Here is a 55,687-nt window from a genome sequence, read left to right on the forward strand (position 1 = left end):
AATCGGCTCTGCAAACCTCCGCGTTGCTCGTTCATGCACACCTGTCCACGCTCATTGAACATGGACACGTAGCCTCGGTGAATCAGCCTCGCCGTGCAATGGCGTCAATCAAAGAGCGCTTACCCTGGGCCCGGTGTGGATGGCGTATCGATGCATGTACTGGCAGGCGGCGGCCGTCCTTGGCGCGTCGCTCGCGATCACGCTGGTCGAGCTGCTGTTCTTCCCGAAATACTTCGAATCGAGCACGCTCGACCCGGTCACCATCGGGATCGCGGTCACGCTCGGCTGGTGCGGGAACAGCCTCTACAGGACGCACGTCGAACGCAGGATCGAAAAGCTGCGCCCGAGCGCGACGTCCCGCGAATCGTTGCTCGCGCTGCTGGAAGCGCAGGGCGGCACGAACTGGCTCGCGGCCGCCGGTTTTGCGATCGCAACGCCGTTGCTCGGTTTCCTGATCTACATCGTGGCCGGGACGTATTGATCGCAGGAGCCGGCGGCCGGTAAAGCAGGGCGGCAGGGCGAAGAAACAGGTCGTATCGCGGCCGCGCATGCGCGCGGCACCCGACGCGTGATCCCGCCGCACTCAATGCAGATGCTTCAACTTGTCAGGATTCCGCACGACATAGATCGCGACGATTTTCCCGTCCTCGATCTCGAGCGCCGTGGTCTGCAGCTCGCCGTCCGCTTCTTGCGTAACGAAACCCGGCAGCCCGTTGATGAACCCCGCACGCACGAGCTTCGACGCATGCGTGGCGAACAGCCTGGCCAGGTACTCGTGCACCTTCATCACACGCTCGAAGCCGAGCACCGGTATGCCCGCGGCCGGGCGTTTGCCGCCGCCATCCGCGTGCAGGCTCACGTCCTCGGCGAGCATCGCGCCGAGCGCGCGCATGTCGCCGCTGCGTGATGCCGCAAAAAACGCCTCCGCCAATTCGATCCCGCGCTGCTTCTCGACATGGAAGCGCGGCCGCGCCTCGCGCACATGCGTGCGGGCCCGCGCAGCGAGCTGCCGGCACGCGGCCGGGTCGCGCTGGATCGTCGTGGCGACTTCGTCGAACTCGAGACCGAACACGTCGTGCAGCAGGAACGCCGCGCGCTCCAGCGGCGAGAGCCGTTCGAGCGCGAGCAGCAGCGGCAGCGTGACGTCCTCCTGTTCGTCTTCCTCGACGACCGGCTCGGGCAGCCACGGGCCGACATAGGTCTCGCGCTGGTGCCGCGCGGACTTCAACTGGTCGAGGCACATGCGCATCACCATGCGGCGCAGGAACGCTTCAGGCACGCGCACCTCGGTGCGGTCGACGTCCATCCAGCGGATGAACGCCTCCTGCACCATGTCCTCGGCATCCGCAACGGAACCGAGCATCCGGTACGCGACGCGGATCAGCGTGCGGCGCAGCGGGTCGAAGCTCGCCGCCGCATCGGCCCTTGCTTCGGCGCTGCCGGTGGCCGGGTCGAGGTTCGGCATCAGGCCACCATCTTCGCGGCGGCGGCCTTTGCATCGGCCGGCTCGATCCACAGGCCGAAGCCGACCGCAAGCCGGTTCCAGCCGTTGATCACGTTGATCATCAGCGTGAGTTTCACCTGTTCCTCCTGGCTGAAGTGGTCGTTCAGCGCCGCATAGGCCGCTTCGTGCGCCGCGTGGCCCTCCGACAACCGCGTGAGCGCGTCGGTCCAGCCGAGCGCCGCGCGTTCGCGGTCGGTGTAGCAGGGCGCGTCGCGCCACGCGGACAGCAGGTAGATGCGCTGCTCGGTCTCGCCTTGCTCGCGCGCTTCGGCCGTGTGCATGTTAATGCAGTTCGCACATGCGTTGATCTGCGATGCGCGGATCTTGACCAGCTCGACCAGCGTCGGCTCGAGGCTCTGCGCGGCGGCGACCGAGACGGTCATCCAGTGCTTCATCAAGGCAGGCGCGGCGGCAAACGGGTTGAGTTTCGCAGTCATGGTCCTTCTCCTTTTCGTGTGGGTTCCGGTGATATGACGAGCGAGCCCCCCGCGTGTGTGACATCGACGCGAAATTTTTTTCGAAACCGGCGAGCGGATCGACGTGGAAGGCCGCAGGGCCAGGGCGGGCAGGGTGCGCGTCGAACGCAATGAACGCGGCGAGCATGCTTCGCGCGCCCGTGCTGGTCAGACGATTCCGCATTCACGTCAGGGAGACGATCATGGCCGCGCGAACGTCCGCGGCGTGTCGATCTCAACGGCTGACGCATGCCCCTCGATACGCGCTGATGTCAGCAATTGGCAGGTGATCGGTTGCTTTCATTTACATTTATCTGCCGTTTCATCCGCATCTCGGTCAGCAACATTCACATTTCTGGCCCATACTATTCTGCATGGGCAGATGAAGTGACGCCGCATCCGCGGCCCGGCGCGCGCGCCGGCTGCCCGACGACGCAGCAGCAGGTCGCACGTCAGCCGCGCGCATCACGCGCAAGGCTTCCTTTTTCCGGCAACACGCAACGCAGCGAATCGCGACGTGGACGGTAAACCGATGAGCCTCCTTGCATCACAGCTTCAGCGCCGTTACAAGGACGTGCGCGCCCATAGCGTCGCGTTGACCGCGACGTTGTCCGCCGAGGACCAGGCCGTGCAGTCGATGCCCGATGCCAGTCCGACGAAATGGCACCTCGCGCATACGACCTGGTTCTTCGAAACCGTCGTGCTGATGCGACGCGTGCCCGGCTACGCGCCATTCAACGCGGCATTCCAGTTCCTCTTCAATTCCTATTACGAAGCGCTCGGCCCGCGCCATCCGCGGCCGCAACGCGGGCTGCTCACGCGCCCGTCGCTCGACGAGGTGCATGCGTACCGGCAATACGTCGACGACGCGATGCTGCGCGCGCTGGCCGGCGCCGACGCGGCGTTGCTCGAGACGATCGCGCCCGAGCTCGTGCTCGGCCTGCATCACGAGCAGCAGCATCAGGAGCTGATCGTCACCGACATGCTGCATGCGTTCTCGTGCAACCCGCTGAAGCCGGCATTCCGGCCGCGCAACGGGACGGACACAGGCGCGATGGCCGCGGGCGACGCCGGCGCGCAGCACTGGCTGCACCAGCCGGGCGGGCTCGTCGAGATCGGCCACGACGGCGAGGCGTTCTCGTTCGACAACGAACGGCCGCGCCATACGGCGCTCGTGCGGCCGTACGAGATCGCGAACCGCCTGGTGACGAATGCGGAATTCGCGGCGTTCGTCGCCGATGGCGGCTATACGCGCCCCGAGCTCTGGCTGTCGGACGGCTGGGCCACGGTGCAGCGGGAAGGGTGGCAAGGGCCCGCGTACTGGATGCCCGACGACGACGATGCGGCCGCCACGCGCGTGCGGCGCACGTTCGGCCTGCACGGCGTCGAGCCGCTCGCACCCGACGCGCCGGTGTGCCACGTGAGCTTCTACGAAGCGGCCGCGTATGCGGAATGGGCCGGCGCGCGCCTGCCGACCGAATTCGAATGGGAAGCCGCGTTCCCCGCCGAAGGCATCCGGCAGATGCTCGGGCACGTGTGGCAATGGACGCGCTCGTCCTACGAGCCGTACCCGGGCTTTCGGCCGCTCGTCGGGGTCGCCGCCGAATACAACGGCAAGTTCATGGTTGGCCAGCAAGTCCTGCGCGGGAGCAGCATCGCAACGCCGCCCGGGCACGAACGGCCGACGTACCGCAATTTCTTTCCGCCGGCCGCGCGCTGGCAATTCACGGGAGTGCGACTTGCGCGAGACGTCTGACCGGACGGCCACGAGCGGTGGCCAGCAACCCGCCCGCGATTCGCGGCCGAGCGCGTTCGAGCGCGACCTGATCGACGGGCTGTCGCGTACGCCGCGCAGCATTCCGCCGAAATACTTCTACGATGCGGCCGGCTCCACGCTATTCGATCGCATCTGCGAGTTGCCCGAGTATTACCCGACCCGCACCGAGCTCGGCATCCTGCGCGATCGCGCGGCCGAGATCGTGCGGCGGGTCGGCCCGCATGCGGAACTCGTCGAATTCGGCGCGGGCTCGCTCGAGAAGATCCGCGTGCTGCTCGACGCGTTCGCGGGCAACTATGCGAACGCGCCGGCGCGCTACGTGCCGGTCGATATCTCGGCCGACTACCTGCACGGCGCCGCCGCGCGGCTGCGTGCCGCGTATCCGTGGCTCGACGTCGCACCGATCGCGGCCGACTACACGAAGGCCGAGCAACTGGCCGAGCTGACCGCGACACCGGCGCGGCGCATCGGCTTCTTTCCCGGTTCGACGATCGGCAACTTCGCGCCGGAAGAAGCCGATGCGTTCCTGCGTGATGCCGCGCGGCTGCTGCGTGGCGGCGGCTTGCTGGTCGGCGCGGATCTCGTGAAGGACGAGCGCACGCTGCACGATGCGTACAACGATGCGCAGGGCGTGACCGCGCAATTCAACCTGAACCTGCTGGTGCGCGCGAACACCGAGCTCGGTGCGGATTTCAACGTCGACGCGTTCTCGCATTGCGCGTTCTACGACAGCGTGCGGCAGCGCATCGAGATGCATCTCGTCAGCGACATCGCGCAGACCGTGCACGTACGCGGCCACGCGTTCCGCTTCGATGCCGGCGAGCGCATCCACACCGAGAATTCGCACAAGTTCACGATCGACGGCTTCCACGCGATCGCGCGCCGCGCAGGATTCGCGCCCGATACCGTGTGGACCGACGCGGACAACCTGTTCAGCGTGCACTGGCTGCGCAGCGTCGACGATATCCGCGCGTGATGCGCGCTTGCGGACCGCTCGCATCAAGTGCGGGCAGTTCGCTTTCGGCGTATTCAGGCACGCGCCTGCGTGTGTCGATTGCGCGGGTTCGTGCCGAAAATCCCGTTTTTACCGGTCCGATGCACCGCTGCAACGGTGTTTGGAGTGCCGCCTCTTCCTTGTCCCGCAAGGCTTTGCGGGAACCCGTAAACGTCCGTTACCTGTCTCGCATACCCGTTTCACCTGTGTCAGCGTCCGGTGCCTAGACTCCGAACCGTATTCACATGACGCACGACACGTGCAGGGAGTTGCGAGATGAACAAGAAACTCATTCTCGGTGCAGTTCTCGGTGTAGCGGCGCTGGCAGCTTCGGGCGTCGCATCGGCCCACGTCGACCTGTCGGTCGGCATCGGTGTACCTGCCTATGCGGCGCCGGCGTCCGTCTACGTGGCGCCGCCTCCGCCCGTCATGTACGCGCCGGTCGGCTATCGCGACGACGGTTGGCGTGGCGACGGCTGGCGTCGGCGCGAATGGCGCGAACACGAATGGCGTCGCCATGAATGGCGCGAGCACGAGTGGCGCGATCGCGGCGGCTGGCGTGGCGGCCGCTGGGATTGAGCGAAGCGGCTCGACTTGATCGCCACACGAGGAGAATGAAAAGATGATGCCCATTCGACACATCAGGCTGGGTGCCACCGCGGCCATCGTTGCGCTTGCCACCATCGGCAGTGCGCACGCGGCGGGCTGCATGAAGGGCGCGGTGGTCGGCGGTGTGGCCGGCCACTATGCGGGGCACCACGCGGTCGTCGGCGCGGTTGGCGGCTGTATCGTCGGCCACCACATGGCGAAGAAGCAGGCGCAGGAGCAGGCCGCGCAACACAAGGCCGCCGCGCAGGGCATGCAGCCGGCGCAGTAAGCATCATCGTCACCGGGGCGGCGCTGCGGCGCCGCGCCCGCCTGCCTCGTTCCCCCGTCCACGCACGATCCGGATTGATCTGACGAATGCGCGCCGCACGTATCGTTACGATCATTTACAACGTCGCGTGGCGCGAATCTGGCGCGTTCATAGAATGCAGTCACACGAACGCGCTCCAGGGAGCACAAGATGAAACAGCAACGATATCTGTCCGTACTGATGGCCGCGCTACTCGCGCTCGGCACGGTGTCCGCGTATGCCGCAGCCGGCGGCAATGGCGGTGGAAACGGTGGTGGCGGCGGAGGTCACGGTGCAGGCGGCCTGGGCGGTAATGCAGGCGGCATGTCCGCCGGCCACATGAGCGGCCACGCGCTGAGCAACTCGAACGGCATGCACGCGGGCGACCGCGACAAGGGCCTGTCGCGCGCGGCCGACCGCTCCGACACGATCGCCGATCGCGCCGGCGCGCAGCCGGGCCGCGGTCACGCGCACGCACATGCGCATGGCCACACCACGCATGCGTCGACGTCCACGCATCGTTCGCATCACCACGCATTCGGCCGCACGCTTTAAGCGCAGCGTGCAAACGTGATGGAAGGGCGCTTCGGCGCCCTTTTTCCATGGCGGGAATGCAACGCGGCTGTCGCGCGAAAACATCGTGCCGACCCGATTTGCAACCAGCCGTAACCGCGCCTCAGACGGGCGCGCATACGGATCGCTTACACGCGGTTAACAAACGGGAATTCGGCGCGAGGCGCGCGCATCACGCGCGCGCCCGGCCGCGTCCGGAACGCCGATAAAAAAGGGCGGCTCACAACGCCGCCTTTCGTCTTATCGCCCGGCGCCCGCCAGCGGCGCCGCAGGTTCGAACAACGCGTCCGCCTGCCTGACGCGCACGAAGCGCGCCGCGCCGTCGCCGTCCACCAGCGCCCGGAAATGCGCTTCGCCGCACGCGAGCTTCGCGCGCTCGTGCTCGCTCGGCACGTGGCCGTCCGTATTCGGCGTATCGACGACGAAGTACAGCCGCTCGCCGCCGTCCTGTTCCGCGAGCACGGCCCAGTCCGGGTGATAGCTGCCGAGCGGCGTCTGCACGCGGAACCACGCGGGCAGCTTCGCGTACAGCTTCACGCCGTCGTGCGCCTCGAGCGCATCGGCGAACGCGCGCTCCGCGTCCGTCTCGCACACGACCGCCTCGTGGATCGACTTTTGCGCATCCGGCCGCAGGTTGCGCAGATAGCCGGTCAGCGCTTCGCTCTCGAACGATTCGAGCGCATGCACATGACGCTCGCCGAGCTTGTGATACGCGATGCCCGCGACGAGCGCAAGCCGCTTGCAGCGGTTGATCGCATCGGCCGCGACCGCGATGAACTGCTGCGGATTCACGCGGAAATCCTCGAGCCGGCCGCTGTCGGCCAGGATCGTCGCCAGCGAACGGCGCGTGAGCTGCGTGCGGTCCTGCAGCTCGGTGAGCAGGTCGGGCAACGGCAGCTCGCCTTCGTCGAGCAGCACCGTGCCGGCGCCGTCCACCTCGATCGCCTCGATGCCGGCCTTGCCGATGTCGATCTCGGCCTTGCGCCACTGCAGCCGTGCGCGCGCGATGTCCGGCGCGTCGTGCAGCGCGGCCGCGCAGTCACGCACGAGCTTCGCGTTGTCGAACTCGACGCGGTACACGGTGCGATGGCGGATGCGGTCCCACAGCGCGCGGAAATCCTCGCCGAACACGACGGCCTTGCCCGACGCATCGCGCCGCAGCGCGATCGCACGGCGCTCGTCCGCGTTGCGCACGGCGAAGCGGCCCGACAGCTTGCGCAGCGTCGCGACGATCGGTGCGCGCAGCATCTCGAACGCCTCCGGCAGCACCAGCGCGCTCTGGCGCAGCGCATCCTTCAGCCGGTCGAGCACCTTGCCCTGCGCATCGACGTAGCCTTGCGCGTGCAGGTGGTTCCACAGCACGCGCGACAGCTCGACGCCGAGCGCATGCGCGGGCCCGTCGCCTTCCTGCACGGGCAGCGCCGCGAACTGGTGTTCCTCGACGATGCCGAAACGGATGCCCGTATCGGCCTCGATTTCCTTCTGCAGGTTCTCCGCGAACGACTCGTAGCGCTCGGTCGCGATCACGGTGAGCGTATTCACGCCCGGATCGCGCACGCGTTCGCCGTCCTGGTCGACCGCGAGGCGCAGCCCGCGGCCGAGCGTCTGGCGGCGCTCGCGTTCGGTCTGGATGTCGCGCAGCGTGCAGATCTGGAACACGTTCGGGTTGTCCCAGCCTTCCTTCAGCGCCGAGTGCGAGAAGATGAACTTCAGCGGCGTGTCGAACGACAGCAGCGCTTCCTTCTCGCGCATGATGAGGCCGTACGCGCGCTCCGCGTTCTCGCGCGCCGCCGCGCTGCTTTCACTCGTGTCGGTCCAGCCGCCCTTGCGGTCGATCGAGAAGTAGCCGTTGTGCGCGCGCTCGACTTCGAGCGTCACGTCGACGCCGTCGAACAACGCGCGGTAGGCCGGCACGCGCGCCGCGCGTGCATATTCCTCTTCGAAGATCAGCGCGTAGTCGCCCTTCACGGGCATGCCGTTCTCGTCATAGCGGCGGTAGCGCTCGACCGAGTCGACGAAGAACAGCGACAGCACCTTCACGCCGCGCTCGGCGAGGCGCAGCTCCTTGTCCAGATGCTCGCGGATCGTGCGGCGGATCATCTCGCGCTGCACGGCGAGCGTGTCGATGTCGCCGAACGCCTCGCCGAGCGACAGGAACGCCTCGCCTTCCGGATGGCGCAGCTCGACGTACTCGGCACCCTTCACCGCATGGACTTCACCGATCCGCAGCCCCGCGTACAGCGCGCGCTTGGTCAGGCGTTCGAGATCGTCGCCGTCGGTGGCGGTCACGATCTGGCGCTTCACGCCGGCCGTCGTCGCGACGTCGAGCTCGACGCGCGCGCTGATCGCGCCGCGCCGGTTCGACACGCCCACGAGCCGCACGTACGGCTTGTTGTGCGCATCCTCGACGATCGCCGACGCGATCTCGATCTGCTTGACCAGCTTGCGCTCGTACGCGTCGACCGCGTCGAGCCGGTACACCATGTGGTGACGGTCGACGTGCGTGGCCGAATAGCGCAGCGTGCAGAGCGGCGCCATCGCGGCGAGCGCTTCGCGGCCACGGCCTTCGAGCCCGCCGTCGACGCTTTGCGGCTCGTCGACGATCACGATCGGCCGCGTCGCGCGGATCAGGTCGATCGGCTTCTCGCCGCCGGTCTTCTCGCTGTCCTTGTAGAGGTTGTTGATTTCCTTCTTGTTGATCGCGGCCACCGTCATCACCATGATCTGGATCGCCGCGCTCGCCGCGAAGTGGCGCACCTGGCCGAGCTTCGCGGAGTCGTACAGGAAGTAGTCGTACGGCACGCCCGCGTACAGTGCGCGGAAGTGATCCTCGGTGATCGCGAGCGTCTTGTGCACGCCTTCCTTGATCGCGATCGACGGCACGACGATCACGAACTTCGTGAAGCCGTAGCGGCGGTTCAGCTCGAAGATCGTGCGCAGGTACACGTAGGTCTTGCCGGTGCCGGTCTCCATCTCGACGGTGAAGTCGCGCGAGCCGGGCAGGCCGGGCGGCGGCAGCCCGCCGCGCAGCTGCACGTCGGCGAGATTGCGCGCGAGCGCGTCGTCGGTCAGCGACAGCCGGTTGCCGACGCCCTGTTCCGACACCGCGAAGCCGAGCGAGCCCTGGGCGGCGGCCGTCGTGCCGGGCGCGGCGTTCGCGAGCACGCTGAAATCGCCGCGATACGATTCCTGGCCGCGAAACAGGTCGCAGACGGCGTCGATCGCCTCGCGCTGGTAGTCGAGATCCGCTTCGAAATGCAGCCGCATCACAGGCTCCGCACGCGCTTCACGCCGTGCTGTTCGAGCAGCGCGGCGAGATTGAGCTTCGCGACGTCGTCGACGAAGCCGCTGTCGCGGAACAGGCACGTGACGTCGTGCGTCGTGCCGGTCGCATCGAGCAGGTCGACGATGCCGTCGGCCAGCGGCCCCGCGTCGTCGCGCGCGATGCGCGCATCGAAGCACGCGACGATCGAGCGGCCGATCAGGTGCACGGTCTTGCCGGCCACCTGGTGATGCTCGACCGGCGTGCACAGGTCGAGGCCGAGCTTCAGCGTCAGCTCGGCGAGCAGGTCGTCCTCGGTGCGGCCGGTCTTCACGTGCTCGACGGACGCGAAGAGCGCGTGGTCGAAGTCGTCGCGGCGCGGGTCCCACTCGATCACGTTGGTCGTGTCGAGCCGGTACACGCGGAAGCCGAGGTCGCCATAGCTTTCCGGATAGTCGCGCGCGACCTGCTGCGCGGCGCGGCGCAGGCGTTCCTTCGTGATTTCGGCGAGCGTCAGCGGCTTCTTCAGCTTCCCGCAGAAATCGGCAGCGGCCGTCTGCGTCTTGTCGCGGCGGTCGAGCGCCTCGGGCAGTTGCACGAGGATGTAGCGGCGCGCGCCGCCGTCGGTCGCGTTCACCTGCATCACCGCGTGGCCGGTCGAGCCGGAGCCGGCGAAGCAGTCGAGCACGATGTCGTCGCCGCGCGTGCACCAGCCGATCACGGCCGCCGCGAAATCGACCGGCTTCGGCAGGTCGAACGGGATGCCGAGCGTCTTCAGCAACGCGTCGTCGGAGCCGGCGAACGGCAGCACCGACGGCACGTTCTCGTACATGTTCTCGTCGAGGTAGTAGATCCGCTGCGGCTGCGTGGTTTCATCCGGGCCGAATTCGATCTGGCCGCGCTCGATCAGCGCCTGCATCGTCGCGGGCGGGTTGCGCCAGCCGCGCGCCGGCATCGCGCACGGCTTGCCGGTGACCGGGTGGATCAGCGGCGTGAAATACTCGTCCGGCGCCTTCTTCTTGTTCGGCCACGCCATCGACACGAGGCGGTACACGCGGCCTTCCGGCGACAGCCGGTCGTACATCACTTCGCCGCCGGACAAGTTGGTCTGCGCCTTCATCCACGCGCGGTACGCCTTCTGCGCATCCTTCGGGTTGCCGCTGCGGTACACGGCGTCGTGCGCGGCGTCCAGCATGCGCTGCGCATTGCGTTTCGGGCGCTTGAGCGGCGCGCGCTCGAGCAGCGTCTCGGCGTTGCGCGCGAACAGCACCAGCGATTCGTGCTGGTACGCGACGCCGCGCGCGTCGCCCTTCGGGTTGCGCTTGTCCCATACGGCCACGCCGAGCTCGTTCTCCTCGCCGAAGATCTCGCGCAGCATCAGCACCAGCGCATGCACTTCATGCTCGTCGATGTGCACGGCGATCAGCCCTTCGTCGGACAGCAGCGCGTGCGCGAGCTTCAGGCGCGGATACATCATGTTCAGCCAGTCGGTGTGGAACCGGCCGTTCGCCTCGGTGTTGGTGCTGCGCTTCACGCCGCCCTGGGTCTGTCCGGTCATCGCCAGGTAGTGGCGGATGCTGTCGCTGAAGTCGTCCGGATAGACGAAATCGCTGCCCGTGTTGTACGGCGGGTCGATGTAGACGAGCTTCACCTTGCCCGCGTAGCTCTTGTGCAGCAGCTTCATCACGTCGAGGTTGTCGCCCTCGATCACGAGATGGCGCGTGTCGTCCCACGCGACGCTGTCGTCGGGGCAGGGCCGCAGCGTGCCGGTCGACGGCGTGAGCGCGGCCTGGCGCGCGCTGCGCTTGCCGTGCCAGTGGAAGCCGTAGCGCTCGTCGGCGTCGCCGACCGTGCGGTCGCCGACCAGCGCCTTCAGCACGTCGACGTCGACCGACGCGCCGTCCGGGCCTTCGGTCACGAGTTCGGGGAACAGCGCCTTCAGGCGCGCGACGTTGTCGGCGGTGAAATCCGTCGACATCGCCTGCGGGCTGGCCGCATCGAGTTTCTGCATCGTCTTTTCCATCGGAGCCCGGCCGCGCGCGCCAGGACGTCGGGCGTGCTCACGGCACCGGCGGCAATGGCCGCCCGGGCAAACCCGAAACGCTAGCGAGTCGGTCGGCGCAGGTCAAGCACCGATGTGAGGCGATCGTGCGGGCATCGGCCGCGATTGCCCGCCGGACGGGCCGCAAGCGGCTTCGAGCCGGTTGTCGCAGGGCCGGCCGGCGGATGCCTGGCGGGCGTCCCGGGCGCGCTTGGGAAAGGACGAAAAAAAGGGCACGGTCGGCGCCTGGCGCCGGCGTGCCCGCATGGAGAATCCCGGACGGAGGGTGCGGCGGGGCCCGTCGGGCCCCGTTTCAGGTCAGAAGCGCGTGCGGATGCCCGACGTCAGTTCGAGCTGGTTCTTCGCGCCGAACGTCGACGACACCGTGTAGCCGCCATGCAGCTTCATGTAGTCGCCGGCCAGGTACACCTCGGTGCGCTTGCTCAGGTGGTAGAACACCGACCCGTAGATCGTCTCCTTGAAGCCGTTGGCGACGCCGTTGGTCAGGCTGAACGCGCCGAGGTTCGCGTTCGGCGTGAAGCCGTCCGCGTTGTTCGCGGCGTTCTTGATCCGCATCTGCTGGTAGCCGAGCTCGTAGTCGAGCGCGCCCTTCGGCGCGATCTTCATCGACACCGTCCACGAATCGTCGTGACGCTGGCCGAGCGGGCCCTGGTCGCCGTTGTAGCGGAAGTAGCCGGCATTCAGGCGCACGATGTCGAACGTGTAGTTGCCGCCGACCGAGAACGTCTGGTTCCGGAAGCCGTTGTGGTTCACGTGGTTGTAGAAGCCCGACACGTTGAACGGCCCGCCGTTGTAGCCGAGCGCGGCCTGATACGCGGAGCCGGTCGCGAACGACGTCGAGTTGCTGAACTGGTAGCCGGCGCTCGCGAAGATGCCGTTGCTGAACAGCTTCTTCCACGCGACGCCGTTGTTGTAGCGCGTGCCGGTCGGGCCGGCCGCGTAGAAGATCATCTGCTTGAAGTTGTTCGAGTTGGTCCAGCCGCCTTCCTCGGTCGTCAGCTTCGCGGAACCGTACGCGTCGCCGTAGATCGTCGCCGCGTCGCGCGCGATCGTGTTCTGGAAGCCGGCCGTCAGCTTGCCGAAGCGCTCGTCCTCGACGCCCACCCACGCGTCGCGGTCGAAGATCTGGCCTTCGTCTTCCATCTGGCCGTTCGCGACGACGAATTCGCTTTCGAGGCGGAAGATGATCTTCGTGCCGCCGCCGATGTCTTCAGCGCCGCGCAGGCCCCAGCGGCTGCCGCTGAACCACGGTTCGCCTTCGTTGCCCATCCCGATCACGTGTTTGCCGTTCGCGTCGGCGTGGGTCCGGTAGGTCGGAAAGCTCAGGTCCATCAGGCCGTAGAGCTGCACGCTCGACTGCGCATGCGCCTGGGTACCGGCGCACAGGCCAGCCGCCGCGATGGAAAGGGCAAGGGTTTTTCGTTTCAAGATCGTCTCCTCCGAGCTGCCGCATTGGAATCTGGTCGTTGGCAGTACGCAATGTATGCCGACTCTTGCCGGCCACAGCGAGAGGGCCGACGCGTAGCATCGTAGAGGGGGCAATCCTTCACGACGCTTTCCCGGAGGAAAGAATCGGATCGGTGAAAACACCGAACGCGCAATAATCGCGGATCGGGCAGGCGGGTGGAAGCAGGCAAGCCGGGAGCGCCGGCATGCATTGATGACGTTTCGTGCTGCGAATCGGTATTCAGGGCTCGCAGTGGGGCCCGTCAGTCCTGCGTGCTCTTCATGCGCAGGATGTAACCCAGCCCGCGCAGCGTGATGATCTCGGCCGTGCTGCCCGCGAGATGCTTGCGCAGCCGGTGGATGTAGATGTCGATCGCATCGGCGCTCGGCTCGTCGTCGAGCGCGAACACGCTGTCCATCAGGCGGGCCTTCGACACCGTCTTGTTCTGCTGCAGCATCAGCGTTTCGAGGATCGCGTGCTCGCGGCGGCGCAGTGCAAGCACCGTTTCGCCGCAGCGGAATTCGCGCGTGCCGAATGCGTAGACGAGATCGCCGCACACGAGCTGCGTCGTGCCAACGCCGGCCTGCCGGCGGATCAGCGCGCGAATCCGCGCAACCAGCTCGCGCGATTCGAACGGCTTCACGACGTAGTCGTCAGCGCCCGCGCCGAAGCAGTCGACCTTGTCGTCGACCGAGCCGTGCGCGGTCAGCATCAGCACCGGCACGTTGTCGTTGCGGCGCCGCAGCCGCGCGAGCACTTCCTTGCCGCTGATGCCGGGCAGCCGCATGTCGAGCAGCACCGCGTCGTAGCGCTCGGTCTTCAGCACCGTGTCGGCGCGCTCGCCGTCGCCGACGGCATCGACCGCGAAATCCTCGCCGCGCAGCAGGTTCACGATCCAGTGTGCGAGCTCGGCGTTGTCTTCGACCAGCAAAAGTTTCATGACGGCGTTCTCTTCAATCGAAAGCGGGCAACCGCACGGTTACGACGATACCGCGATTGCCGGCCCCCGGCGCAAGCGACGCGCTGCCGCCGTGCGCCTGCGCGATCTCGCGGACGATCGCGAGCCCGAGGCCCGAGCCTTCGGTGTCGGCCGACACGCGGTAGAACCGCTTGAACACGTGCGGCCGCGCTTCGGCCGGGATGCCGGGGCCGTTGTCGACCACGTCGAGCACGACCGCGTCGCCGTCGCGGCGGGCGCAGACCGTCACGCAGCCGCCCGGCTGCGTGTAGCGCACGGCGTTGTCGACGAGGTTCATCACCAGCGCGGTCAGCAGGCTGTCGCTGCCGGCGACGTCGAGCCGTTCGCCGAGATCGGCGCCGAGATCGATATTGCGCCGCTGCGCGAGCACGATCGTCTCTTCCAGCACGCTCGACACCACGGCCGCGAGATCGACGCGATGCGTGAGCAGCGTCGACGGCGTCGCTTCCGCATGCGCGAGCAGCAGCAGCTTGTCGGTCACGTCGGCCATCTTGCGGCTGCTGCGCTGCATGCTGTCGAGCACCGACGCGAGTTCACGATCGTCGTTGCCGCGCTGCTGTGCGTACTGGATCTGCGTATCGAGCACCGCGATCGGCGTGCGCAGCTGATGCGCGGCATCCGCGATGAAGCGGCGCTGCGTGGCCGTATGCGTGTTCAGCCGCGCGATGCACTGGTTGATCGCGTCGACGATCGGCCGCAACTCGTGCTGCAGCCGCTCGGGGCGGATCGGCTCCAGCTCCATCGGCCCGCGGTCGGCCACGTCGTCCTTCAGCTTCATCAGCGGGCGCAGCTCGAGGGTGAGGCCGAGATAGACGAGCACCACCGCGAGCACCAGCATCAGCGACAGGCGCACGAGCTGCGGTCGCCAGATCGTCGCGACCATCGCGCCGTACGAACGCGTCGTCTTCGCGACGACCACCGTCACCGTCTCGATCTGCCCCTCGTCGTACAGCTGGCGATCGTAGGCCACCGCGCGCAGCGGCACGCCGTCGAGCGACGTGTCGTACAGCGTCGGCTCGACGCCGTGCCGCGCGGGCAGGTCGAGCGCAGGATTGCCGGCGAGCAGGCCGCCGTGGCCATCGATCACCTTGTAGAACACCGAGTCGCGTGACGGCGATTCGAAGATCTCCAGCGCGGCGGGCGGCACGTCGGCCGCCGGCCGCCCGTTGCGCCATTCGACGTCCTCGCCGATCGTGCGCGCGGACGCGACGAGCGCGCTGTCCTGCACGAGCGCGGCCGTGGTCCGCGCGGTGTCGTACGACATCGCGCCGGCGATCAGCACGAACACCGCGAGCGGCAGCAGCAGCCACCACAGCAGCCGCCCGCGCAGGCTGTGCGCCATCCTGTTGCGCTCCTTCTCCGAAATGCCGAACCGCGCCGGGGTCGCCGGCGCGGTCGGAGGTGTCATGTCAGGCGCCGGCCGGCGGCGTTCAGAACGCCGCGGGGCGCCACTTCAGCAGCCGCTTCTCGATCCGCGTCAGCAGATAGTCGGCGGCCAGCGCGACCACGGCCAGCACGATCATCGCCGCGAACACGCCGCTCGCGTTGAACGCGCCCTGGGCGGTGGAGATTAGCAGGCCGATGCCCTGTTTGGAACCCAGGAATTCGCCGACCACCGCACCGACCAGCGCGAAGCCGAAGCTCACATGCAGGCTGGCGAGAATCCAGCTCAGCGCGGACGGAATCACGACCGACGTGGTGATCTGCCGGCGCGACGCGCCGAGGATCTGCGCGTTCGCGATCAGGTAGCGGTCGGCTTCGCGCACGCCCTGGAACGCGTTGCCGAACACGACGAAGAACACCATCACGACGGCCAGCGCGATCTTCGACGCCATCCCGAGGCCGAGCGCGATCACGAACACCGAGCCGAGCACGACGCGCGGAATCGAGTTCGCGATCTGGATGTACAGGCCGAACACGTCGGCCATCAGCTTGTTGCGGCCGAGCACGATCCCGCAGATCACGCCGGCGACCGAGCCGATCAGGAAGCCGATCGTGGTTTCCTCGAGCGTGACCCACACCTGCGTGAGCAGCGGGCCTTGCGACGTGCCGTTCACGAACCAGTCCTGGATCTGCGCGAAGATCAGCGTCGGTTGCGAGAAGAAGAACGGATCGATCCACTTCAGCCGTGCGGCGAGTTCCCACCCGCCCAGCACGATCACGAGTACGGCGATCCGCAGGCCGATGATCAGTTGCCGGCGGCGGCGCAGGCGGGTTTGAGCGGCGCGCGACTCGTCCTCGAGCGTCGTCGCCGGAAGGGCGGTGGGGGGAAGCGTCATGTCGGTCATGCTCCTGTCCTTGCTGTTTCTTGCCTTGAGCGTATGCGTCAGCCGATCTGCACTTCTTCGCGCAGGTCGTGCCAGATGTCCTTGGAAATTTCGATGAAGCGTGTGTGGTAGCGGATCTCGGACGTGACGCGCGGACGCGGCAGGTCGATCTCGTACACGCGCTTGAGCGTGGCGGGCCGTGCGGTCAGCACGAACACGCGGTCGGCGAGCGCGATCGCCTCTTCCAGATCGTGCGTGACGAACACGACCGAGCCCTTGTTCGCGGACCAGAGCTGCAGCAGCTCGTCCTGCATCAGCGTGCGCGTCTGCATGTCGAGCGCGGAGAACGGCTCGTCCATCAGCAGGATTTCCGGCTGGTTGATGAAGGTCTGCGCGAGCGCGACGCGCTTCCTCATCCCGCCGGAGAGTTGATGCGGGTAGTGCTTCGTGAACTTGTCGAGGCCGACCTTGCGGATCCATTCCTCGGCCTGCGTGTACGCGACGTCCTTCGAGCGGCCGCGAAACAGCGGGCCCGCCGCGACGTTGTCGATCACGTTGCGCCACGGGAACACCGCGTCGGCCTGGAACACGAAGCCGATGCGCGGGTCGATCCCGTCGACCGGGCGGCCCATCACGCGGACTTCGCCCGACGCGGGCTTGAGCAGCCCGGTGATCAGGTTCAGCGTGGTCGACTTGCCGCAGCCGGTCGGGCCGACGATCGCGATGAACTCGCCGCGCGCGACGCTCATGCTGAAGTCGCGCAGCGCGACGGTGGCCTTGCCTTCCGGCGAAATGAAGCGGCACGACACATTGCGAAACTCGATCGCCGGTGTGCTCGGGGAAACTGCCTGATTCATCGCATTGATCCTGCGGGTGAGGAGAGCGTCGCAGCGTGGCGGCGCCGGGCCGGTCAACCGGGCCGGAACGGGGAGCGCACGGCGGCGGGATCGCCGCCGCCGGCGCGACTGCCGAGTTCGATTACTTCGCGTTCACGAAATCGTTCGTGTAGGTGCGCGCCAGGTCGATGTGCTTGCCCTTCACCGACGGGTTGAACGCCGACAACACCTTCAGCACGGTCGCCGGGCCGTCGGCCGGCATCTTGCCGTCGGCGGTGTACATCGGCAGCGACGCCTTCAGCGCGCTCACGTACAGCGCCTTGTCCTTCTGGTAGTCGGCCGGCATCTTCGCGGCGATCTCGTCGGCGCTGTGCGTGTGGATGAACTGCATCGTCTTCGCGAACGCGTGCGCGAGCTTGGTCGCCTGATCCTTGTGCGCGTCGGCCCACGCCGACTGCACGTACAGGCTCGCGGCCGGGTAGGTGCCGCCGAGCGCCGCGCGCGTGCCTTCCAGCGTGCGCAGGTCGACCAGCACCTTCGCGTCGCCCATCTTCTCGAGCGCGGACACCGTCGGCTCGGTCGTCATGCCTGCGTCGATACGGCCCTGCTTGATCGCGGCGATGAAGCTCGCGTCGGCGCCGACCGGCAGCATCGTGTACTGGGTCGACTGCACGCCGTGCTGGAGCGCGAGGTATTGGGTGAGGAAGCTCGTCGACGAGCCGAGGCCCGTCACGCCGAGCGTCTTGCCTTTCGAATCGGCCATCGACTTGAAGGTCGGCGCGGCCTTGGTCGACACCATCTCGACTTCGCCCGGCACCTGGCAGAGCACGGCGATCGCCTTCACGTCCTTGCCCTTGCTCTGCAGGTCGACCGTGTGGTCGTAGAAGCCGACTACGCCCTGCACGGCGCCTGCCAGCAGCTCGTTCTCGGCGTCGACGCCGGCCGGCTGCGACAGCAGCTCGACGTCGAGCCCTTCGGCCTTGAAGTTGCCGAGCTCCTGCGTGAGCCGCGCGGGCAGGTAGATCAGCTTCGCGATCCCGCCGACCATGATCGTGATCTTGCCGCCGTCGTCGGCGAAAGCGGGTTGAGCGGCGAGCGCGCAGCTGAGGCTGGCTGCAACGGCGAGGGTGCGCAGGATGGGTCGCATCGGGATCGTCTCCTTCGTTGTATTCGTATGGCGCGATGCTTGCTGCATCGTCCTGACGAGTATAGGGACGCGAAACCTTCTGCAACCTTTCGCGGGTTAGCGGTTCCTTTAGGGGTTTTCCAGCAACGGAGACGCGGAACGGGGGGCGACAGTGGCCGAAGCGGGTCGAAAGGAGCGGGCAGGGCGCCTACCGCCACCCGGTCAGCACGCGGCCCATCGCGTCGAGCCCCATGTCGAACAGGTGCGCCACGAACGGCACGAGGTTCGGGATCATCAGCTGCACGAGCAACAGCCCGACGAGCATCGTGACGGGAAAGCCGACCTGGAACACGCCGATCTGCGGCGCCGCGCGGTTCAGGATGCCGAGCGCGAGGTTCGCGATCAGGAGCGCCGCGACCACCGGCAGCGCGAGCAGCAGCCCCATCTCGAACACCGTCGTGCCGAACGACGCGAGCGTGCGCCAGCCGGGCGCGTGCAGCAGGTCGGCCGACACCGGCAGCGACTGGAACGACGCGGCGAGCGCGGCGAACACCTGCAGGTGGCCGTCCACCGCGAGGAACGCGAGCATCGCGACCGCGTTCAGGAAGCGGCCCATCGCGGGCGTCGCGCCGCTCGTGTGCGGATCGAAGAAGGTGGCGAAGCCGAGCCCCATCGACAGCCCGATGAAGTCGCCGGCCGCCTCGACGGCCGCGAACACGATCTGCATCGTGAAGCCCATCGCGGCGCCGATCAGGAACTGCGTGACGAGGATCCAGATGCCCTGCGCGGAGAACACGGTGACGTCCGGCATCGCGCCGAGCGTAGGCGCCACGACCAGCGCCATGAACGCGGCGAGGCCGATCTTCACGCGTACGGGCACCGCCGCATGGCCGACGACGGGCGCGGTCGCGACGAGCGCGAGCATCCGCACGAACGGCCACAGGAACGCCGTGAGCCAGCCGTTGAGCTGCGCGTAGGTAACCGAGAACATCGCCGCCGGGTGGTGCGCGCGGCTCAGCCGACGCCGAGCGTCGCGACGTGCAGCAGCGTCTGCCGCAGGTAGTCGAGCATCGTCGTCATCATCCACGGGCCGGCGATCACGAGTGTCGCGGCCACCGCGAGCAGCTTCGGGATGAACGACAGCGTCGCTTCGTTGATCTGCGTCGCGGCCTGGAACAGGCTCACGACGAGGCCGACCGCGAGCGCGACCAGCAGCAGCGGGGCCGCGAGCAGCAGGCCGACCATCATCGCGTGGTGCGCGAGCGTCATCACTTGTTCGGGCGTCATCGTGCGTGTTCCTCCGCGGCTTACGTGAAGCTCTGCGCGAGCGAGCCGATCAGCAGCTGCCAGCCGTCGACCAGCACGAACAGCATCAGCTTGAACGGCAGCGACACGGTGGACGGCGACACCATCATCATCCCCATCGACATCAGCACGCTCGCGACGACCATGTCGATGATCAGGAACGGGATGAAAACCGTGAAGCCGATCTGGAAGCCGGTCTTCAGCTCGCTCGTGACGAACGCCGGCACCAGCAGCGACAGCGGCACGTCTTCGGGCCCCTGCATCGGCGCGGCCTTCGAGATCTTCGCGAACAACGCGAGATCGGTCTCGCGGGTCTGCTTCAGCATGAAGGTCTTGAACGGCGCGACGCCGCGCTGCACGGCCTGCTCCATCGGCATCGAGCCGTCGGAGAACGGCTTGTAGCCGTCGTTGTACGCACGGTCGAGCACCGGCGACATCACGAAAAAGGTGAGGAACATCGCGAGGCCGACGAGCACCTGGTTCGGCGGCGTCGTCGCGGTGCCGAGCGCCTGGCGCAGCAGCGACAGCACGATGATGATGCGCGTGAAGCTCGTCATCATCAGCAGCATCGCCGGCAGGAACGACAGCATCGTGAGCAGCAGCATCGTCTGCACGCTCAGCGAATACGTGGTGCCGCCGTGCGGGCCCGGGCTCGCGTTGAACGCGGGCAGGCCGTTCGCCTGCGCACAGGCGAGCGCGGGCGCGAGGCAGAGGATCAGCACGGGCGCGAAGCGCGCCGCGCGATGCAGGAATGCGTGTTTCATCGGAATGCGGAGACGGAAAGAGGGCACGGCGCCATGTCAGCGGTCCTTGCCGCGACCGAGGCGTTTCGCGGCTTCGCCCGCGAGCGCGTCGCGAAACCGTGAGCCGAACGTGCCGGGCAGGCTGCCGTCGGACGGGGCGGCGCCGGCGGGTGCGTCAGCGGAAACCGGGGCCGCCGCCGAGCCGGCCGGCAGCGTATGCAGCAATCGCACGTTGCCCGGCGCGACGCCGAGCACGAGCCAGGTGTCGCCGATCTCGACGATCGTCGCGCTTTCCTTCGCACCGAGCCCGACGCTCGACACGACCTTCAGCGGGCCGCCGCGCCGCGCGGGCTGGAAGCCGAAGCGGCGTGCGAGCCATGCGCACGCGAACACGAGGCCGATCACGACCGCGAGCCCGACCAGCGTCTGCAGCACCGCGCCGATACCGAGCGACGGCGCGGCCGAACCGACCATCACGCTCGACGCGATCGAACCGGGGTGGTTCACCGCGTTCATGTCGGCGGCGCCGGCCGATGCGCAGGCGAGCGATACGGCGACGGCAAGCGTCACCGCCGCAATCGCGCTGCACACGCGGCGGCCAGGCTTCACGACGTTCACCGATTCAGCTTCCGGATACGTTCGGCCGGCGTGATGATGTCGGTCAGGCGAATACCGAACTTGTCGTTGACGACCACGACCTCGCCCTGTGCGATCAGGCAGCCGTTCACGAGCACGTCCATCGGTTCGCCGGCCATGCCGTCCAGCTCGACGACCGAACCCTGCGCGAGCTGCAGCAGGTTGCGGATCGCGATCTTCGTGCGGCCGAGCTCCACGGTCATCTTGACCGGGATGTCGAGGATCATCTCGATGTCGTTGTGCGTCGTGTTTGCCGCGGCCTTCGACAGCGGCTGGAACACGCCGGCGCCGGTCGCACCGGCCGGCACCGGCTGCTCGTTCTGCTCGGCGAGCGCGGCCGCCCAGTCGTCCATGCCCGGATCTTCTTCCGCCGCGGCCGGTGCCGCCTGCGCGGCGGCGGCCGATGCCGCGAGGGCCGCGTCGGCCATTGCTTGTGCGTCGTCCTCGGGCGTCTGGTTCAGCTCACTCATATCCACCTTCCTTCATCGAATCGCCCGCGCTGATCATCTTCTGCACGCGCAACGCATATTGACCATTGAAAATTCCGTAGCCGCATTCCATCACCGGCACGCCGTCGACCTTCGCGGTGATCGTGTCCTCGATCTCCAGCGGCAGCACGTCGCCCGCGCGCAGGTTCAGGATCTTCTCGAAGTTCGACGAGATCTCGGCGAGGTTCGCGGTCAGCTCGACCTCGGCGGACTGCACCTGCTGCGACAGCACGCGCACCCAGCGGCGGTCGACTTCGAGCGCCTCGCCCTGGATCGGCGACGCGAGCACGTCGCGGATCGGCTCGACCATCGAGTACGGCATGCAGATGTGCAGCGTGCCGCCCGTCGGCCCGAACTCGATCGAGAACTGCGTGACGATGACGATCTCGTTCGGCGTCGCGACGTTCGCGAATTGCGTGTGCATTTCCGAGCGCACGAACTCGAACTGCAGCGGCCGCACGCTCTTCCACGCGGTCGTGTAGTGCTCGAACACGAGGTTCAGCAGCTTGCCGATGATCCGCTGCTCGGTGGCCGTGAAGTCGCGGCCTTCGACGCGCGTGTGAAAGCGCCCGTCGCCGCCGAACAGGTTGTCGACGACGAAGAACACGAGGTTCGGGTCGAACACGAACAGCGACGTGCCGCGCAGCGGCTTCACGTGCACCAGGTTCAGATTCGTCGGGATCGGCAGGTTGCGGGTGAACTCGCTGTACTTCTGCACCTTCACCTGGCTGACGGAGATTTCTGCCGTGCGCCGCATGAAGTTGAAGATGCCGATCCGCAGCAGGCGCGCGAAGCGGTCGTTGATGATCTCGAGGCCGGGCATCCGGCCGCGGACGATCCGCTCCTGCGTCGCAATGTTGTAGGGGCGGACGCCCGATGTGTCGCGCTGCTCGTCGACTGAATCGGCTTCGCCCGTGACGCCCTTGAGGAGGGCATCGACCTCCTCCTGGGACATGAACTCCTGGTGACCCATACGCGCTCCTTTCGCGGCCGCGTTACTGGACGACGAACTCGGTGAACAGCACGTCGTCAACCTTCGCGCGCTGGTTGCCCGGCTGCGTCGGCTGCTCGACCAGCTCCCGCAGTTCCTTCGCGAGCGAATGCTTGCCGTCCGGCGTCGCGAGATCCTCGGGATGCTTGTTCGACAGCGCGAGCAGGATCCGGCTGCGGATTTCCGGCATCCGCGCGGTCAGTTGCTCCTGCGCCTTCGGGTCGGTGAGCTTCAGCGACAGGCCGACGCGCAGGTAATGCTGCGCGCCGTCGTCGGACTGCAGGTTCACGGTCAGCGGGTCGAGCGGGAAGAACACCGGCGCGGCCAGCGGTGCCGGCTCGGCGGGCGCGCTCGCATGGCCGACGCCTTGCTTGCTCAGGAACACGTACATGCCGCCGGCTGCGGCAGCTGCCGCGCCCAGCGCGATGACGGCGATGAGCGCGATGCGCTTGAACTTGCCGGAGGAAGCCGGCTTGTCGGCGGTCGGGTTTGCGGTCGTGGAGGCCATGTGAATGCGTGCGTGATGTCTCGTAGCATGCATTGTTCGGCATCCGGGCCGAGGCCGATGGGCGGAAAAGAGGGGGGATTTGCGGCTATCTCAGCCGATTGTCGGCCGGGTGTCGGCTCGATGCAGGGTAAGTGGGGGCGGAAAGGGCCGCCGGAGCGCGTGTGGTGGGGCGTGAGCGCCGTACCACACGCGCGGAGCCTGCCGCGCCGATGGCGGCAGGCACGATCGCGCCAGGCTGGGCCGGCGCCTGGCGGGCGGCCGCCGCCCGGTCAGATCGGCAGCAGCGTCAGGAGCGGCGCGATGAGCACCATCGCGACGCCCGCGATCATCATCGTCAGGCTCGACACGACGCCTTCCTCGCTGCCGATCTCGCGCGCCTTCGCGGTGCCCACGCCGTGGGCGGCCGCGCCGAACAGCGCGCCGCGCGCGAGCCGCGTGCGCATCGGCACCAGCGCGAGTACCAGCTCGCCGAGCAGCATCCCGCAAATGCCGGTCGCGATCACGAACAGCGCGGTGAGATCCTTCGGCGCGTGGATCTTGTCCGACACGGCGAGCGCGAACGGCGTCGACACCGAGCGCGTCATCAGCGAGCGCTGCAGCTCGGGCGACAGGTGCAGCAGCTTCGCGAGCAGCAGCGACCCGCACACGCCCGCGCTGATCCCGACCGCGACGCCGACCGACAGCGACAGCCAGTGGCGGCGGATCAGGTCGCGATAGTCGTAGATCGGCACCGCGAAGGCGATCGTCGCCGGGCCGAGCAGCCACATCAGCCAGCGCGTGTCGTGGAAGTAGACCGAATACGGGATGCCGGTCAGCAGGACGAGCAGCACCAGCACGCCCGGCACGAACACGAGCGGCGAGAACAGCAGCGTCTTCTTGTACGCGTAGAGCCGCTTCGACGCGAAATACAGCACGACCGTCAACACGAAGCAGCCGAACGAGATCGCGGTGTTCGCCTGGTCGGCGGACAGGTTCGACAATGCGGCAAGCATGACAGGCTCCGGCTCAGTGGGCGGACGCGGCGGTGAGGCGCGTGCGGCGGCGTTCGGCGAACACGCGCTGCGCGGCGAGCCGGCGCTCGAGTTTCGCGGCGAGGTCGACCGCAACGGCCACCGCGACCATCACGAACGCGGTGCCGGCGAGCATCACCAGCGCGATGCGCCAGCCGTCCTCGCGGAACAGCCCGCCGTACTGCACGGCCGCGACGGCGGCCGGCACGAAGAACAGCAGCATGTCGGACAGCAGCCAGTTCGCGCCGTCCTTCACCCAGGCGGGCGCGACGCGGCCCGAGAACAGCAGCACGAGGAGCACCGCGAGGCCGATCACACCGGACGGAATCGGCAGCCCGATCTTGCGCACGGCCCAGTCGACCGCCATCCACAGCGCACCGAGCGCGGCGGCCTGCAGCGCGATCCGGCCCGTGCGGGCCAGGCTGCCCGAAGCGGCGGGGCGGGCGGCGAGTGCGGCGGTCGGCTTGGTCATGGCGGGCTCCCTGCAGATATTCCGTTGATGATGGGAGTATAGGGTTTCCCCTAACCATAAATAAAATGACTTGTCTCTATCCTTGTCATTCCAATTCGGAATTCGTTTTTTGATCGCCGCACCACTTTGGGGAGTCATCGATGGAATTGCGCGCGTTGCGGTACTTCGTCGAGGTGGTTCGCCAGCAGAGTTTCACGGCGGCCGCCGACAAGCTGTTCGTGACCCAGCCGACCATCAGCAAGATGGTGAAGGCGCTCGAGGACGAGATCGGTTCGCCGCTGCTGCTGCGCGACGGGCGGCAGATGGTGCTGACCGACGCGGGGCGGATCGTGTTCCAGCGCGGCCAGGACGTGCTCGCCGCGCAGGCGCAGCTGCAGTCGGAGCTGAACGATCTCGGCACGCTCGGGCGCGGCGAGCTGACGATCGGGATCCCGCCGCTCGGCGGCTCGCTGTTCACGCCGATCATCGCCGCGTACAAGCAGCGCTATCCGAACATCGAGCTGAAGCTGTTCGAGCAGGGCGCGCGGATGATCGAGGCGGCGCTGACGTCGGGTGAACTGGAGCTGGGCGGGCTGCTGGAGCCGGTCGATCCCGGCACCTTCGAGCGGCTGCCGATGGTGCGCGCGCCGCTGTGGCTCGTCGCGCCGCGCGAATCGCGTTGGGAGGATCACGCGGCCGTGCCGCTCGCGGATCTCGCGCGCGAGTCGTTCGTGTTCTACGCGGAGAGCCTCGCGCTGCACGACGCGGTGCTAGACGCGTGCCGGCAGGTCGGCTTCACGCCGTCGATCGTGAGCCGCAGCGGCCACTGGGATTTCATGGCCGCGCTCGTGCACGCGGGGGTCGGCATCGCGCTGCTGCCCGAACCCTATTGCCGGCGGCTCGACGCGGGCCAGTTCACGTGCCGGCCGATCATCGAGCCGGAGATCACGTGGGCGATCGCGCTCGGCTGGTTGAAGAAGGGGTATCTGTCGCACGCGGCGCGCGCGTGGCTCGAAGTGGCGCGGGCGACGCTGCCGCTCGCGCCGGCCGACGATCTGGCGTTCGGTGGGTTGCGGGCGAGGGGGTGACGCCCGCCGAGGCGGGCGGTCAAGCAAACGAGGCGGGCGCAACAGCCGCCCGCCGCGCGGTCAATGCCCCATCGCCGGCCCCGCCCCCTTCCTCGGTTTCGTGACCCACACGAGCGCCGCGAGCGCGCCGAACATGAACGCCGACAGCAGGAAGAAATCGTTGGTCGCCATCATGAAGCCCTGCTGCGTGACGAGCTGGTTGAGCTGCGCATTGGCCGTCTGGCCGACGATGCCGAGCTGCGACAGCGCACCCTGATAGTCGGTCGTGCTCTGCGCATACACGCTCACCGATTCCGACAGCCGCGCGTGGTGGTAGATCGCGTCGTTCTCCCAGAACGTCGAACTCGCCGCGGTGCCGATCGCGCCGGACAGCGTGCGCAGGAAGTTCGACAGCCCCGACGCACTCGCGAGCCGGTCGTCGGAAATGCTCGACAGCGTGATCGTCGTCATCGGCACGAAGAAGCACGCGACGCCGATCCCCTGCACGAGCCGCGGCAGGATCACATGGTTGAACGGCACGTCGAGCGTGAACGTCGAGTTCCAGATCGACACGCCGGCGAACACGATGAACGCGAAGCTCGCGACCATCCGCAGGTCGAGCCGGTGCATGTTGCGGCCGATCAGCGGCGACAGCACGAGCGCGAGCAGCCCGACCGGCGCGGTCGCGAGGCCGGCCTTGCCCGCCGTGTAGCCCATCACCGTCTGCAGCCACAGCGGAAAGATCACGACCGAGCCGAAGAACGCCATGAAGCCGAACGAGATGATCATCGCGCCGAGCGCGAAGTTGCGGTCCTTGAACAGCGACAGGTCGACCACCGGCTCCTTCTCGGTCGCCTCCCACACGAGCATGAACGCGAGCGACACGACCGCGATCAGCGCGAGCGCGACGATGAACGTCGAGTTGAACCAGTCGCGGTCCTTGCCGAGGTCGAGCATCATCTGCAGGCACGACACGCCGATCACGAGCAGCGCCAGGCCGACCGCGTCGATGCGCTGCTTCGACGTCTTCGTCTCGCGGCCGCGCAGCAGGAAATACGCGCAGGTCGCCGAGAAGATGCCGATCGGCAGGTTGATGTAGAAGATCCACGGCCACGTGTAGTTGTCGCTGATCCAGCCGCCCAGCAACGGGCCGAAGATCGGTGCGACGATCACCGTCATCGCCCATAGCCCGAGCGCGAGCCCGCGCTTCGCGGGCGGGTAGCTGCGCATCAGGATCGTCTGCGACAGCGGCACCATCGGCCCCGAAACGAGGCCCTGCAGCAGCCGGAACGTGATCAGCGTCTCGAAGTTGCTCGCGAGGCCGCACAGCGCCGACGCGACCGTGAACGCGAGCACCGACAGCGTGAACAGCCGCACCTCGCCGACCCGCCGCGCGAGCCAGCCGGTGAGCGGCACCGCGATCGCGGACGCCACCGAGTACGACGAGATCACCCAGGTGCCTTCGCTCGTCGCGACGCCGAGGCTGCCGGAAATGGTCGGCACCGCGACGTTCGCGATCGACGTGTCGAGCACTTCCATGAAGGTGCCGAGCGCGAGCCCGACCGTGAGCAGCGCGAGTGCGCCGCCGGACAGCGGCGCGGGTTCGGCGGCGGCGGATGCCGTGGTGGCGGACATCGGAATCTCCTAGACGCGGCGCGCGCGACGCGCCGGCACAACGCACGGGTGTGCGCCGCAGCGCAACCCGGCCGGGTGGAACGAATCAACGGAAAAAGGGAGCGCGTGCCCTGTCATCTTCTGCCCAGACAGATAAATAAGCGAGTGTTTAACCTAGACATAGAGCCTCCGCGCACATCAGCTGTCCGCTTCGTCGTCGGGTTTCGGGCAACCGGTCGAGCCGGGACCGTTGGCGATGAAGCGTTGCAGCAGGCCGGTGAGCGTCACGAGCTCGTCGGCCGAGAAGCCGTCGAGCTGCGCGTTGAGCGCGGTCGCGATCAGCGACGGCAGCGCACGCGCGGCTTCAGCGCCGCGTTCGGTCAGCGTCAGCTCGATCATCCGACGGTCCTGCTCGCTGCGCGAGCGCGCGACCAGCCCCTTGCGTTCGAGCCGGTCGAGCATCCGCGTCATCGACCCGCTGTCGTACGACATCTTGCGGGACAGCTCGAACGGCGTGCGCGCGTAGCCGCGCGACAACAGCAGGATCACGCCGATCTGCTGCGCGGTGAGGTCGAGCGGCTCGAGCGCACGGTCCATCCGCTCGACGAGCGCCTGCTTCGCCTTCGACAGGTAATAGCCGAGGCTCGTTTCCAGCGCGATGTTCTCGGGATCGTAGAGGCCGCCGGTCATGCGATTGCGCACGCAGCAATAGTGCGTTTCAGATTTAAACGCGCCCAGTATCTTGAAAAATGATTGCTTAGTCAATATTATTTGAGGCAACCAGTTACGACGTGCATGTTGCACTGCCGGAGACTATGTTCTGACCGATGCGCCCGCGCTGCGGGCACCCCGAGGATGTTCGCGATGCTGTTCCTGAAAAATGCCGCCGGCGCGCTGCGCCGCAACCTGACCGATACCGCTCATCATGCGTTTTCCGGGCCGCACCGCGGCTGGAAGATCGCGCTGTACGTGACGATGCTGGTGGTACCGGGCGGCTCGCTCGCGGCGCTCGGGTTCGCATGGTTCGATCATCGCCGGCAGCGCAACGCGAAAGACGGCGCTCGCCGCACGGGCCAGCCGGCCGCGACGGAGCCGTCGACATGGCGGTCCGCCGCCGAGCCGCTCCCGCTGCCCGCGCGCTGCCACTGACGTCGCGCGCCTCCCGCCTTCCTGACTGCTCCGACTGAGGACCGAGCGCCGGCCGCGCCCCGCACGGCCGGCGTCGCATTCCCGGCTTCCCGTCGGCGAGCCGTAATGACCGGTAAACCGGCCGCTCGTGCCGGTAACACATTCCTGTCGCCGCGCACCGTACCCTTGGGGCTGCGCAGCTTTCCCGCCGTCAGTTACCATTTGTCCGCCCGCGGCACGACGACCGCATCGCGCGACGCCGCTCGCCGGACGTCGTGCCCAGACAGGAAAATCACCATGCCGTACGCCTCCCTCCCGCGCGCCCTTCGCCCGCTGAGCGCCGCCGTCGCCATCGCGACGGCCGTGCTGCTCGCCGGCTGCGCCGTCGGGCCCGACTATCACCGGCCCGACACGTCGATCCCCGCCGCATACAAGGAAGCGCCGGCCGGCTGGAAGGTCGCGCAGCCCGCCGACCGCACCGACCGCGGCGCGTGGTGGACGGTCTACAACGATCCGCAGCTCGATGCGCTGATCGGCAGGCTCAACGCGTCGAACCAGACCATCGCGCAATCGGCGGCCGCGTACCGGCAGGCGCGCGCGCTCGTCGCCGAAGCGCGGGCCGCGTATTTCCCGACCGTCGGGCTGACGGCATCGGGCTCGCGCGCCCGTACGCCGCGCACATCGGTGTCGTCGGGTTCGTCGTCGAGCTTCGGCAGCGGATCGACCGGGTCGATCAACAACAGCTACAGCGTCGGCCTCGACGCGAGCTGGGAACCGGACCTGTGGGGCAAGGTGAGCCGTACCGTCAGCGCGCAGCGTGCCGGCGAAGCCGCCGCCGCGGCCGATCTCGCGAACGCGCGGCTGTCGCAGCAGGCGCTGCTCGCGCAGACCTACTTCCAGCTGCGCACGTCCGATGCGCTGCAGAAGCTGCTCGACGACACCGTGAAGTCATACGAACAGTCGCTGAAGCTCACGCAGAACCAGTACGCGCAGGGCGTTGCCGCGCGCGCGGACGTGATCCAGGCGCAGACGCAGCTGCAGAGCGCACAGGCCGCATCGATCGACAACGGCGTGGCCCGCGCGCAGTACGAGCATGCGATCGCGACGCTGATCGGCGAACCGGCGTCGACCTTCTCGCTGCCGCCGAATCCGCTCACGGCCGAGCCGCCGATCACGCCGGTCGACGTGCCGTCCGCGATCCTCGAGCGCCGCCCCGACATCGCGGCGGCGGAGCGCCGTGCGGCGGCCGCGAACGAGCAGATCGGCGTCGCGATCGCCGCGTTCTTCCCGACGCTCACGCTGTCGGCCACCGGCGGCTTCCAGAGCTCGGTGTGGTCGCAGCTGTTCACGCTGCCGGCACGCTTCTGGACGGTCGGCCCGCAGCTCGCGGCCACGCTGTTCGACGCCGGGCTGCGCGCCGCGCAGACCGACGCCGCGCGGGCGACCTACGACCAGGACGTCGCCGCGTACCGCCTCGCGGTGCTCACCGCGTTCCAGGACGTCGAGGACAACCTCGCGTCGCAGCGCATCCTCGCGCAGGAAATCGACGTGCAGCGGCAGGCCGTCGACAGCGCCGAGCATGCGCTCGCGATCGTCACGAACCAGTACAAGGCCGGCACGGTCGCCTACCTGAACGTACTGACCGCGCAGACCACCGCGTTCACCGCGCAGCAGAAGCTCGCGACGATCGCCGGGCAGCGGATGACGTCGTCGGTCGGGCTCGTGAAGGCGCTCGGCGGCGGCTGGAACGTCGCGGAGATGGCGCGCGAGAACGGCGACATGGCGGCACCTGCGCCCGTGCCGGCGTCCGGCGCGGCCGCGCCCACCGCACCGGCGGTCGCCGCGCCGCTCGCGCAAAAGTAGAAAAGTAGGAAGGAAAGGGCGACGCGAGCGTCAGGGCTGCGCGTCGCCGAAGATCAGCGACACCTCGTTGTTCCCGATCGGATGGCCGAGCAGGTTCAGCAGCCCCGCGAGGTTCGCCTGCTGCTCGGGCGCCGAGTGCGCGGTGCCGCGGAACGATCCCTGGCCCGGGCCGAAGGTGCCGTGGCCGTCGAGGAACAACGGGCCCTGCGACGTCGACAGGTCCAGATCGGCGCCGGCTCCCTTCGCCTGCAGCACCGCACGGTACGAACCGAGCGGCTTCACGCGCGAGACGCGCGAACTCATCGAATCGATCGTCACCGTCAGCTGGCCGAACGCGTTGTTGCCGATCAGGCGCCAGTCGCTCCAGCCGAGCCGCACGTCGCCCTGCAGGTCGAGCGTGTTGAACGGCGTGCCGAGCCCGGCGAGCAGCGACGCGGGCACGGCCATCGTGCCCGCCGACAGCACCGCGCCGCGCCACGTCGCATCGAGCGTGACCGCCTCGGGCATCGCCTCGGTCTGCCGCATGCGCATCTGCACGCGCCCGGTCAGCAGCGGCCAGAAGCCCGTGGTCCATTCGACCCGGCCCGGCAGCAGCGTCGCCGCGCTCTGGTCGGCCCCCGGCGCGAGCATCAGCGTGCCCGAGCCGTGCCACAGCGACCCGTCGGGATCGACGAGATTCACGTGCCCGCCGGTCGCGCGCGCGAACTGCGGCGCGATCCATGCGGCCGGCGCGAGCGCGACGAGCGTCACCGCCGTCGCCAGGCCGCCCGCCAGTACCCACGGCAATGCGGTGGCGAGCCGCTTCAATCCCGGCCTCATCGGCCGACCGCCACTTGCGTCATCCACTGCGTCATTTCTGCGTAGACGGTTGCATCACGGCCGTCAGGTCAACCTGGCCGTCGTCCTTCAGCGCGGTGGCATGCGCCTCGCCGACCTGCACCTTGAACTGCCGGCGCGCATCGTCGAGCCACTGCGTCCACGCCGGGAACGACACGTTCTTCATCTGGATCTGCACGCCGTTGCCGACGATCTGCACCTGCGCGCCCTGCAACCCGTGATCGGACAGCGACGCGGTCAGCGCGTCCTTCAGCGCGAGGCCGGTCGGCGCGACACCCTGCGCGGCGGCCGTCAGCGATTTCGCCTCGTTCGCCTGCGCGGTCATCTGCGCCAGCTCGCGGCGCATCGTCGGCAGCTCGCGCTGGATCCGCGCGCGGCCTTCCTGCGCGGGCGACCACAGCACCGAATACGCGATCGCGACCGCCAGCACGGCGCCGCCCCAGCCGAGCAGCATCTTTTCGCGCTGCGAGCGCTCGCCCCAGAACTGGGCCAGCGTCTGGTTCAGTTGTTCGGTTTTCATGAGCGGCTCCGGATCGTCCATTTGCCCGTGTTGCTGTCGACTTCGCCGGACAGTCCGTTACGTGCGAGGCGCTGCGTGAAATCGGGATCGACCTTGACCTCCGGCTTGAAGCCGACGTCGAGCTTCCGGTCGTGATAGTCGAGCGACGCGATGCCGTTCAGCGGCAACGCGCCCATCGAACGCGACAGCCCGCTCGACAGCGCGAGGAAATCGTTCGGCGACAGCTCGCCGGCAGCCAGGCGCAACTGGTCGAGCTGGCGCTGCATCTGCGCGGGCGGATCGAGCACCGTCGTCGTTTTCGGGAACGCGGACAGCAGCGTCTCGGTGATCTGCGCGGACAGCGCATCGCGCTCGCGCGACAGCTTCCACCAGTGCAGGTTCATCCCGATCACCGCCACGCCGAGCGTCGCCGCGACGAGGGCGAGCGGCACGCGCAGGCGCTTCACCGTCGCGCGGTCGAAGCGCCACGGCTGCGATTCGAATTCGAACTGGCACAGGTCGAACTTCTCGGTCAGCGCGCGCCGCGCGAACGTGTCGAACGACAGCGGCGCGGCGCCCGGCAGCAGCGGGCCGCCGTCGGTGCGGCCGACCGATGCGAGCCGCGGCTCCGCGCCCGGTTCGCCGAGTTCGTACAGTTCGACATCGCCGCCACCTGCCAGCGCGGCCAGCGTGCCGGCCGCGCGCGACGCGGGCGCCGCGAAGCCTTCGCCGAGCGCACCGCGTGCGACCGCGAGTTCGAGGCGCGGCGCACCGGCTGCAGCCGGCAGTGCGCCGGCCTCGACGAGCACCGGTTCGACTGACGTCGCAAGCCCGAGCACCGCGGCCACCGTCGCCGGACGGGCCGGCGGCGCGTCGACGGCCTCGGCGGCAACCGCGGCGGCATCGACTTCGCTGTCGGCCGGCGCGGCGGACACGTGCGGCGCCGGCAGGCAGCGGGTCGCGGGCACCGCGCTCAGATGCCGGTGGCCGGCCGCCGTGAACGCTTCGCAGATCGTGCGGAACCACGCGCGATCGACGACGGCCAGCACGCGGCGCCCGTCGGGCAGCGCGTCCGGATCGAGCGCGATATGGCAGCCGAGCGGATCCTGGATCAGCTGATCCTCGACGATGTTGGGCAGCGCCTGGCGCAGCTTCGGTCCCTTCAGCGGCGGCACGGTCGCGGCCAGCAGCAGCACGTCGCGCGCGGCGACGATCAGCACCGTCGCATTCGCGCGCGGCAGCAACGCAAGCGCGGCGCGGCCGGCGCGCTGCACGTGGCCGGCCTTGTCGACGAGCGTGAACGGCAGCTCGGGCCACTGCCATTCCTGCAACGGCACGGCAGGCTCGCGCGGCGGCAAAGAAACAATCAACGTGCTCACAAGAGCTCCTCTCCCGATTGGCGTCGTTATAGCTGGTCGCGGATGCGCACGACCCGTGTCGAGTGCGTGGTCGGATCACGATACACGAGCGAGGTGCGATCAACCTCCGCCCGGTCATGCTGGATCCGGCCATGCACGATGAAATAGCTCGAATTGACGTCGACGAGGCTCGAGTCGGGCGTCACGTTCGGCGGCGCACCGGCGCCGCGCAGCGCGAGCTGCACGTCGGCGACGTTGCGGAAAAACACGGTCTCGCGGCGCGACACGAGCGCCTGCGCGGACGACACGCTCATCCCCGGCATCAGCGCCGCAATGACCTCGGCCGGCGCGGTGTTCATGTTCACGGGCGTCGTGGTCGGCAGCACGGTGACGAACGGGCGCAACCGCGCGACCATCTCGGGCGTCACGCCGTCGACGTCGAGCAGGCTGTCGACGCCCGTCATCATCAGCGGCGCGGGCCCGCGATCGCCGCCCGTCATGCCGGGATCGTCGGTGAAGCCGCCGCCGCCTTGCTGATCCGTCGTCACCGGCGCGGTGACCGGCGGCGCCGTGCCGCCACCCGGCAGCGTCGGCATCTGGAAACGCGTCGCCGAATTCAGCAGGCTCGCGCGCACCTGCAGCGCGATGCGCTTCGCGAACGCGCCGTCGTAGCCGAGCGTCGTCAGCAGGCGCTGGAACGCCTGGACCTGCGTGACGTTCAACTGCAGCACGCCGGGCGCCGGCGACGCCACGAGGTTGCGCAGGTTGAACTTCGCCTGCGCATCCTCGATCGAGCCGGAGATATAGGTGTCTTCGCCGCCGGTGTCGTTGGGCGCACCGATCCGGCCGAGGAAGTCCGACAGTTTCGTCTTCGCGATCGGCACGCCCCAGATGCCGCCGAGATACGTGATGCCGGGCGCCGTGTCGCCTTCGGAGCGCAGGATCATCCGCGTCCAGTCGAGCGCACCGCGCGCGACCCACTGCGCCTGCGCGATCACGCGCTGGTTCTCGATCCGGCGGATCTGCACCTGCTGGCGCCACAGCATCCCCGAGACGAGGATCGCCGACAGCGCGACGACCAGCAACGCGGTGATGATCGCCGCGCCGCGCTCGCGGCCGCGTGCCCGTGCGCGACCGCCGGCGCGGGCGCAAGGCAATGAGCGGGGAGGGCGCGCGCGCATCGTCATTCCCCGACGAGGAAGATGCGCGTGACCGGCACGCGCAGCGACGTCGCGCCGATGCTGACCTGCAGCCCCGTCACCGCGCGAGCAGGCGGCGCGTTGCCGATCTGCGGCACCTTGAGCGCATCGTTGTTCTGCGCGAGCGCTTCGTCGGCCGTCTGCAGGTTGGTGGTCCAGCCCACGCGCGGCACGTACAGCTTCGCGTCGATCGCGCCGACGCCGCCCATCAGGGCGACCCAGCTCCAGCCTTCGACACTGCTGTCCTTCAGCATGCCGCGCAGCCGGTTTGCGTCGTCGATCGGCGGCGACGCATAGCGCACGACGCGCCCGCCGGCGATCCGGTAGCGGACCACCTGCAGCCGCGGCGCCACACCCGGCACCTCGAGTTCGCGGACGATCTGCAGCGTATTGCCGGCCACGCCGATCGCCGGCTGGCCGGCTTCGTCGTCGGTCGCGGCGAGCCGCGCGTCGATGCGCATCTGGTCGAACATCTGCGCGAACACGCGCTCGTCTTCCATCGCGGCCGCGACCTTGTCGCGACCGCGCATGATCTGGTCGAGCCCGCGCCACGCGAGGATCGCGACCACCGCGAGGATCGCGATCGCGATCATCAGCTCGATCAGCGTGAAGCCGCGGGCGGGGCGGGCGAGCGGGCGTCGCATCGGCGCGTCAGAGCGGACGGCTGGTTTCATTCGCGACCACCGTCACCATCTGCGCGAGCACGCCGGTGTGCCCGGGCATGCTCACCGAAATCCGCACGCGCCGGAACACCGGGTTGGGCGTGGTGCTCACGCGCTGCGTGCAGACGAGCTGCACGTTGCCTTGCGAGCAGTCGAAACTCTGTTCGCCGATCTCCGGCCACGCGTGCGTGAGCCGCATCTGCGCGAGCGCGTTGTCGGCGCTCCAGCCGGCGAGCAGGCGGCGATGAAGATCGGACGCGTTGGTCGCCATCGTGCCGACCGCGCGGATCGACGCGGCGAGCGCGACCGCGATGATCGCGAGCGCGACCAGCACCTCGATCATCGTGAAACCGCGGCGCGAAGAAAGTCCCGTCGGGGAAGGGCGGCGCGATGAAGCAACGGGGAAGGGCAAGCGACGACGCATCGTCATTGCACCTCGTAGCGGCCATTGCCGGTGCTGACGATCGTCGCGCTGCCGACCGCCGAATGCAGCGTCACGCGCACCGGCATGTCGATGCTCTCGGTACCGAACACGACGCGATTCGCATGCGTGTCGGCCCCCGGATAGTCGATGTCGGCGCCGGTGACGCCACCGTCCCAGTCGCGCGGGCGCAGCAGGTCGTCGCGCAGCGTGCGCCAGCCGTCGGGCGAGCTCACGTCGAAACGGAAGCCGTGCGCGGTCGGCTGCCACGCGATCGGCCGGGCACGCACCTGCGCTTCGTCGCCGGCCGTCTCGAACAGCAGCGCGATGCGCTGCGCTTCCTCGCGCAGGTCGGTGCGCGGATTGCGCGTGAGCGACAGCGACGCGAGCGACACGAGCAGCCCGGCGATCACGAGCACGACCAGCATTTCGAGCAGCGTGAAGCCGCGCGCGCGATGACGCCGCGCACCACGCAACGCCTGCCCGCCGTCGGCACGCACCGGCACGGACGAAGCCGCGCCGCGACGCACACGGCAATCGCGGCCGCAGCGGAAGGTCGTGCGAGTGGCGAGCATGAAGAAGGGAACGAAGCGTCGGGCCGGTCAGTGAGCGCTTATTGCCACGAACCGATGTCGGTGTCGTTGCCTTCGCCGCCTTCCTTGCCGTCGGCGCCGTAGCTGAACACGTCGATCTCGCCGTGCACGCCCGGGTTCAGGTACTTGTAGCCGTTACCCCACGGATCGTTCGGCAGGCGCTCGAGATAGCCGCCGTCCTTCCAGTTGTTCGGAATCGGATCGGTGGACGGCTTCTGGATCAGCGCGTTCAGGCCCTGATCCTGGGTCGGGTAGCGCCCATTGTCGAGACGGTACAGCTTGAGCGCCTGCATGATCGTGCCGATGTCCTGCTTCGCGGCGATGCGGCGTGCCTCGTCCGGGCGGCTCATGATCTTCGGCACGATCAGCGCCGCCAGGATCCCGAGGATCGCGACCACCACCATGATCTCGATCAGCGTAAAACCGCGCTGACGACGCACGGCCGCGTTGCGGCGAGTGATCCACGTTTGCATGACTGACTACCTCTTTCCAAAAAAATGTCGTGGTTTGAGTGACGCACCCGGCGCACCGGACGATGGCCTGACGGCAACCTTCCGAACCCGCGGGCGCGGAGCACGCATTGTAAGGCGCGCATTGCCGAGGGCTTTCACCCAACGCAAATTTCATATACATCCGTACAATAGCGCGCATGAACGCGCTCTCGATCCGGATCCTCTCCCTAGCCCTCTTCGCGGGTTTGTGCGCGACGGCCACCTACTGGGTCGTCACGCTGTCCGCCCGCGAAGCGCCGCTGCCCGCCGCCGCCGCGCGGCTGCCGATCCGCACCGAGGACGCCGCGGCGCTCTTCGGCGGTCAGCTCGACAAGAATCCCGTGCAGGACATCCACCTGTTCGGCATCCTCGCGCTCGACCACGGCGGTGCCGCGATCATCGGTGTCGGTGGCGAACCGCCGCGTGCCGTGTCGCTCGGCGCGGACGTCACGTCCGGCGCGAAGCTCGCCGAAGTCCGCCCCCGCTCGATCATCGTCGAGCGCAACGGCGCCCGCACCGAAGTCCAGCTGCCCGCCAACACGCCGTCCCCGGCGATCTACGTGCGCTGAAGCCGAAGGCGACGGCCCGACCCGCGGTCAGGCCGTCACTGCACCATGTTGTTCAGCTCGATGATCGGCAGCATCACGGCCAGCACGATCACGAGCACGATGCCCCCCATCGCCAGGATCAGCAGCGGCTCGAGCAGGCTCGTCAGGAACATCGTGCGACGCTCGAGCTCGCGCGCTTCGCCTTCGGCCGCGCGATCCAGCATCGTCGTCACGTCGCCCGTCGCTTCACCGGAACGGATCAGGTGCACGAGCACCGGCGGAAACGTCTTCACGTTGTTCAGCGCGCGCGACAGCGCGGAGCCTTCGCGCACGCGCACGATCGCGTCGTCGATGTTCGCGCGCATCGCGCGGTTCGACAGCGTCTCGCCGGCCGCCTGCAACGCGCGCAGGATCGGCACGCCCGCCGCGGTGAGGATGCCGAGCGTGCTCGCGAAACGCACCGTGTTGTAGCCGCGCACGAGCTTGCCCGCGAGCGGTGCGGTGAGCACCCAGCGGTCGAATGCGAGGCGCGGCCCGTCGCGCGACAGCGTCGCCTTCACGAACCACACGACGAGCACCACCGCGATCAGGATCGCCCACCACCAGTGCCGCACGAAATCCGACAGCGCCATCATCACGATCGTCAGCACGGGCAGCTGCTGCTTCGTGCTCGCGAATACGTTGACGACCTGCGGCACCACGTAGCTCAGCAGGAACGTGACGATGCCGAATGCGATCAGCGTGACGATCCCCGGATACGTGAACGCCAGCAGGATCTTCTGCTTCAGCGCGTTGCTCTGCTCGATGTAGTCGGCCAGGCGCGACAGCACGATGCCGAGCTTGCCGGTGTGCTCGCCGGCCGCGACGAGCGCGCGGTAGATTTCCGGGAAATCGCGCGGATGCTGGCCCAGCGCATTCGCGAGCGAATGGCCGCCGAGCACTTCGGCGCGGATCGCGGCCATCAGTTCGCGGATGTAGTCGCGCTCGGCCTGCTCGGTCAGCACACCGAGCGCCTCGTCGAGCGGCAGCCCGGCGATCAGGAGGCTCGCGAGCTGGCGCGTGAGGATCGCCTGTTCGCGCTGCGACAGCTTGCGGCCGAACGCGAGCCGCTGCGAGCGCGCCCCGCGCGTCGCGCTGGCGGCCGGCTCGACGACGAGCGGCGTGAGCCCCTGTGTACGCAGCTGGCCGCGCGCGGCACGTGCGCTGTCGGCATCGATGACGCCTTTCTGCGCGCGTCCCGCCGAATCGATTGCTTCGAAACGGAATGCCGGCATCGCGCTATGCGCCTCCCGTCACGCGCAGCACTTCCTCGAGCGACGTCGCGCCCGACGCGAGCCAGCGCTCGGCGTCGTCGCGCAGCGTGCGCATCCCTTCCGCACGGCCGGCGGCGAGGATCTCCGCGTCGGCCGCGTTGCGGTGGATCAGCGTGCGGATCGACTCGTCGACCAGCAGCAGCTCGTACACCCCGCGCCGGCCCGAATAACCCGAATGCCCGCACTTGTCGCAGCCGACCGGATGCCACACGGTGCGGCCTTCTTCCTGGCGTTCTTCCTTGCAGACGGGGCAGAGCTGCCGCACCAGCCGCTGCGCGAGCACGCCGAGCAGCGACGACGCGAGCAGGTAGGGCTCGACGCCCATGTCGGTCAGACGCGTGACGGCCGAGGCCGCATCGTTCGTGTGCAGCGTCGCGAGCACGAGGTGGCCCGTCAGCGATGCCTGCACCGCGATCTGCGCGGTTTCGAGGTCGCGGATTTCGCCGATCATGATCACGTCCGGATCCTGGCGCAGGATCGAGCGCAGCGCACGGGCAAAGGTCATCCCGATCCGCTCGTTCACCTGCGTCTGGCCGATGCCGCCGAGGTCATATTCGATCGGGTCCTCGACGGTCATGATGTTGGTCGTCGCGGTTTCGAGCCGCGACATCGACGCATACAGCGTAGTCGTCTTGCCCGAACCCGTCGGGCCCGTGACGAGCACGATGCCGTGCGGGCGCGCGATCAGCTTGTCGAACTGCACGAGCGTGTCGCGGCCCATCCCGAGCGCTTCGAGGTTCAGCCGCTGCGCATCCTTTTCCAGCAGACGCAGCACCGCGCGCTCGCCGTGCCCGGTCGGCAGCGTCGACACCCGCACGTCGACCGGCCGGCCGCCGACGCGCAGCGTGATGCGGCCGTCCTGCGGCAGGCGCTTCTCGGCGATGTCGAGCTGCGCCATGATCTTGATCCGCGAGATCAGCGCGCCGTGCAGCGCCTTCTTCGGCCGCACGACGTCGCGCAGCGTGCCGTCGACGCGAAAGCGCACGACCGAGGCGTTCTCGAACGGCTCGATGTGGATGTCCGATGCCTGTTCGCGCGCCGCTTGCGTGAGCAGCGCGTTGATCATCCGGATGATCGGCGCGTCGTCTTCCGATTCGAGCAGATCCTCGACTTCGGGGATGTCCTGCATCAGCCGCGACAGGTCGACTTCGCCCTCGACCTCGCCGACCACCTGCGCGGCGCTGCCGTCCTGGCGTGCGTACGCATGGTTGATCGCCTGCGCGAGCTCGTCGGCCGGCACGCGATGCACGGAGATCGAGCCGAAGTTGCGCGCGATTTCCGCGAGCGCCGCATCGCTCGTGCGTTCGCTGATCCACACCTCGAGCGTGTCGTCGAGCTGGTGCGCGATCAGCACCTGGCCGCTCTTCGCAAAGCCGTACGGCAACAGTCGCGCGGCGAGCGGCGACGGCGGCTGCCGTTCGCCCGGCGCGCCGTCGTGGGCGGAAGAGGCGTGCACGTCGCTCACTGCGACGCTCCCGGCGTGGCCGTCAGCGGCTGTTGCGGCACGGCCTGCTGCGGCACGCTCTGCGGCTGCGCGGGCGTCGCTTCCGGCAACGGCTGGGCCGGCACCGGCGCCACCTGGCGCTGCAGCTGCTGGCGACGCATCTTGTCGAGATCGAACAGGTTGCCGGCCGGCGTGCCGCCCTGGCTCGGACCCAGCGGCATTGGCGGGACAACCGGATCGTCCTTGTCGCGCATCACGTTGTTGTCCGACTTGTACGCGCCCGTCACGCCCTGAATGTAGTCGTAGCGGTTAGCCGTGACTTGCTGCGCGACATTGCGATCGTTGATGATCACCGGGCGCAGGAACACCATCAGGTTGGTCTTCTGGCGGTTCTTGTTCTCCGAGCGGAACAGCTGGCCGATCCACGGGATGTCGCCCAGCAGCGGCACCTTGCTGTTCGACACGGCGTAGTTGTCCTGCATCAGGCCACCGAGCACGATGATTTCGCCGTTGTCCGCGAGGATCGTCGACTGGATCGAGCGCTTGGTGAAGGTCGGACCGTTGACTGCGGTCGCAGTGGAGGTCACGACCGCCGAATCCTCGGTGTAGAGCTGCAGCTTCAGAATACCGCCATCGGTGATCTGCGGTTTCACGTGCAGCGTGAGACCGACGTCGCGGCGATCGTAGGTATTGAATGCGTTGTTCGTGTTGCCGCTCGTCAGGTTCGAATACGAACCCGTCGGAATCGGCACGTTCTGGCCGACGACGATTTTCGCCTCTTCGTTGTCAAGCGTGATGAGGTTCGGCGTCGACAGCACGTTCGCGTCACTCACGCCCGCGAAGTAATTCAGCAGCGCGCCGAGGCCCTGCACGCCGAACATGTTGTGCAGCCAACCGACGTTGAGGCCCGGCAGGAGAGTCTGCCCCAACGCGCCGAGACCCGTCGCACCGCCGGTTGCAACCGCGCCCGACACACCGAGGATGTTGCCGGTGGGTGTACCGGGTGCGCTGAAGTTCGTGCCACCGAGAAACTGGCCCTGAGCGATCTGCCACTGAATGCCGAGGTTGCCGGACGTGTTCGAGTTCAGCTCGACGATCAGCGCTTCGATATAGACCTGCGCGCGCCGCGCGTCGAGCTGGTCGATCACCGAGCGCAGGTTCCGGTAAACCGGATCCGACGCGGTGATGATCAGCGAGTTGGTCGCCGCATCGGCCTGGATCATCCCGCCGGGCTGGTTGTCGTCGCCCTTGTCCTTGTCGCCGCCGAGCAGGCCGCCGCTGCCGAGCCCGCCACCGCCGGATGAGCCGCCGTACGAAGACGAGGACGACGAGCCGCCGAGGCCGCCCGACGGCAGCGGCGGGGTGCCCGACGTGCCGGTCGAGAAGTTGCCGCTCGACGACGAGCCGCCACTCTGGTTGAAGCTGTTCGCATCATTGGACGACGCCGACGAGCCGCTCTCGCTGCCGCCGCCTTTGCCGAGCATCCCGCGCAGCGTCTTCGCGAGCTTCACCGCATCGGCGTTGCGCAGCGCGACGACGTGCATGTTGCCGGGCACCGCGCTCGGTGCGTCGAGCTGCTGCACGAGGCGCTTGGCGGCCGCGAGGCGCGACGCGCTCGACGCGCGCAGCATCAGCGAGTTGGTCCGCGGGTCTGCCGTGACCGACACCTTGAGCGTCGCGTCGCTGTTGCCGATCGCGCCCGGATCGAGCATTTTCTGGAGCTGCGCGGCGAGGTCGATCGCATTCGCGTTGCGCAGCGGAACGACCTGCACCTGCGCGCCCGCGGCGCTGTCCACGCCGGCGATGATCTGCGCGATGCGCCGCACGTTGTCCGCGTAGTCGGTCACGACGATCGTGTTGTTCGCCGGGTAGGCGGTGACCGTGTTGTTCGGCGAGATCAGCGGCCGCAGCACGGGCAGCAGGTTGTTCGCCGATTCGTTGTGCAGCTCGAATACCTGCGTGATCACCTGGTCGCCGCGCGCCTGCGGCGCGTTGCCGACGTAGGTCGGCACGCCCTGCAGTTTCGCGTCGGCCTCGGGCACGACCTTCAGCACGCCGTGGTCCTGCACGAGTGCGAAGCCCTGCATGCGCAGCGCCGACTGCAGCGTCTTCAGCGCCTGGTCTTCCGGCACCGGCCGTTCGGCCACGAGGTTGAGCTGCCCCTTCACACGAGGGTCGACGATGATGGTCTTGCCGGTTGCGGCGCCGATCGCCTTGGCGACCTGGTCGATATCCGCATTCACGAAATTGAGCGTGACCTGAGCGTAGGCGGCCTGCGAAACGATGATGCCGGCGACGATCAGGGTCGTGGCGACACGCCGCATAACGAAGCGATTTCTTGTCATGGATGAATGGGTCGATGCCGGCTCAGGCCACTTCCGGCGGTAGTGCTGGGATCCAAGTCCGAAAGAGGCGACATTAGCAGTTTTTCATGTCCGAAATATCACATTGATCCGAGGACTGTCTCACATACGACATGTATCCGGCGAACCGTATGCAATTTGTAAGATTCGGCACTATTCTCGGCGCATGCGGTCTTCGCCCCCATTTCACGATGAACCGACACGGAAATGCGGTATAACGGGCGGCCGAATTCCTGCATGTCGCAAGCTGACGGACTGCCGGTATGATACGGGCGGCACGTTTCTCGTCGCACGAATAACAGGCACGGGTTTTCCCGACCCTCACGCATTTTCTTGTCGATTTCGCACCATGAACAGACGGTTCGTTTCGATCGTGTTGATCGCCGCCGGCGGGTGTTTCGCCAGCGCGAACGCTCGCGCGGACTGTTTCGACGAAGCAGCTAAATATCAGCAGGTCAATCCGCTGATCCTGCGCGCGATCGCGTGGCAGGAGTCGCGCAACCGGCCCGGTGCGCTGAACAAGAACACGAACGGCTCGGTCGACTACGGCCTGATGCAGATCAATTCGATCCACCTGCCGACGCTGTCGCGCTATGGGATCGGCCGCGACACGCTGATGGAGCCGTGCAAGAACGTCTATATCGCCGCGTGGCATCTCAAGCAGAAGATGAACCGTTACGGCAACACGTGGCAGGCGGTCGGCGCCTATCATTCGGAAACCCCGTCGCTGCGCGACAAGTATGCGCGGCAGATCGCCGGCATCCTGACGCAGTGGAAGCTGCTGCCGCCCGTGCAGTGACGCCGCGCCGCAGCGCGGCCTGACCCGGTACCGGCCGGCCGGCGCGCGTTTGATGCACAATGCGGATCTCACGCCGCAATTTCGCCCGTCCGCGGGACGATCGCGCCCCGGAAGGGCGTCGCGGCCGCTTTTTCAATTTTTCCGTTGGTGCATATCGCTATGAATCCGGCAATGAACCAGCCGTTGCCCGTCACCGTGCTGTCCGGTTTCCTCGGCGCCGGCAAGACCACGCTGCTCAATCACATCCTCGCGAACCGCGCGGGCCTGAAAGTCGCCGTGATCGTCAACGATCTCGCGGCGGTCAACATCGATGCATCGCTCGTGCGCGACGCGCAGGCGCTGTCGCACGTCGAGGAACGCCTCGTCGAGATGTCGAACGGCTGCATCTGCTGCACGCTGCGCGACGACCTGCTCGTCGAGATCCGCACGCTCGCGTCGGAAGGCCGCTTCGACGCGATCATGATCGAATCGACCGGCATCGCGGAGCCGATGCCGATCGCCGAAACCTTCACGTTCGTCGACGACGACGGCACGTCGCTGTCGAAAATCGCGCGGCTCGATACGCTCGTCACCGTGGTCGACGCGTACAACTTCCTGCGCGACTACGGCTCGGATGATGCGCTCGCGACGCGCGGCATCGCCGCATCGGAAGAGGACGACCGCACGCTCGTCGAGCTGCTGATCGAGCAGATCGAATTCTGCGACGTGCTGGTGATCAACAAGGCCGACCTCGTCGCCGCGGACGACCTTGCCCGCCTGCAGCACATCCTCGCGCGACTCAACCCGCGCGCGCACCAGGTCGTGTCGACGTTCGGCAACGTGCCGCTCGACGAAGTGCTGAACACGGGCCGCTTCGATTTCGACGAGGCCGCGAACGCGCCGGGCTGGCTCGCGTCGCTCGATCACGATCACACGCATTGCGACGACCCCGACTGCCATGACGAACATCATGCGCACGTGCACGGCGAAGCCGACGAATTCGGGATCGGCAATTTTGTTTACCGCGCGCGCCGGCCGTTTCATCCGGCGCGACTCTGGGCACTGCTGCATCAGGAGTGGCCGGGCGTGCTGCGCAGCAAGGGCTTCTTCTGGCTCGCGACGCGCAACGACATCGCCGGTTCGCTGTCGCAGGCGGGCGGCGTATGCCGGCATGGCCCGGCGGGGCTTTGGTGGGCCGCGCAGGATCGCGCGGAATGGCCGGACGACGACGAGCTGCTCGGTGAAATCCGCGCCGAATGGCACGGCGATCTCGACGATCGCGCAGTGGGCGATCGCCGGCAGGAACTCGTGCTGATCGGCATCGCGCTCGACGCGGATGCATGGCGCGCGAAGCTCGATGCGTGCCTGCTGACCGATGCGGAATTCGCGCTCGGCGCGGCCGGATGGCAGGCGTTCGACGATCCGTTCCCGGCGTGGGATGTCGATTCGCACGACGACGACGATCACGGCGACACGCAGATCGTGCACGCGTAACGCGTTGTAAAAACAACCGTTAAATCTTGCAAGAGGGGCGCGGACTGTGGCGAAAATGCTGCGCGCGCCCAACAAAAAACCCGCCGAAAGGCGGGTTTTTCTTGGAACAGGCGCTGGTTTAACGCTTGTTGACGGCGTCCTTGAACGCCTTGCCAGCCGTGAACTTGACCGTCTTGGCTGCCGGGATCTTGATGGTTTCGCCGGTCTTCGGGTTGCGGCCCGTACGTGCTGCGCGCTTGCCCGAACCGAAGCTGCCGAAGCCGATCAGCTGAACCGCATCACCCTTCGACACGGCCTTCTTGATGACTTCGAGCAGCGTGTCCAGCGTTTCGCCGGTTTGAGCCTTGCTGGCGCCCGTTTGGGCGGCGACGGCGTCGATCAGTTCCTGTTTGTTCATTAAGGTTCCTTTATCAGGTTAGGTTGACACGAACAGCGCGAACGCGCCGATTATACGTGCGCGAACCGTGCCGTCGAGAGTCAGACTCCGACGACACAGCGCCGAATCCTGGCCCGCGCGACGCGCCCTCCGGTGAGCCGGTGGCCACCCCGCGGTACGGCGTTGCTATGATAGCGCAGCGCAAACCCAATAACGACAAGGGTTTCAAAGATTTTCATCGGTATTTCGCCGAATGAATCACCGACTGCCCGTTTTTTGACCAGCGCCAACCGGACAGGATACGCAGCGCGGTCCGCCCGTGCGCCGCGCCGTTGGCTTTTTCCAACGACCGGTCGGACGGCCCCGCGCAATCCCTTGCCAGGCTTGGCTGCCACGTTTTTTGTTTCGCATGACCGACCGACTTGTTCCCGCCACGCTTACGCTCCGCGACGACGGCACGCTCGTCTCGCCCGAGTTCGGTGATCTCCATCGCGGCGCATCAGGCGCGCTCGCGCATCGCATGTTAGTCGCGGGCAACGGGCTGCCGGCACGCTGGCAGGGCCGCCGCACGTTCACGATCGTGGCGACCGGATTCGGCGCGGGCGGCAGCTTCCTCGCGGCCTGGGCCGCATGGCGCGACGATCCCGCGCGCTGCGAGCGGCTGCATTTTGTCGCAGTCGAACCGCATCCTTTCGCACGCGACGACCTGCGCCGCGCCGCTTCGCATATCGTTGCGGACACAACTATATCGGCGGATGTCGATGCACTTGCCGACGCGTGGCCGATGCTCGTACCGGGCCTTCATCGGCTCGAATTCGACGAAGGGCGCGTGGTGCTCACGCTTGCGTTCGGCGATGCGCTCGACATGCTGGGGAAGATCGTCGCGCGCGCCGACGCGTTCTGTCTCGACCGCTTCGCGTCCTCGATCGACGCGGATCTCCCATCGGCCGACGTGGTCCGCGTGCTCTCGAAAATCGCCGGCGAACATGCCACGTTTGCAGCGCATGCGAGTTCGGACGCGTTGAAGCATGCACTCGGCCAATCAGGTTTCACGTATCGCGAGGTCGACGGTCTGCTCGTCGGCGAATATGCGCCGCGCTGGCGCGCGCGCCGGCACGAGCCGCCGCTCGCGCTGCCCGTTGCGACGCGCCGCGCGATCGTGATCGGCGCGGGGCTGGCGGGCTGCGCGGTCGTCGAGCGTCTGGCCGCGCGCGGCTGGGAAGTCACGCTGATCGAGCGGCACGAGCGGATCGCGAGCGAAGCGTCGGGCAATCCGGCCGGTGTATTCCACCCGCTGATGACACGCGACGACAACGTCGCGAGCCGGCTCACGCGCGGCGGCTTCCTGCACGCGATCGCACGCTGGCGCGCACTCGAACGCGCGGGCCATGCATTCGCGCGCAGCACGCACGGGATGATCCATCTCGCGGAATCCGCTGACGACTTCGAACGGATGCGCGAGGCATTCGATGCGTTCGGTGCGCCGTCCGACTATGTCTCGCTGCTCGACGTCGAGGCCGCGCGCGCGCATCTGAACCTGCCGGTCGCGCAGGGCGGCCTGCTGTTTCCGCACGGCGGCGCCGTCTGGCCGGCCGGCCTTTGCGCGGCCCAATACGCGGCGGCCGGCGAGCGTGTGCGCTTGCTCGCGTCCACCCGCGTTGCACGACTCGAACGGCGGGGCGACGCGTGGCATGCACTCGACGACGCGGGCGGCACGCTGGCCGAAGCGCCCGTCGTCGTGCTCGCGAATGCCGGCGACGCCGCGCGTCTCGCCGGGCTGCAACATGTCGCGCTGCAACCGGTGCGTGGCCAGCTCACGTTGCTGCCGGCCGGCAGCACGGCACCGCTGCCGTGCCCGACGATCGGCGACGGTTACGCGGTGCCGCTCGGCGACGGCACGCTGCTGATCGGCGCGACGTTCGAACCCGACGACGTCGATGCCGCGATGCGCGCGGCCGGCCACCTCGAAAACATCGAGCGCGTACGACATCTGCTGCCGGGCCTGATCGGCGACCTGCCGGATCCCGGTACGCTGCGCGGCCGCGTTGCATTCCGCTGGGTCGTCGGCGACCGCCTGCCGCTGCTCGGCCCGCTCGCGGACGAAGCGGGCGCCATCGCCAAGGCTCGCGCGCTAAGCGGTGCGCAGGCGCGCGACCTGCCGCGCATGCCTGGACTCTACGGCGCATTCGGCTTCGGCTCGCGCGGCCTCGTATGGGCGGCACTCGGCGCCGAACTGATCGCCTCGCAACTCGAAGGCGAGCCTTGGCCGCTCGAACGCGAACTTGCCGATGCCGTCGACCCCGCACGCTTCCTGATCCGCGCGTTGCGCGCGCGCCGCGTCGGCCAGGCCGGCTGATCACTCACCCGGGCCGCTCACAGTTTCCCGACTTTTTCGCGCAAGGTTATCCACTCGGCGCTGTGGATAACCGCGCGAAATCCGCGCGCACTTCGTGTGTAATCACAGTGGACGTAAACTGGGCAACTCGGCACAGCTGTGAGGCGGCCCGAAAGTTGCTCAACTCAAACCTCTGTGCACGAACAGTCTGTGCAACGGGTTATCGGCTCTGCAACGCCTTGATCTGTCGACGTAAACCGAAGTTATCCACAGAACTGTGCGTCCTTTGTTAACTTCTACTACGTATATATACAAGTAAACCTTTGAAACCAAAGACCTGCGGTGCCGCACAGCGCCGCGAGTCGATTCAATGGGTTCCAGACCGAAAAAGCTGTGGCACAATCGGTTTCCTTCGCGTTCATCCGGCCAGGCGCCGGACATGCTTCAATGGAACGGTCGGCACGATTTCGAATCTGAATCTTCGAGACTGCGCAGTCCGTTCACACACCAGGCCGACAATCCAGATCGGCAACCTGAACGACTTTCCGCCCTGTGGTGGAAAAGGCGGATCCCATGTCCCGCCGTCGTCGACACAACAATCACATTCGGGGCGATACCCAGCCGGCGCGTATCCATTTCTGACGCTTGACCCCGCGTCGCTGGCGGTTGCTTCCAAAGGAGAAGTCACCACGATGAAGTCGGCGTTCTCATTCCTGCCCAACTGGCCGCTTACGCCGGATGCCGTGTTCTGGGCCGGGCTCGCGTTGTTTGCGGCCGGCCTGTGTGGCGAGCTTTGCTATCGCGCATGGCGTCTGCCTCGCATCACCGGTTATGCGGTGATCGGTCTCATCGCCGGATCGTTCGGGTTCGGCGTGATCGATGCAAGCACCGACGAGACGTCCCGGTTGCTGATCGACGTCGCGCTCGGCCTCTTGCTGTTCGAGCTCGGCAGCCGTCTCGACCTGCGCTGGATCCGGCGCAATCCGTGGCTCGTCGCGTCGAGCCTCGCCGAAGCCACGCTCACGTTCGTGCTGGTGCTGTTCGTGATGCTCGGGCTCGGTGTGTCGGGGATGGTCGCGTTGGTGCTGTCGGCGATCGCGATCGCGACGTCGCCGTCGATGGTGATCCAGCTGAAGACCGAACTGCGCGCGGAAGGGCAGGTGTCGCAACGCCTCATCACGCTCACCGCGCTCAACAGCGTCTATGCGATCGTGCTGACCAAGCTGGTGACGGGCTGGCTCCACCAGGAAGCGTACGGCAACGTTTTCGCGACGATCCTGCAGCCGCTCTACCTGCTCATCGGTTCGTTCATCGTCGCGTATGTCGTTGCGCGTTCGTGCAACTACCTGTTCCGCCACATGACCGCGACGATGCGCGACGAGCATTCGTTCGTTGCGTTGTTCGGGCTCGTGATGCTCGCGATCGCCGTCGCCCAGGCGCTGAAGTTGTCGACGCTGCTTACGCTGCTGCTCGCCGGCATCATCGTGAAGAATCTCGAAGCACGTCCGCAACTGTGGCCCGAGCACTTCGGCACGGCCGGCTGGCTGCTGACGGTAGTCCTGTTCGTGCTCACGCTCACGTCGTTCACGTGGGGGGACATCGCGCTTGGCGGGCTGCTCGCGATCGTGCTGATCGTCACGCGGCTCGTCGCGAAGCTGGCCGGCGTCGTCGCGTTCGCGAAGCCGAGCGGCATCGGGATGAAGCAGGGTGTCGCGCTCGGCATCGCGCTCACGCCGATGTCCGCGCTGTCGTACCTGCTCGTCGACGACACCTACCAGCTCTATCCGAATTTCGACCCGCACCTGCGCGCGATCGTGATGTGCACGATCGTGATCCTGCAGCTCGTCAGCCCGTTCATCGTGTACCGCTGCCTGTCGGCGGTCGGTGAACGCAGCGACGGCAACTGATTCCGGAACCTGCCATGGCACTCGAAACCTTCGTCAATTCCGAGCCGTTTACGTTCGGCGTCGAACTGGAGATCCAGGTCGTCAACACGCACAACTACGACCTGACCAAAGCGGCCTCCGACCTGATGCGCCTGATCCAGGGCGAGACCTTCCCGGGCAACATCACGCCGGAAATCACCGAGAGCATGATCGAGCTGTCGACCGGCATCTGCCATTCGCACGAGCAGGCGGTGAGCGAGCTGCATGCGATCCGCGACGTGCTCGTGAAGGCGGCCGACCAGCTCAACGTCGGGCTGGCCGGCGGCGGCACGCATGCGTTCCAGCAATGGAGCGACCGGCAGATCTACGATGCGCCGCGCTTCCAGTACATCTCCGAGCTGTACGGCTATCTCGCGAAGCAGTTCACCGTGTTCGGCCAGCACGTGCACATCGGCTGCCCCGATCCCGACAGCGCGCTGTTCCTGCTGCACTCGATGTCGCGCTTCATTCCGCACTTCATCGCGCTGTCCGCGTCGTCGCCGTTCGTGCAGAACGTCGACACCGGCTTCCATTCGGCACGCCTGAATTCGGTGTTCGCGTTCCCGCTGTCGGGCCGCGCGCCGTTCGTGCTGACCTGGGACAGCTTCGAGGAGTACTTCACGAAGATGGTGAACACCGGCGTCGTCAACTCGATGAAGGACTTCTACTGGGACATCCGCCCGAAGCCCGGCTACGGGACGATCGAGGTGCGCGTGATGGACACGCCGCTGTCGGTCGACCGCGCGGCGGCGATCGCCTGCTACATCCAGACGCTCGCGCGCTACCTGCTGACCGACCGGCCGCTGAAGCTGTCCGAGGACGACTACCTCGTCTACACGTTCAACCGTTTCGAGGCGTGCCGCTTCGGGCTCGAGGGCACCTGCGTGAATCCTCAGACGGGCGAGCGCCGCACGATCGCCGAAGACATCCTCGACACGCTCGACCGGATCGCGCCGCATGCTGCCGCGCTCGGCTCGCGCGCGGCGCTCGACGAGATCGGCGCGCTCGCCAAGGCGCGCGTGAACGACGCATCGTGGTTGAGAACCGTTTTCAAACAGGAAAAATCGCTCAATGAGACGGTCCGCCAGCAGTGCTTACGGTGGCGCGAGTGAAAAAATGTTTTGCAGATTACGGGGTCGACCGAGTCGCGATTCACTGAACGACCGGCGGCCCCGATTGCCGCCGAAATCGTTGCCGGGTGTCCTGAAAATCTGTGGATAACCGGATATTCCGCTGCAAAGTCAACGATCTGTGCACGGGATAACCCGGTGGATCATTGCGGTTGGCCCGATGGCCGATCCGAACAGGAAAATGCCCTCGTGCACCGTTCGGCGGGCGTTCGGCATTGCAGGCACAACGAAAAATTTTGGTTATCCAGTGATTTTCCACAGAATGAAGGGGATAACTTAGCTGTGCGATTTTCCGCTCTCGCTTAGAATGTCGGCTTTGCGGACACCGGAACGAAGCGTGTCTTACCGGTCGCCGCGAACGCGACCGCCGCGTGTGCCCTCGCGACGGCCGTGCTGACATACTCGCAAGAGCATGTCTGTTTTGAGATAGACATTCGATCTCCACACTACGGCCGCTCGGCAAACCGGGCGGCGGCAAAGCGAAAAGACTATGAGCGAAGGCGTTTACGGGAATCAGGCTTCGGGACGTGTGACCCACAGCCTGCTGCGGTTGAGTACGGCCATGCGAAGCCAGGCATGGGATTGGGCGGAAGGCGCAGGCCTCACGCCGACGCAGGGCGAGATTCTCGTGCTGCTGCTGCAGCGCAAGGGCCCGATGCGGCTCGGCGAGATCGCGCGCGAGACGCAGCTGACCGCGGCGACCACGAGCGATGCGGTGAGCACGCTCGAGACGAAGGGTCTTGTCGAGAAGCGCCGTGCGCTGGACGACGGCCGCGCACTGGCCGTGCGCCTGTCGGCCCGTGGCCGGACGGCCGCGAAGAAGGCGCTGCAATGGCCTGAATTCCTGACGAAAGCGGTCGGCAAGCTCGGCGCGGACGAGCAGGGCACACTGTATCGCGCGCTGCTGAAGACGCTGCGCGAACTGCAGGTGGCCGGTGCGACGCCGCCGCAGCGCATGTGCTTGACGTGCGCCCACTTCCAGCCGGGCAAGCTGTCGAAGAAGACCGTGCATCACTGCGCGGCGCTCGACATCTCGATGTCCGACAGCGATCTGCGTCTCGACTGCTCGGTGCAGGAAGAGGCCGACGCGGCGACGCAGAAGAAGACCTGGAAGATTTTCGCCGGCTGACGTCCGTCGATCGACCGGGAGGCCGATGATGAACGCTGAAGTCGTGGCGATCCGCCACGTGCATTTCGAGGATCTCGGGAGCTTCGAGCAGGTGCTCGGCGAACGGGGCCGGCGGGTGCGCTACGTCGACGTCGGGTCGTCGCGGGTCGAGGTGCTCGACGTGCTCGAGCCGTCGCTCCTCGTCGTGCTCGGCGGGCCGCTCAGCGTGTACGACGATGCGCAATATCCGACGATCGCGCCGCTCGCGGCGCTCGTGCGCAAGCGCATCGACGCCGGGTTGCCGATCCTCGGGATCTGTCTCGGCTCGCAGTTCATCGCCCGGGCGCTCGGTGCGCGCGTCTATCCGGCCGCGCAGCACGAACTCGGCTGGACGCCGCTGACGCTCACCGATGCCGGTCGCGCCTCGCCGCTGCGCCATCTCGATGGTGCGGCGACGTCGATGCTGCATTGGCATGGCGACACGTTCGACCTGCCGGGCGGGGCGATTCATCTTGCCTCGACGCCGGCCTGCCGTCACCAGGCGTTCGCATGGGGCCAGCACGTGCTGGCGCTGCAATGCCATCCGGAAATCCGCACCGACCGATTCGAGCCGTGGCTGATCGCGAACGCCGGCGAAATCGCGGCGACGCCCGGCATCGACGCGTGTCAGTTGCGCGCCGATACCGCGCAGCACGGCCCCGCGCTCGAGGCGGCCGCGCGACGCATGTTCGCGGAGTGGCTCGACAGCGTCGGACTCTGACGCCGCCAGCGGCGCCGCCGTTCGCCGCGAAGGGATTGCTCGGCCCGCATTCGTTGCAGGCCGGCGCATCGCCGTATGCGCTGCCTTTTCTCCATTACCGGTAACCTGCCGTGCGCCGTACCTGACCATCCGCTTACTGCCGGGTGCGCCATCTGCACGCTTGCCGCCTGCGTGCTACGCTCGTTCGCTCTTTCCTTTCCTGGCGAGCGGCCTCCATGACTGCGCTGTTTTCCCCGTTCACGCTGCGCGGCGTGACCCTTCCGAACCGGATCGTGATCTCCCCGATGTGCCAGTATTCGGCCGAACGCGGCGAGGCGACCGACTGGCACATGATTCACCTCGGCCATCTCGCGCTGTCGGGCGCGGGGCTGCTCTGCATCGAGGCGACCGCGGTGGAACCCGACGGGCGCATCACGCATGGCGACCTCGGCCTCTGGGACGACGTGACGGAAGCCGCGCTGAAGCCGGTGCTGGCCGCGATCCGCAAGCATTCGCCGGTCCGCATCGCGATGCAGTTGTCGCATGCGGGGCGCAAGGCGTCGAGCAACGTGCCGTGGCAGGGCGGTCAGCTCGTGCCGGTCGCCGACGGCGGCTGGTTGCCGCATGCGCCGTCAGCCGTGCCGCACAAGGATGGCGAGACGCCGCCGCTCGCACTCGATGCCGCGGGCCTGAACCGGATCCGCGAAGCGTTCGCGGCGTCGGCGAAGCGGGCCGCACGGCTCGGCATCGACGCGATCGAGGTGCACGCGGCCCACGGCTACCTGCTGCACCAGTTCCTGTCGCCGCTCGCGAACCAGCGCACCGACGAATACGGCGGCTCGCTCGAAAACCGCATGCGCTTTCCGCTCGAGATCTTCGAGATCGTGCGTGCGGCGTTTCCGGAAGACCGGCCGGTCGGCGTGCGCGTGTCCGCGACCGACTGGGTCGAAGGCGGCTGGGAGCTCGACGATACGATCGCGTTCGCGCACGAACTGAAGCGCCGCGGCTGCGACTGGATCGACGTGTCGTCCGGCGGCGTGTCGCCGCTGCAGAAGATTCCGCTGTCGCCCGGTTACCAGGTGCCGTTCGCGCAGGCGGTGAAGCGCGCGGTCGGCATGCCGACGATCGCCGTCGGCCTGATCAACGAGCCGGCGCATGCGAACCGGCTCATCGAGGCCGGCGATGCCGATTTCGTCGCGATGGCGCGTGCAATGCTGTACGACCCGCGCTGGCCGTGGCATGCGGCGGCCGAGCTCGGCGCGCAGGTGACGGCGCCGCCGCAATACTGGCGCTCGCAGCCGCGCGAGCACAAGGCGTTGTTCGGCGACATCGCATTCGGCCAGCGTTGAGCACCGCGCGCAATATTGCGCGTGATGTTGAACGAAGCAATCGTGAACGTGTAGGATGCGGGTGATTCGCCGCATGCCTCGACGCGGCACCAACCGGTGCCGCGTTTTCGTTTTGCGCGGCGCCAGGCCGTGACCGCGGCCGTCTTCCATTCAAGTCGTCTTCACAAGGATTCGTTCGATGAGTTCACGCAGGATCGCGGTGCGCCGCTCGGGAGTACACGGTAAAGGCGTGTTCGCCGTGGCGCCGATCAAGGCCGGCGAGCGCGTAGTGGAATACAAGGGCGAACGAATTTCATGGAAGGAGGCGCTGCGCCGCCACCCGCACGACCCGAGCGAACCGAACCATACGTTCTACTTCGCACTGGACGAGGGCGGGGTGATCGACGGCAAGATCGACGGCAACAGCGCGCGCTGGATCAACCACTCGTGCGCGCCGAACTGCGAAGCCGAGGAAGTCAAAGGCCGCGTGTACATCCATGCGCTGCGCGACATCGGGCCGGAAGAGGAGCTGTTCTACGACTACGGCCTCGTGATCGACGCGAAGCTGACGAAGACGCTCAAGCGCGAGTACGCGTGCCATTGCGGTGCGGCGTCGTGCCGCGGCACGCTGCTCGCGACGTCCGACGAGGGCGGGAAGAAGAAAAAGAAGAAGGACAAGAAGGACGGCAAGTCCGAGTCCCGGTCGAAAGACAAGAAAAGCAAGAAGTGACGCAGGCGGCGGCGCATCGTGCGCTGCCGCTGCCGTTTCTGCAGACGGCTGCCGTATTGTGCAGCCGTGCTTCCCGCCTTCCTCATCCGGCGCGCGGCCCGATCAGCGGCCGCCCGCCGCGAGTCCCTCGATCTCTCAGTGCGTCGATGCGGCGGCCGGTGTTTCGCTGGCCGGCTGCTCGGTGCGCGCGACCAGCGGCACCCTCACCACGAAGCGCGAGCCGCCTTCCGATGCATCCTCGTACGACACGGTGCCGCCGTGCATCGCGATGATGTCGTGCACGATCGCGAGGCCGAGCCCGGCGCCCGTCTCGACGCCATTGCCGCTTTGCGCGTCGCCGCGGAAGAAGCGCTTGAACAGGTCGGCCTGCTGGTTGGCGGGCACGCCGGGGCCGTTGTCCTCGACGACGATCTCGGCGGCCGGCTGGCCGTCCTCGAGTGCGCCGCGCGCAACGTTCACCGTGATCCGTGCGCCGTCCGGCCGCGCGAGCGGGACGTACTTCAGCGCATTGTCGAGCAGGTTCGCGATCACCTCGCGCAACAGCACGGGGTTGCCGCGCACGACCAACTTCTCGTCGTCACCCGGATCGTCGGTGCGCTGGAAGCCGAGGTCGACGTGCGACGCAAGCGCGCGCGGCACCCATTCGGCACCCGTCTCGAACGCCATCGCCGCGAGGTCGACGTCGACGAACCGCGCGGCCTGTTCGCCCGGCTCGGCACGGGCGAGCGACAGCAACTGGTTGGACAGCCGCACCGCACGGTCGGCGGCCGCGCGCAGTTCGCGCACCGCGGCGAAGGTCTGGTGCGGGTCGCGCGCCACGGCTGCCTGCTCCGCGTGCAGCTTCACGGCCGTGAGCGGCGTGCGCAACTGGTGGGCGGCATCGGCGATGAACTTGCGCTGCGCATCGAGCGCGGTCTTCAGGCGGCCGAGCAGCGCGTTCATCGCGCTCGTCAGCGGCCGGATTTCCAGCGGCACCTCGGTTTCGTCGACCGGTTCCAGCGACGTGTGGGTCTGCCGGTTCAGCGAATCGGCCAGGTGCGTGAGCGGGCCGAGCTGCTGGTTCACGACGCGCCACACGATCCCCCAGCCCGCGAGCAGCAGCAGCAGCAGCGGCATCATGATCGCGACGAGGAATTCGGCCGCGATCCGGTAGCGGTGCCGCACCGGCTGCGCGACCTCGACGACCATCGGCTTGCCGCCTTCGACGTCGTCGACGCGCACCTGCGCGACCCGCACTGCACGGTTGTCGTATTCGGCCTCGAACACGTACGCGTGATGCATGCGGCGCACGTTGATGCCCTGGAGCGGCAGCTTCGGATCGCCGGCGAGTTCCTGTTCGCCGTCGCTGATCCGGTAGATCAACGCTTCGGCGGGATCGGAGAACATCGCCTGCGCAAGCGGCGGCACCGTGAACGGCGCGTCGGGGCCGGCGATCTGGATCTGTTTGGAGATGGCGGTCGCGAGATCGGCGAGCGAGCGGTCGATCACGTGCTGCGTGTATTGCCACGCGAGCCAGTAGGCGATCAGGCCGCTCATCAGCGCGAGCATCGACAGCGGGGCGGCGAGGCGCCGAAGCAGCGAGCGGCGCAGGCTGGTGGTCACAGCCGGATCAGGAGACATTTCGACGGGCAAATGGATAAACGCCGCTCACGGGGAGCGGCGCGGTCGTGCGCCGGGCGGCGACGCGGAGCAGCGCGCACACGCTGGCGGCACGTGGCCGCCCGGCGCGCGGTGCCGCGCTCAGACGCTCGCCGTCTGGCGGATTTCCTGCAGCAGGTAGCCGAAGCCGCGCACCGTGACGATTTCGACACGGCACTGCTCGAGTTTCTTGCGCACGCGGTGGACGTAGACTTCGATCGCGGTGTCGCCGAGATCGCCGCCGAAGTGCGTGAGGTGATCCTGCAACTGGGCCTTGCTGACGACGCGGCCGTGACGCAGCAGCAGCATCTCGAGCACCGCGAATTCGCGCGGCGACAGTTCGAGCGGCTTGTCGTCGTTGAAGATACGGCGATCGACGCCCGACAGGCGGACGCCA

54 protein-coding genes and 1 pseudogene (1 of these 55 cut by a window edge) are annotated in these 55,687 nt (G+C 67.5%); 19 read left to right on the forward strand and 36 right to left on the reverse strand.

The genetic code is table 11. The features are described from left to right. Positions 1–115: 115 nt before the first annotated feature. Positions 116–481 (forward strand): annotated as a pseudogene (locus CFB82_RS00160) (DUF2628 domain-containing protein); the annotation flags it as partial. Positions 482–583: 102 nt separating this feature from the next. On the opposite strand, the gene CFB82_RS00165 reads toward CFB82_RS00160, so the two are convergent. Further along, positions 584–1,465, reverse strand: coding sequence for a sigma-70 family RNA polymerase sigma factor (locus tag CFB82_RS00165; RefSeq protein WP_089444705.1), 882 nt, complete (start codon positions 1,463–1,465; stop codon positions 584–586). After that, positions 1,465–1,941, reverse strand: a complete 477-nt coding sequence (locus CFB82_RS00170) for a carboxymuconolactone decarboxylase family protein (RefSeq protein WP_069246718.1) — start codon at positions 1,939–1,941, stop codon at positions 1,465–1,467. Before CFB82_RS00170 ends, CFB82_RS00165 begins: the two co-directional genes overlap by 1 nt. Before the next feature lie 550 nt (positions 1,942–2,491). Between CFB82_RS00170 and egtB the strand changes: the two genes are divergently transcribed. The 5 genes from egtB to CFB82_RS00195 all read left to right on the forward strand — a co-directional run bounded on the left by egtB (position 2,492) and on the right by CFB82_RS00195 (position 6,180). Then, positions 2,492–3,715, forward strand: coding sequence for an ergothioneine biosynthesis protein EgtB (egtB, locus tag CFB82_RS00175; protein ID WP_089483151.1), 1,224 nt, complete (start codon positions 2,492–2,494; stop codon positions 3,713–3,715). After that, a complete protein-coding gene (egtD, locus tag CFB82_RS00180) occupies positions 3,699–4,712 on the forward strand; it encodes an L-histidine N(alpha)-methyltransferase (RefSeq protein ID WP_089483152.1) in 1,014 nt (337 codons plus the stop codon). Before egtB ends, egtD begins: the two co-directional genes overlap by 17 nt. Positions 4,713–5,006: 294 nt before the next feature. Then, positions 5,007–5,309 (forward strand): hypothetical protein, encoded by a 303-nt coding sequence (locus CFB82_RS00185; protein ID WP_089483153.1) that lies wholly within the window; start codon positions 5,007–5,009, stop codon positions 5,307–5,309. A gap of 43 nt (positions 5,310–5,352) precedes the next feature. Then, entirely contained in the window at positions 5,353–5,607 is a 255-nt protein-coding gene (locus CFB82_RS00190; RefSeq protein WP_089444709.1) for a hypothetical protein, read from the forward strand. Between the two features lie 189 nt (positions 5,608–5,796). Beyond that, entirely contained in the window at positions 5,797–6,180 is a 384-nt protein-coding gene (locus CFB82_RS00195; protein WP_089444710.1) for a hypothetical protein, read from the forward strand. A gap of 258 nt (positions 6,181–6,438) precedes the next feature. Here CFB82_RS00195 and CFB82_RS00200 read toward each other — a convergent pair whose 3' ends face one another. From CFB82_RS00200 to CFB82_RS00280, 17 genes are all read right to left on the reverse strand, one after another. Then, entirely contained in the window at positions 6,439–9,465 is a 3,027-nt protein-coding gene (locus CFB82_RS00200) for a type III restriction-modification system endonuclease (RefSeq protein WP_089483154.1), read from the reverse strand. Beyond that, positions 9,465–11,483, reverse strand: coding sequence for a site-specific DNA-methyltransferase (locus tag CFB82_RS00205; protein ID WP_089444712.1), 2,019 nt, complete (start codon positions 11,481–11,483; stop codon positions 9,465–9,467). The genes CFB82_RS00200 and CFB82_RS00205 overlap by 1 nt, the downstream gene beginning before the upstream one ends. A 336-nt stretch (positions 11,484–11,819) precedes the next feature. Further along, complete coding sequence (locus CFB82_RS00210) at positions 11,820–12,950, reverse strand: porin (RefSeq protein ID WP_069246726.1); 1,131 nt, start codon at positions 12,948–12,950, stop codon at positions 11,820–11,822. A 281-nt stretch (positions 12,951–13,231) separates the two neighbouring features. Continuing rightward, positions 13,232–13,909, reverse strand: a complete 678-nt coding sequence (locus CFB82_RS00215; RefSeq protein ID WP_069246727.1) for a response regulator — start codon at positions 13,907–13,909, stop codon at positions 13,232–13,234. A gap of 13 nt (positions 13,910–13,922) precedes the next feature. Beyond that, on the reverse strand, positions 13,923–15,290 hold the full coding sequence (locus tag CFB82_RS00220) for a sensor histidine kinase (protein ID WP_089444713.1): 1,368 nt from the start codon (positions 15,288–15,290) through the stop codon (positions 13,923–13,925). A gap of 88 nt (positions 15,291–15,378) precedes the next feature. After that, the gene (locus tag CFB82_RS00225) at positions 15,379–16,236 is read right to left on the reverse strand and encodes an ABC transporter permease (protein ID WP_089444714.1); all 858 of its coding nucleotides are present in this window, start codon (positions 16,234–16,236) and stop codon (positions 15,379–15,381) included. Positions 16,237–16,274: 38 nt separating this feature from the next. Beyond that, positions 16,275–17,072: an ABC transporter ATP-binding protein gene (locus CFB82_RS00230; protein ID WP_069246729.1), complete on the reverse strand. Its 798-nt coding sequence runs from the start codon at positions 17,070–17,072 to the stop codon at positions 16,275–16,277. A 121-nt stretch (positions 17,073–17,193) separates the two neighbouring features. After that, positions 17,194–18,198, reverse strand: a complete 1,005-nt coding sequence (locus CFB82_RS00235; RefSeq protein ID WP_089438880.1) for an ABC transporter substrate-binding protein — start codon at positions 18,196–18,198, stop codon at positions 17,194–17,196. Between the two features lie 187 nt (positions 18,199–18,385). Continuing rightward, complete coding sequence (gene fliR / locus CFB82_RS00240) at positions 18,386–19,168, reverse strand: flagellar biosynthetic protein FliR (protein WP_089483155.1); 783 nt, start codon at positions 19,166–19,168, stop codon at positions 18,386–18,388. A gap of 23 nt (positions 19,169–19,191) precedes the next feature. Continuing rightward, entirely contained in the window at positions 19,192–19,464 is a 273-nt protein-coding gene (fliQ, locus tag CFB82_RS00245; RefSeq protein WP_039351961.1) for a flagellar biosynthesis protein FliQ, read from the reverse strand. Between the two features lie 20 nt (positions 19,465–19,484). Next, entirely contained in the window at positions 19,485–20,246 is a 762-nt protein-coding gene (gene fliP / locus CFB82_RS00250) for a flagellar type III secretion system pore protein FliP (RefSeq protein ID WP_027788754.1), read from the reverse strand. 36 nt (positions 20,247–20,282) lie between these two features. Next, positions 20,283–20,843 carry a flagellar biosynthetic protein FliO gene (gene fliO / locus CFB82_RS00255; RefSeq protein WP_069246731.1) on the reverse strand — a complete coding sequence of 187 codons (561 nt, stop codon included), beginning with the start codon at positions 20,841–20,843 and terminating at the stop codon, positions 20,283–20,285. Beyond that, positions 20,840–21,331, reverse strand: coding sequence for a flagellar motor switch protein FliN (fliN, locus tag CFB82_RS00260; RefSeq protein WP_069246732.1), 492 nt, complete (start codon positions 21,329–21,331; stop codon positions 20,840–20,842). The genes fliO and fliN overlap by 4 nt, the downstream gene beginning before the upstream one ends. Further along, positions 21,324–22,322, reverse strand: a complete 999-nt coding sequence (fliM, locus tag CFB82_RS00265) for a flagellar motor switch protein FliM (protein ID WP_069246733.1) — start codon at positions 22,320–22,322, stop codon at positions 21,324–21,326. The genes fliN and fliM overlap by 8 nt, the downstream gene beginning before the upstream one ends. A gap of 22 nt (positions 22,323–22,344) precedes the next feature. Next, a complete protein-coding gene (gene fliL, locus CFB82_RS00270; protein ID WP_069246734.1) occupies positions 22,345–22,881 on the reverse strand; it encodes a flagellar basal body-associated protein FliL in 537 nt (178 codons plus the stop codon). Positions 22,882–23,117: 236 nt separating this feature from the next. Continuing rightward, positions 23,118–23,840, reverse strand: a complete 723-nt coding sequence (locus tag CFB82_RS00275) for an LrgB family protein (protein ID WP_069246735.1) — start codon at positions 23,838–23,840, stop codon at positions 23,118–23,120. Positions 23,841–23,853: 13 nt separating this feature from the next. Beyond that, on the reverse strand, positions 23,854–24,330 hold the full coding sequence (locus tag CFB82_RS00280; RefSeq protein WP_069246736.1) for a CidA/LrgA family protein: 477 nt from the start codon (positions 24,328–24,330) through the stop codon (positions 23,854–23,856). A gap of 140 nt (positions 24,331–24,470) precedes the next feature. On the opposite strand from CFB82_RS00280, the gene CFB82_RS00285 reads away from it, so the two are divergent. After that, positions 24,471–25,397 carry a LysR family transcriptional regulator gene (locus CFB82_RS00285; RefSeq protein WP_069246737.1) on the forward strand — a complete coding sequence of 309 codons (927 nt, stop codon included), beginning with the start codon at positions 24,471–24,473 and terminating at the stop codon, positions 25,395–25,397. Positions 25,398–25,457: 60 nt separating this feature from the next. On the opposite strand, the gene CFB82_RS00290 is transcribed toward CFB82_RS00285, so the two are convergent. Beyond that, positions 25,458–27,011, reverse strand: a complete 1,554-nt coding sequence (locus CFB82_RS00290) for a DHA2 family efflux MFS transporter permease subunit (RefSeq protein ID WP_089483156.1) — start codon at positions 27,009–27,011, stop codon at positions 25,458–25,460. Positions 27,012–27,188: 177 nt separating this feature from the next. Further along, a complete protein-coding gene (locus tag CFB82_RS00295) occupies positions 27,189–27,680 on the reverse strand; it encodes a MarR family winged helix-turn-helix transcriptional regulator (RefSeq protein ID WP_089483157.1) in 492 nt (163 codons plus the stop codon). A 174-nt stretch (positions 27,681–27,854) separates the two neighbouring features. Here CFB82_RS00295 and CFB82_RS00300 point away from each other — a divergent pair, with 174 nt between their 5' ends. Further along, positions 27,855–28,139: a multidrug ABC transporter ATPase gene (locus CFB82_RS00300; RefSeq protein ID WP_011350474.1), complete on the forward strand. Its 285-nt coding sequence runs from the start codon at positions 27,855–27,857 to the stop codon at positions 28,137–28,139. 276 nt (positions 28,140–28,415) lie between these two features. Further along, the gene (locus CFB82_RS00305; protein WP_089483158.1) at positions 28,416–29,981 is read left to right on the forward strand and encodes an efflux transporter outer membrane subunit; all 1,566 of its coding nucleotides are present in this window, start codon (positions 28,416–28,418) and stop codon (positions 29,979–29,981) included. A gap of 30 nt (positions 29,982–30,011) precedes the next feature. Here the strand turns inward: CFB82_RS00305 and CFB82_RS00310 are convergent, their stop codons facing one another. The 8 genes from CFB82_RS00310 to gspG are packed head-to-tail and all read right to left on the reverse strand — an operon-like array spanning position 30,012 to position 36,023. Then, entirely contained in the window at positions 30,012–30,800 is a 789-nt protein-coding gene (locus CFB82_RS00310) for a type II secretion system protein N (protein ID WP_089483159.1), read from the reverse strand. A 31-nt stretch (positions 30,801–30,831) separates the two neighbouring features. After that, complete coding sequence (gspM, locus tag CFB82_RS00315) at positions 30,832–31,338, reverse strand: type II secretion system protein GspM (protein WP_069249188.1); 507 nt, start codon at positions 31,336–31,338, stop codon at positions 30,832–30,834. Further along, on the reverse strand, positions 31,335–32,696 hold the full coding sequence (gene gspL / locus CFB82_RS00320; RefSeq protein ID WP_089483160.1) for a type II secretion system protein GspL: 1,362 nt from the start codon (positions 32,694–32,696) through the stop codon (positions 31,335–31,337). The genes gspM and gspL overlap by 4 nt, the downstream gene beginning before the upstream one ends. Positions 32,697–32,722: 26 nt before the next feature. After that, positions 32,723–33,856, reverse strand: coding sequence for a type II secretion system minor pseudopilin GspK (gene gspK, locus CFB82_RS00325; protein ID WP_089483182.1), 1,134 nt, complete (start codon positions 33,854–33,856; stop codon positions 32,723–32,725). Positions 33,857–33,858: 2 nt separating this feature from the next. Then, entirely contained in the window at positions 33,859–34,518 is a 660-nt protein-coding gene (locus CFB82_RS00330; RefSeq protein WP_069246744.1) for a PulJ/GspJ family protein, read from the reverse strand. Between the two features lie 7 nt (positions 34,519–34,525). Next, positions 34,526–34,966, reverse strand: coding sequence for a type II secretion system minor pseudopilin GspI (gspI, locus tag CFB82_RS00335; protein WP_069246745.1), 441 nt, complete (start codon positions 34,964–34,966; stop codon positions 34,526–34,528). Further along, the gene (locus tag CFB82_RS00340) at positions 34,963–35,532 is read right to left on the reverse strand and encodes a GspH/FimT family pseudopilin (protein ID WP_089483161.1); all 570 of its coding nucleotides are present in this window, start codon (positions 35,530–35,532) and stop codon (positions 34,963–34,965) included. Before CFB82_RS00340 ends, gspI begins: the two co-directional genes overlap by 4 nt. Positions 35,533–35,570: 38 nt before the next feature. Further along, positions 35,571–36,023 carry a type II secretion system major pseudopilin GspG gene (gene gspG / locus CFB82_RS00345; protein WP_011350483.1) on the reverse strand — a complete coding sequence of 151 codons (453 nt, stop codon included), beginning with the start codon at positions 36,021–36,023 and terminating at the stop codon, positions 35,571–35,573. Positions 36,024–36,199: 176 nt separating this feature from the next. Here gspG and CFB82_RS00350 point away from each other — a divergent pair, with 176 nt between their 5' ends. Next, positions 36,200–36,610 (forward strand): type II secretion system protein N, encoded by a 411-nt coding sequence (locus CFB82_RS00350; protein ID WP_046550055.1) that lies wholly within the window; start codon positions 36,200–36,202, stop codon positions 36,608–36,610. A gap of 35 nt (positions 36,611–36,645) precedes the next feature. Here the strand turns inward: CFB82_RS00350 and gspF are convergent, their stop codons facing one another. From gspF to gspD, 3 genes are read right to left on the reverse strand one after another with little or no spacing between them, the layout of a single operon-like run. Continuing rightward, positions 36,646–37,863, reverse strand: a complete 1,218-nt coding sequence (gene gspF, locus CFB82_RS00355; protein ID WP_069246748.1) for a type II secretion system inner membrane protein GspF — start codon at positions 37,861–37,863, stop codon at positions 36,646–36,648. 4 nt (positions 37,864–37,867) lie between these two features. Continuing rightward, positions 37,868–39,367, reverse strand: coding sequence for a type II secretion system ATPase GspE (gene gspE, locus CFB82_RS00360; RefSeq protein WP_089483162.1), 1,500 nt, complete (start codon positions 39,365–39,367; stop codon positions 37,868–37,870). Beyond that, entirely contained in the window at positions 39,364–41,691 is a 2,328-nt protein-coding gene (gene gspD, locus CFB82_RS00365; protein WP_089483163.1) for a type II secretion system secretin GspD, read from the reverse strand. The genes gspE and gspD overlap by 4 nt, the downstream gene beginning before the upstream one ends. 367 nt (positions 41,692–42,058) lie before the next feature. On the opposite strand from gspD, the gene CFB82_RS00370 reads away from it, so the two are divergent. Together CFB82_RS00370 and CFB82_RS00375 are read left to right on the forward strand one after the other, a co-directional pair. Then, on the forward strand, positions 42,059–42,508 hold the full coding sequence (locus tag CFB82_RS00370) for a lytic transglycosylase domain-containing protein (RefSeq protein ID WP_089483164.1): 450 nt from the start codon (positions 42,059–42,061) through the stop codon (positions 42,506–42,508). 159 nt (positions 42,509–42,667) lie between these two features. Then, positions 42,668–43,981 (forward strand): GTP-binding protein, encoded by a 1,314-nt coding sequence (locus CFB82_RS00375; protein WP_089444731.1) that lies wholly within the window; start codon positions 42,668–42,670, stop codon positions 43,979–43,981. A 118-nt stretch (positions 43,982–44,099) separates the two neighbouring features. Here CFB82_RS00375 and CFB82_RS00380 read toward each other — a convergent pair whose 3' ends face one another. Together CFB82_RS00380 and CFB82_RS43090 are read right to left on the reverse strand one after the other, a co-directional pair. Continuing rightward, positions 44,100–44,378, reverse strand: a complete 279-nt coding sequence (locus CFB82_RS00380; RefSeq protein ID WP_006401505.1) for an HU family DNA-binding protein — start codon at positions 44,376–44,378, stop codon at positions 44,100–44,102. Positions 44,379–44,592: 214 nt separating this feature from the next. Beyond that, on the reverse strand, positions 44,593–44,847 hold the full coding sequence (locus tag CFB82_RS43090) for a hypothetical protein (protein WP_179254136.1): 255 nt from the start codon (positions 44,845–44,847) through the stop codon (positions 44,593–44,595). Between CFB82_RS43090 and mnmC the strand changes: the two genes are divergently transcribed. The 7 genes from mnmC to CFB82_RS00420 all read left to right on the forward strand — a co-directional run bounded on the left by mnmC (position 44,767) and on the right by CFB82_RS00420 (position 53,652). Beyond that, on the forward strand, positions 44,767–46,713 hold the full coding sequence (gene mnmC, locus CFB82_RS00385) for a bifunctional tRNA (5-methylaminomethyl-2-thiouridine)(34)-methyltransferase MnmD/FAD-dependent 5-carboxymethylaminomethyl-2-thiouridine(34) oxidoreductase MnmC (protein WP_089483165.1): 1,947 nt from the start codon (positions 44,767–44,769) through the stop codon (positions 46,711–46,713). The genes CFB82_RS43090 and mnmC overlap by 81 nt on opposite strands. A 671-nt stretch (positions 46,714–47,384) precedes the next feature. Then, positions 47,385–48,599, forward strand: coding sequence for a cation:proton antiporter (locus CFB82_RS00395; RefSeq protein ID WP_089483167.1), 1,215 nt, complete (start codon positions 47,385–47,387; stop codon positions 48,597–48,599). Positions 48,600–48,613: 14 nt separating this feature from the next. Then, complete coding sequence (locus CFB82_RS00400; protein WP_006490006.1) at positions 48,614–49,729, forward strand: YbdK family carboxylate-amine ligase; 1,116 nt, start codon at positions 48,614–48,616, stop codon at positions 49,727–49,729. 508 nt (positions 49,730–50,237) lie between these two features. Continuing rightward, positions 50,238–50,876: a MarR family winged helix-turn-helix transcriptional regulator gene (locus tag CFB82_RS00405; RefSeq protein WP_034188191.1), complete on the forward strand. Its 639-nt coding sequence runs from the start codon at positions 50,238–50,240 to the stop codon at positions 50,874–50,876. 28 nt (positions 50,877–50,904) lie between these two features. Beyond that, positions 50,905–51,615 (forward strand): glutamine amidotransferase, encoded by a 711-nt coding sequence (locus CFB82_RS00410; protein WP_089471995.1) that lies wholly within the window; start codon positions 50,905–50,907, stop codon positions 51,613–51,615. A gap of 215 nt (positions 51,616–51,830) precedes the next feature. Next, positions 51,831–52,943 carry an NADH:flavin oxidoreductase/NADH oxidase gene (locus CFB82_RS00415; RefSeq protein WP_089483168.1) on the forward strand — a complete coding sequence of 371 codons (1,113 nt, stop codon included), beginning with the start codon at positions 51,831–51,833 and terminating at the stop codon, positions 52,941–52,943. Positions 52,944–53,121: 178 nt separating this feature from the next. Further along, the gene (locus CFB82_RS00420; protein WP_089424134.1) at positions 53,122–53,652 is read left to right on the forward strand and encodes an SET domain-containing protein; all 531 of its coding nucleotides are present in this window, start codon (positions 53,122–53,124) and stop codon (positions 53,650–53,652) included. A 135-nt stretch (positions 53,653–53,787) separates the two neighbouring features. Here CFB82_RS00420 and CFB82_RS00425 read toward each other — a convergent pair whose 3' ends face one another. Beyond that, positions 53,788–55,272 carry a sensor histidine kinase gene (locus tag CFB82_RS00425; RefSeq protein WP_069246757.1) on the reverse strand — a complete coding sequence of 495 codons (1,485 nt, stop codon included), beginning with the start codon at positions 55,270–55,272 and terminating at the stop codon, positions 53,788–53,790. Between the two features lie 120 nt (positions 55,273–55,392). Continuing rightward, positions 55,393–55,687 carry the final stretch of a response regulator gene (locus CFB82_RS00430; protein WP_006401494.1) on the reverse strand. Its footprint extends 398 nt past the window's final position, so only the last 295 of its 693 coding nucleotides appear in the window; the start codon falls outside the window, past its right edge; the stop codon is at positions 55,393–55,395.

The organism is Burkholderia sp. HI2714 (assembly GCF_002223085.1).
In the GTDB taxonomy this organism is placed as follows: domain Bacteria; phylum Pseudomonadota; class Gammaproteobacteria; order Burkholderiales; family Burkholderiaceae; genus Burkholderia; species Burkholderia lata_D.

What these genes read in the sequence shown, in the direction of transcription:
- CFB82_RS00200 (WP_089483154.1), bottom strand. Translation starts at nt 9,465, where the DNA reads ATGCGGCTGCATTTCGAAGCGGATCTCGACTACCAGCGCGAGGCGATC.
- CFB82_RS00215 (WP_069246727.1), bottom strand. Translation starts at nt 13,909, where the DNA reads ATGAAACTTTTGCTGGTCGAAGACAACGCCGAGCTCGCACACTGGATC.
- CFB82_RS00330 (WP_069246744.1), bottom strand. Translation starts at nt 34,518, where the DNA reads ATGCGACGCCCGCTCGCCCGCCCCGCCCGCGGCTTCACGCTGATCGAG.
- CFB82_RS00165 (WP_089444705.1), bottom strand. Translation starts at nt 1,465, where the DNA reads ATGCCGAACCTCGACCCGGCCACCGGCAGCGCCGAAGCAAGGGCCGAT.
- CFB82_RS00220 (WP_089444713.1), bottom strand. Translation starts at nt 15,290, where the DNA reads ATGGCGCACAGCCTGCGCGGGCGGCTGCTGTGGTGGCTGCTGCTGCCG.
- CFB82_RS00350 (WP_046550055.1), top strand. Translation starts at nt 36,200, where the DNA reads ATGAACGCGCTCTCGATCCGGATCCTCTCCCTAGCCCTCTTCGCGGGT.
- gspG (WP_011350483.1), bottom strand. Translation starts at nt 36,023, where the DNA reads ATGCAAACGTGGATCACTCGCCGCAACGCGGCCGTGCGTCGTCAGCGC.
- fliN (WP_069246732.1), bottom strand. Translation starts at nt 21,331, where the DNA reads ATGAGTGAGCTGAACCAGACGCCCGAGGACGACGCACAAGCAATGGCC.
- CFB82_RS00415 (WP_089483168.1), top strand. Translation starts at nt 51,831, where the DNA reads ATGACTGCGCTGTTTTCCCCGTTCACGCTGCGCGGCGTGACCCTTCCG.
- CFB82_RS00185 (WP_089483153.1), top strand. Translation starts at nt 5,007, where the DNA reads ATGAACAAGAAACTCATTCTCGGTGCAGTTCTCGGTGTAGCGGCGCTG.
- CFB82_RS00340 (WP_089483161.1), bottom strand. Translation starts at nt 35,532, where the DNA reads ATGCTCGCCACTCGCACGACCTTCCGCTGCGGCCGCGATTGCCGTGTG.
- CFB82_RS00190 (WP_089444709.1), top strand. Translation starts at nt 5,353, where the DNA reads ATGATGCCCATTCGACACATCAGGCTGGGTGCCACCGCGGCCATCGTT.
- fliL (WP_069246734.1), bottom strand. Translation starts at nt 22,881, where the DNA reads ATGCATGCTACGAGACATCACGCACGCATTCACATGGCCTCCACGACC.
- CFB82_RS00370 (WP_089483164.1), top strand. Translation starts at nt 42,059, where the DNA reads ATGAACAGACGGTTCGTTTCGATCGTGTTGATCGCCGCCGGCGGGTGT.
- CFB82_RS00405 (WP_034188191.1), top strand. Translation starts at nt 50,238, where the DNA reads ATGAGCGAAGGCGTTTACGGGAATCAGGCTTCGGGACGTGTGACCCAC.
- egtB (WP_089483151.1), top strand. Translation starts at nt 2,492, where the DNA reads ATGAGCCTCCTTGCATCACAGCTTCAGCGCCGTTACAAGGACGTGCGC.
- CFB82_RS00410 (WP_089471995.1), top strand. Translation starts at nt 50,905, where the DNA reads ATGAACGCTGAAGTCGTGGCGATCCGCCACGTGCATTTCGAGGATCTC.
- CFB82_RS00285 (WP_069246737.1), top strand. Translation starts at nt 24,471, where the DNA reads ATGGAATTGCGCGCGTTGCGGTACTTCGTCGAGGTGGTTCGCCAGCAG.
- CFB82_RS00395 (WP_089483167.1), top strand. Translation starts at nt 47,385, where the DNA reads ATGAAGTCGGCGTTCTCATTCCTGCCCAACTGGCCGCTTACGCCGGAT.
- CFB82_RS00290 (WP_089483156.1), bottom strand. Translation starts at nt 27,011, where the DNA reads ATGTCCGCCACCACGGCATCCGCCGCCGCCGAACCCGCGCCGCTGTCC.
- CFB82_RS00310 (WP_089483159.1), bottom strand. Translation starts at nt 30,800, where the DNA reads ATGAGGCCGGGATTGAAGCGGCTCGCCACCGCATTGCCGTGGGTACTG.
- gspD (WP_089483163.1), bottom strand. Translation starts at nt 41,691, where the DNA reads ATGACAAGAAATCGCTTCGTTATGCGGCGTGTCGCCACGACCCTGATC.
- fliM (WP_069246733.1), bottom strand. Translation starts at nt 22,322, where the DNA reads ATGGGTCACCAGGAGTTCATGTCCCAGGAGGAGGTCGATGCCCTCCTC.
- gspF (WP_069246748.1), bottom strand. Translation starts at nt 37,863, where the DNA reads ATGCCGGCATTCCGTTTCGAAGCAATCGATTCGGCGGGACGCGCGCAG.
- CFB82_RS00295 (WP_089483157.1), bottom strand. Translation starts at nt 27,680, where the DNA reads ATGACCGGCGGCCTCTACGATCCCGAGAACATCGCGCTGGAAACGAGC.
- gspK (WP_089483182.1), bottom strand. Translation starts at nt 33,856, where the DNA reads ATGCGCGCGCGCCCTCCCCGCTCATTGCCTTGCGCCCGCGCCGGCGGT.
- gspM (WP_069249188.1), bottom strand. Translation starts at nt 31,338, where the DNA reads ATGAAAACCGAACAACTGAACCAGACGCTGGCCCAGTTCTGGGGCGAG.
- CFB82_RS00225 (WP_089444714.1), bottom strand. Translation starts at nt 16,236, where the DNA reads ATGACCGACATGACGCTTCCCCCCACCGCCCTTCCGGCGACGACGCTC.
- fliR (WP_089483155.1), bottom strand. Translation starts at nt 19,168, where the DNA reads ATGTTCTCGGTTACCTACGCGCAGCTCAACGGCTGGCTCACGGCGTTC.
- CFB82_RS00280 (WP_069246736.1), bottom strand. Translation starts at nt 24,330, where the DNA reads ATGACCAAGCCGACCGCCGCACTCGCCGCCCGCCCCGCCGCTTCGGGC.
- CFB82_RS00195 (WP_089444710.1), top strand. Translation starts at nt 5,797, where the DNA reads ATGAAACAGCAACGATATCTGTCCGTACTGATGGCCGCGCTACTCGCG.
- CFB82_RS00300 (WP_011350474.1), top strand. Translation starts at nt 27,855, where the DNA reads ATGCTGTTCCTGAAAAATGCCGCCGGCGCGCTGCGCCGCAACCTGACC.
- fliQ (WP_039351961.1), bottom strand. Translation starts at nt 19,464, where the DNA reads ATGACGCCCGAACAAGTGATGACGCTCGCGCACCACGCGATGATGGTC.
- CFB82_RS43090 (WP_179254136.1), bottom strand. Translation starts at nt 44,847, where the DNA reads ATGGAGATCACCGAACTCGGGCGAGACGAGCGTGCCGTCGTCGCGGAG.
- CFB82_RS00170 (WP_069246718.1), bottom strand. Translation starts at nt 1,941, where the DNA reads ATGACTGCGAAACTCAACCCGTTTGCCGCCGCGCCTGCCTTGATGAAG.
- CFB82_RS00235 (WP_089438880.1), bottom strand. Translation starts at nt 18,198, where the DNA reads ATGCGACCCATCCTGCGCACCCTCGCCGTTGCAGCCAGCCTCAGCTGC.
- CFB82_RS00305 (WP_089483158.1), top strand. Translation starts at nt 28,416, where the DNA reads ATGCCGTACGCCTCCCTCCCGCGCGCCCTTCGCCCGCTGAGCGCCGCC.
- CFB82_RS00380 (WP_006401505.1), bottom strand. Translation starts at nt 44,378, where the DNA reads ATGAACAAACAGGAACTGATCGACGCCGTCGCCGCCCAAACGGGCGCC.
- CFB82_RS00400 (WP_006490006.1), top strand. Translation starts at nt 48,614, where the DNA reads ATGGCACTCGAAACCTTCGTCAATTCCGAGCCGTTTACGTTCGGCGTC.
- CFB82_RS00425 (WP_069246757.1), bottom strand. Translation starts at nt 55,272, where the DNA reads ATGTCTCCTGATCCGGCTGTGACCACCAGCCTGCGCCGCTCGCTGCTT.
- CFB82_RS00375 (WP_089444731.1), top strand. Translation starts at nt 42,668, where the DNA reads ATGAATCCGGCAATGAACCAGCCGTTGCCCGTCACCGTGCTGTCCGGT.
- CFB82_RS00205 (WP_089444712.1), bottom strand. Translation starts at nt 11,483, where the DNA reads ATGGAAAAGACGATGCAGAAACTCGATGCGGCCAGCCCGCAGGCGATG.
- CFB82_RS00230 (WP_069246729.1), bottom strand. Translation starts at nt 17,072, where the DNA reads ATGAATCAGGCAGTTTCCCCGAGCACACCGGCGATCGAGTTTCGCAAT.
- fliP (WP_027788754.1), bottom strand. Translation starts at nt 20,246, where the DNA reads ATGAAACACGCATTCCTGCATCGCGCGGCGCGCTTCGCGCCCGTGCTG.
- CFB82_RS00420 (WP_089424134.1), top strand. Translation starts at nt 53,122, where the DNA reads ATGAGTTCACGCAGGATCGCGGTGCGCCGCTCGGGAGTACACGGTAAA.
- mnmC (WP_089483165.1), top strand. Translation starts at nt 44,767, where the DNA reads ATGACCGACCGACTTGTTCCCGCCACGCTTACGCTCCGCGACGACGGC.
- CFB82_RS00275 (WP_069246735.1), bottom strand. Translation starts at nt 23,840, where the DNA reads ATGCTTGCCGCATTGTCGAACCTGTCCGCCGACCAGGCGAACACCGCG.
- gspI (WP_069246745.1), bottom strand. Translation starts at nt 34,966, where the DNA reads ATGACGATGCGTCGTCGCTTGCCCTTCCCCGTTGCTTCATCGCGCCGC.